The sequence below is a fragment of the Bradyrhizobium sp. CCBAU 65884 genome (assembly GCF_028128835.1).
GTDB classification, from domain to species: Bacteria; Pseudomonadota; Alphaproteobacteria; order Rhizobiales; family Xanthobacteraceae; genus Bradyrhizobium; species Bradyrhizobium ottawaense.
The window spans coordinates 112392-154556 of record NZ_LBJU01000115.1; the positions used below are offsets into that span (position 1 = coordinate 112392).

Genomic DNA, 42165 nt, shown 5'->3' on the forward strand with positions numbered 1-42165 from the left:
CGCACCGAGGACGGCAGAAAAATCCGCCGCGCCTTCATCGCAACACCCGGACACAAGCTCGTCTCCGCGGACTATTCGCAGATCGAGCTCAGGCTGCTGGCGGAGATCGCCGACATTCCCGTGCTGAAGCAGGCGTTCCGCGACGGTCTCGACATTCACGCCATGACGGCGTCGGAAATGTTCGGCGTGCCGATCAAGGGCATGCCGAGCGAGATCCGCCGCCGCGCCAAGGCGATCAATTTCGGCATCATCTACGGCATCTCCGCGTTCGGCCTCGCCAACCAGCTCGGCATCGCCCGCGAGGAGGCCTCGGCCTACATCAAGAAATATTTCGAGCGCTTCCCCGGCATCCGCGCCTACATGGACGAGACGCGCGATTTCTGCCGGCAGAATGGCTATGTCACCACGCTGTTCGGCCGCAAATGCCACTACCCCGACATCAAGGCCTCCAACGCCTCGGTGCGTGCCTTCAACGAGCGCGCCGCGATCAACGCGCGGCTCCAGGGCACCGCGGCCGACATCATCCGCCGCGCCATGACGCGGGTGGAGGATGCCCTCGCCGAGAAGAAGCTGTCGGCGCAAATGCTGCTGCAGGTGCACGACGAATTGATCTTCGAGGTGCCCGACGCCGAGGTCGAGGCGACGCTCCCCGTCGTGCAGCACGTGATGCAGGACGCACCGTTCCCGGCCGTGCTGCTGTCGGTGCCACTGCACGTCGATGCGCGCGCGGCGACCAACTGGGACGAGGCGCATTGAGGCGGCTCTTTACCTCTCCCGCTTGCACTCGCTGACGCCACACGGTCGGTGTCGTCCCCGCGAAAGCGGGGACCCATATCCACTGGATCGGGTTTGGCGAAGATTGCCCATGACTATCGCGCGTCAAACTTCTCCCTGGGGGTATGGGTCCCCGCGTTCGCGGGGACGACGTTGGAGTGACATGCGAGAACCTGAATTGTCCTCCGAGCAATTGCGCGATGGCCCCACCTCGCCTCGCATATTAGAACCGTGCCATCTCCCGCACCGGTTCACCCATGCCCCACACCTCAGCCCTGCTCGGCTTCGCCCTCGTCTGCCTTGGCCTCGTGCTCACGCCGGGGCCGAACATGATCTATCTGATCTCGCGCTCGATCACGCAGGGGCCGGCGGCGGGCATCGTCTCGCTCGGCGGCGTGGCGCTCGGCTTCGTGTTCTATATGCTGTGCGCGGCGTTCGGCATCACGGCGCTCTTGCTCGCCATTCCCTTTGCCTATGACGCGCTGCGCTTTGCCGGCGCGGGCTATCTGCTCTGGCTCGCCTGGCAGGCGATGAAGCCGGGCGGACGTTCGCCATTCCAGGTGAAACAGCTCGCCATCGACAGTCCGCGCAAATTGTTCGCGATGGGTTTCGTCACCAACCTGCTCAACCCGAAGATCGCGATGCTGTATCTCGCGCTGCTGCCGCAGTTCATCGATCCCACCGCCGGCAGCGTGCTGACGCAGTCGGTAGTGCTCGGCGCAATCCAGATCGCGATCAGCGTCAGCGTCAACGCGATGATCGCGCTCGCGGCGGGATCGATCGCGCAGTTCCTTTCGAACCGGCCGAGCTGGATGCTGGTGCAGCGCTGGCTGATGGGCACGGTGCTGGCCGGGCTCGCGGTGCGGATGGCGGTCGAAGCGAAGAAGGTGTGAGGCACTTTCTTCCTTCTCCCCTTGTGGGAGAAGGTGGCGCGAAGCGCCGGATGAGGGGTTCTCTCCGCTCGCAAGACTGTTCGTGAGGATGGAGACCCCTCACCCGTCTCGCCGCTTCGCGTCGATCCACCCTCTCCCACAGGGGGAGAGGGCAAGACCCCATCAATCCAGCTTCGCCTCCATGCCCCGCTTCACCGCCGGGCGCGCCATCAAGGCTTCGTACCAGCGCTTGACGTTGGGGAAGTCGGCCAGCTCAACCTTGTGGCGAGGGTGACGCCAGGCCCAGCCCAGGATGGCAAAATCGGCAATCGAGAGGTCGCCGGCGACGAAGTCGCGGCCGTCCAGGCGATGGTCTAGCACGCCGTAGAGCCGGCGGGTCTCGGCCATAAAGCGCTTCAGGCCGTAGGCGCGATCCTGCTCGTTCTCGAGCGCGATGAAATGGTGCACCTGGCCCGGCATCGGGCCGAAGCCGCCCATCTGCCACATCAGCCATTCATAGACCGGGATCCGAGCACCCAGCGATTTCGGCAGGAATTTGCCGGTCTTTTCACCGAGATAGAGCAGGATCGCGCCTGATTCGAAGATGCTGACGGGCTTGCCGTCCGGGCCCTCGGGGTCGACGATCGCGGGAATCTTGTTGTTCGGGGAGAGCTTGAGGAACCCCGGTGCCATCTGCTCGCCCTTGGTGATGTTCACCGGAATCACCTTGTAGGGCAGCCCCATTTCCTCCAGCGCGACCGAGATCTTGCGGCCGTTCGGCGTGTTCCAGGTGTGCAGCTCGATGGTCATTCCTTGCTTCCTTCCCCAACAGGTTTGGCACCCCACCTACTCCAGAACGTCGCGCCCCCACAACCGGCGGTCGGGGATGGCCGATCCCTGTTGACGAGGGACGCCCCCTCTGGAATGTCGCGGCTGTCGCGGATAAATTCCGCCTCCTCTAAAAACGCTCCCGAGGGACCGCCGTGTCGAAATCAGCCTCCCGCGCCCGCCTGTTCGAAATCATCCGCCGGCGCTCATTCGGCCGCGGCGAGGTGACGCTCGCGTCGGGCCGCAAGAGCGATTTCTACTTCAACCTCAAGCCGACCATGCTCGACCCCGAGGGGGCGACCCTGCTCGCCGAGCTGACCTATGAGGCGCTGAAGGACGACAACCTCGATTTCATCGGCGGCCTCGAGATGGGCGCGGTGCCGCTCGCCGGGGCGCTGGCGCAGATCTCCTGGATCAAGGGCCATCCGATCGCGGCGTTCTTCGTGCGCAAGAAGCCGAAGGAGCACGGCGCCAAGCTCGCGATCGAAGGCCTGCCAAGAGGCGAGACGCTCGAGGGCAAGCGCGTCGTGATCGTCGAGGACGTCACCACGACAGGCGGCTCGGCGATGAAGGCGGTGGAATCGGTGCGCGAGACCGGCGCCGAGGTGGTGCTGGTGCTGACCATGGTCGACCGCGAGGAAGGCGCCACCGACACGTTCGGTGCGGCCGGCCTGCCATTCCGCTCGCTGTACAAGGCCTCGGAATTCTTGAAGGCGTGAGACAGCAAAACTTTCTCTGCCGTCATGCCCGGGCCTGAGCCGGGCATCCACGTCTTGGCAACACGAGGATCGTGGATGGCCGGGACAAGCCCGGCCATGACGGGCTACACGATCGTCTCCCCTCAACCGCTCATTTACCATCCCGCCTTATGGTGAATCATGTGCTGAGACCCCTTGCGGTCCAGCCGCTTCAGTAGCGTCGGGTGGAGTAAGCGTTTGCGTACAGTCCTGTCCCATGCGCGCCAGCGGCGTCGCGCGATGCTCGTGGCCGCCACCCTTGGAGCACCGCTGCTTGCGGCTCCGGCCCCGGTTTCGGCCGAAGGCCTGTTCGACTTCTTCTTCGGCGGCATGCAGCAGCAGCGGCCGCAGCGCGAGGTGCCGCAACAGGCGAGCTCCTACGCCGATCCCTTCACCGGGCAGCAAAATGCCGCAACCCCGCAATATGTGCCGCCGACCCGCTCGGCGGCGGCCGGCGGCTCCGGCCCGGCCTTCTGCGTGCGCAGTTGCGATGGCAAATATTTTCCGCTGATGCGCGGCCTCACCTCGCCGGCCCAGATGTGTCAGGCGTTCTGTCCTGCCAGCGCGACCAAGGTCTATTTCGGCTCCTCGATCGACGGCGCCGCGTCGCAGACCGGCGAACGTTACGCCGACAGCGAGAACGCGTTCGCCTATCGCAAGGCGCTGCGCGCCGACTGCACCTGCAACGGCCGCGAGCCGGTCGGCCTTGCCCCGGTCGATCTCGCGCTCGACTCCTCGCTGAAAGCCGGCGACGTGATCGCCACCACTGACGGCCTCGTCGCCTATACCGGCATCCGCGTCGGCAACGACCAGGCCGCCGACTTCACCCCGGTTGCCTCCTATCCCGGCCTCACCGCGCAAGTCCGCGCCCGCCTCGGCGAGATGAAGGTGGCCCCGGTGCGGGCAGAGACGGTGTCGGCAGATGCGCCCGCTGCGGAGATCGTGCGCGGAGCGCTGCCCGATGTGACGGTGCCGAAGACGGCAAAGCCGGCGAAGCGGGCGGGGCTGGATTGATCTCGTGTCCCGGACGGCGGCGCAGCGCGAAGCGATGCGACGCAGAGCCGGGACCCGGAATGCCGCGAGATGGGCCCCGGCTCTGCAGCGCACCGCTGAAGGAGCGCTGCGCTTTGTCCGGGGCACGGCGATCACCTCCCGATAATCACCCCGATCACGTTCGGCGCCGCCAGATATTTCTCCTCGATCGCCGCGCGCGCGGCGGCGCGGTTGTCCGGCGTCAGCAAGCCGCGTTTCTCGGCCAGGATCATCCAGCAGAAGCCCCACCAGTCCGTCAGCATGCCCTGATCGCCGACGAGGTCGTAACCCTGCTCGGCCGCGAAGATGCGCGCATGGGCTTCGTCCAGCGTGTCCAGAAACAGATGATCCTCGGTCGAGAACAGATCGTCGCTGACGTCGTCGATGGTGTAACCCCAGATCGACTGGCACACCGCGTTGAATTCGCGGTCGAACTGGTCGTCATCGATCCTCTGGCGCCGGGCCGCCTGATGCAGCCGCGACAGCGAGCGCGCGAAATCGGCGATGCGGGTGAGGGCAAATTGATCGAAGGCGATGGTGGACATGTAGTCCTCGCAAGTCTGACAGACGCTAGATATTGTGCCGGCAACGCGCCGAATCACAATGATATATCAAAGACTTGCTAAAGTGTTCTTAATTTGTTCCGAACCCGGCAACGGTCCGCGAAAGTTTTGATGGCCGGAAATGAAAGGGGCCGCCTCGCAGCGGCCCCTTGCCGGTTACAATCTTGTTCGGGATCAGAAATTCCAGCCCCGGCAAGCCTAACGTTAGAACCGGCGACGGGCTTGTGCGATTCCGGAAAACTACTGAACGTAGTGCTGTCCCAATTTTTCGCCTCAGGAGCAGCGCGAGGCCGCGATGGCGTGGACACGGCGGTCGCCGAGCAGATGGGCGACAAAACCGTTGGCGGGAAAGATCTTTGCGAAGGCGGCGTCGCGGATGCTGAGGCCGCCGGCATAGGCGCCGAACGCCGGCATCACCGCACGCATCCCGTCGGAGGCGAAGCAGCGACGCTCCATCGAGCGGCCGCGCGCGGAGACGCGCGCCTTGGGATGGAGATGGCCGGCGATTTCGCCGCGCGCCCCGGTGGGCTCATGACGGAAGGTGATCGGGCCGATCGCGACCTCGTCGGCGATGGTGCCGCCGAGATCGCGCGGCAGCATCGGATCGTGATTGCCGGAGATCCAGATCCAGTCGCGGCCGGTCTGGAGCGCTGTGACCGCATCGCGATTATCCGGCGACAACCGCTCATGCGCGGTGCGGTCATGAAAGCTGTCGCCGAGGGCGATGACCACGCCGGGATCATGGCGGGAGATGACAGCAGCGAGACGGCTCAGCGTTGCCAGCGTATCGTAGGGCGGGAGCAGCACGCCGCGGGCGGCGAAGCTGGAGCCTTTTTCCAGATGCAGGTCGGAGACGACGAGCAGGCGCTGCTCTTCCCAGAACAGGGCGCCGGAAAGATCGGCGGCGAAGGTCACATCGCTGATGGTGACTGTGGACACGCGCATGTCGTCGACGTCTCCTGAAACCTGCGCGCCAATCGTCACGTCCGAACCTGCTGCTATCCCATCGCCTCTTTGACGAGCTCATCGGCGGCTTCCGCCAAAAGCTCATCTGCAGCTTCGCCATAAACTGACTCGCGACCGATTTCCAGCATCACGGGCACCGCCAGCGGGGAGACGCGGTCGAGTTCCCGGTGCGTGATGCGGCCGTGGATGCGGGCGAGCATGTCGCCCAAGCGGCGCAAATCGAGCAGGCCGGTGGCGGCATCGGCGCGCGCGGCGCGCAACAGGACGTGATCGGCCTGATGCTTGCGCAGCACGTCGTAGACGAGATCGGTCGAGAACAACACCTGACGGCGGCTCTTCTCTTCGCCGGTGTGCCGGCGCGTGATCAGGCCGGAGATGATCGCGCAATTGCGGAAGGTGCGCTTCATCAGGGCGGACTCGGCGAGCCAGGCCTCCAGATCGTCGCCGAGCATATCAGGGTCGAACAGCGCATTGAGGTCGATCCGGCCGTCGCGGATCATGAAGGAGAGATCGCCGAGCGCCCAGATCGCCACCGCATATTCGTTGGCGACGAAGCCGAGCGGCCGGGCGCGGGCGCGCTCCAGCCGGCGCGTCAGCAGCATGCCGAGGGTCTGATGCGCGAGACGGCCCTCGAAGGGATAGCAAACGATGTAGTGCTTGTTGGCGCGCGGAAAGCTCTCGACCAGGAGCTCGCGCACCGCCGGCACGCGCGAGACGTCCTTTTGCAGCGACAGCCAGTCGCGCACCTGCTCCGGCAAGCCGCCCCAGGCGCGGCCGTCATCGAGCAGCCGGCGCACGCGCTCGGCGAGATAGGTCGAGAGCGGAAACTTGCCGCCCATATAGGACGGCACTTTCGGGTCCTTGTCGTTGGCGCGGGAGACATAGACCTGGTCCTCGACCAGGGTTTCATAGCGCACCACCTCGCCTGAGAACACGAAGGTGTCACCGGGGCTCAAGCCCTCGATGAAGGCTTCCTCGATCTCGCCGAGCAACCGACCCCCGCGCGCGATCACGCCGGTCGACCCCGCTCCGCCACGGCGCGAACGCACCAGGCGCACCTTCAGCATGTCGTCCTCGACGATGGTGCCGACATTCATCCGGTAGCTCTGCCGCACCTTGGGATTGGCGACGCGCCAGCGGCCCTGCTTGTCCTGCTTGATGCGGGCAAAGCGTTCGTAGGTCTTCAGCGCGTAGCCGCCGGAGGCGACGAAATCGACGACGTCATCGAAATCCGTCCGCGACAAGTCTGCGTAAGGCGCGGCGGTGCAGACCTCGCCATACAGATCATCGCTGAGGAACGGCTCGCCGCAGGCGCAGCCGAGCACGTGCTGGGCCAGCACATCGAGCGCGCCGGTGCGCAAGGGTGGCGTGTCCTGCGCGTTCTCGGCAATGGCATCGATGGCGACGCGGCACTCCAGCACTTCAAAACGGTTGGCCGGTACCAGCACCGCGCGCGAGGCTTCGTCGAGGCGGTGGTTGGCGCGGCCGATCCGCTGCATCAGGCGCGAGGAGCCCTTGGGCGCCCCGATATTGACGACGAGATCGACGTCGCCCCAGTCGACGCCGAGGTCGAGCGAAGAGGTGCAGACCACGCCGCGCAGGCGTCCCGCCGACATGGCGTCCTCGACCTTGCGGCGCTGCGCGACATCGAGCGAGCCGTGATGCAGCGCGATCGCGAGCCCGTCGTCATTCATGCTCCAGAGATTCTGGAACAGCATCTCGGCCTGGCTGCGGGTGTTGACGAAGACCAGCGTGGTCTTGTTCGCCTTGATCAGATCGTAAATCTCAGGGAGCGCGTGGCGCGCGCTGTGGCCGGCCCAGGGCAGTCGCTCGCGCGTATCCAGCATCTCGACCAGAGGTGGCGCCGCGCCGCCGGCGATGACGATGTCGGCGGCAGCTTCCTTGCCACCGGGCTGCGGCACCAGGAAGCGCGCGAGCTGATCCGGCTCGGCCACCGTTGCCGACAGGCCGATCGCGCGCATCTGCGGCGCCAGCTGCCACAGCCGCGCCAGCCCGAGCGAGAGCAGATCGCCGCGCTTGGACGTCACCAGCGCGTGCAGCTCGTCGAGTACGATGCGCTTCAGGGAGGAAAACAGGAACGGCGCATCATCCGAGGACAGCAGCAGCGCGAGCTGCTCGGGCGTCGTCAGCAACACATCAGGCGGATAACGCCGTTGCCGCTGCCGCCGCGACACCGGCGTGTCGCCAGTGCGGGTCTCGACCTTGATCGGCAGCGCCATCTCCGCAATCGGCCGCTCCAGATTGCGCGCGATGTCGACGGCGAGCGCCTTCAGCGGCGAGATATAGAGCGTGTGCAGGCCGCCGGCACGCTGCAGCGTGCGGCCGGTGGAGACGAGGCTCTGTTTCTCACCCGCCTTCCGTTCGGCTGCCTCGGTCGAAAGCTCCACCAGCGTCGGCAGAAATCCCGCCAGCGTCTTGCCGGCACCGGTCGGCGCGATCAGCAGGGCCGAGCGGTCCTCGCACGCCTTCTCCAGCAGCGCCAATTGATGCGCGCGCGGCGACCAGCCACGGGCTGCGAACCATTGCTGGAAGCGGCCAGGCAGCAGCGCGGCCGGCTCGGCCGATGTTTGGAGGATACGGGGCGGCACGGCATGACAGGTAAGCCGTAGGGATGGCTTCGTCGAGGGGTGCAACCCTCCTCTATACGAGGAGGACAATCACATATGGCATTTTGCGCGACCTGAGCGCGCGCCTCGTCCTTCGAGACGACCGCTTCGCGGTCTCCTCAGGATGAGGCTAAGCAGCATCGGTGCTCGTTGAAACCGCAGCCGCGCACTCGACCCTCATCCTGAGGGCCCGCCAACGGCGGGCGTCTCGAAGGATGGCCTCAGGAACCGCTCTCAGATGCGATTACCCGCCCGAGCCAGGGGGACCAGCGGTCTCACGCCCCGGCCGGCACCTGATCCAGAAACCCGGTCACGCTTCTGATGCGGCCGTCCTTCAGCACTGCGAAATCCGTGCCCTTGATCGGGCTGTCGGCGCCATCGGGACCAAGTCCCCACGAAAAGCGGATGTGATCGCCGTAGCCGTTGGGCTCGCCGATCAGCTTGAACTTGAAATCGGGAAAGCGCTGCTGCACGCCTGCGATCAGCGCCTCGATGCCGTCGCGGCCGTCGCCCTTCATCAGGGGATCGACATAGCTCGCATCGCTCGTCCAGTTGTCGCTGAGCAGCTCGCGGCGCCGGCCGGCCGTGCGTTCGTTCCAGAGCTCGATGTAGCGGCGGGCGATGGTGATGGGGTCGGTCATGGTGCTCTCCTTCGATGACGCCGTATTCGGCTGTCCCTGACTATCGAAGGATCGCGCGCGCCGATCGATTACCTCGCAGGTCATCGTTGCGCGAAATAAATGGAGCGCGATGATGTTGGCATCGCGCTCCATTCGCATGCGAATTGGTCGTGGGGATTACTTCGCGGCCGTGACCATGATCTCGACGGTGTATTGCGGCGCCGCCAGCTTGGCTTCGACGGTGGCGCGGGCGGGGGTATTGCCGGCCGAGACCCAGGCGTCCCACACTGCGTTCATCTCGCCGAACGTCTTCATGTCGGTGATGTAGATCGTGGCCGAGAGCAGCTTCGACTTGTCGGTGCCGGCCTTGGCGAGATGGCCGTCGATGGTGGCCAGGATGTCCTGGGTCTGCTTGGTCACGCTTTCGCCGGCGGCCTTGTTGGCGACGACACCGGCGAGATAGACGGTGTTGCCGTGCACGACGACCTGACTCATACGCGGGCCGGTTTCGAAACGCTGAATGCTCATTTGCGGATCTCCTCACTGGAATGGCGGCCCTGTCTAGCCCAGCACCTCGCGCCGTGCCACCCCGGGCACGCATGCGTTGCCTGCGGCGCATGCGTTGCCCCGCACGCATGCCGTCACCGCCGAGCATGTGCGCCTCACGGAAACTGACTGAAAAAAGCCCAGATCGTCTCGGCGCCATCGATGTCGCCGTTCTGCGGCCCGAGCAGGCCGGCTGCGACCCTCGGGAAGCGGGCATCCGGAGAAAATCCAGGCATGCGGTGGCCGCCATGGTTGATGCGATAGAGCACGACGTCGTGTCCCCTCGGGCAGCGCGATGAGATCCGGGTCACTGTCGATTGGTCTGCGGGCGCCTTGTCGGGCATGTCAGTCACGCTGGCATCGTCGGTCTCACAGCCATTGAGCTTGCGCCAGAACGCCAGCGTCCCCTCGGTCGACCAGAACCCGTCCGCGGCAAAATAGCTCGATCCGCGACCGCCCTCGTAGGGGACCAGCAGGTCGGCCGTGCCGTTCATGAGCAGCATCGGCAGCGGCCTTGACGGATGGCAAGTGACGGCGGCCTCGTCGGTGAGGTTCATGATCACGCTCGCGCCTGCCGCAAACAGATCGGCGCGGGCGCAGGCCATGGTCATCGCCATGGCGCCGCCATTGGAGACGCCCGCGATGAAGACGCGCTTTGCATCGGCCGTGCCGTCGGCCACCAGCTTCTCGACGAGCTTTGCGAGGAAGGCGATGTCGTCGGTGCCCGCCGGCGGTCCACGCAGGGCAGGCCCCGCCTTGGTTCGCGCATCCGCCCATGCATTGTTGAGCCCGTCCGGAAAGACCACAGCCAGGCCCTCGCGCTTTGCGACCTGCGGCCACGCCGTCCGCGCGACCATGTCGGCGCCGCGCTGGGTCTTGCCGTGCAGCACGATCACGAGCGGTGCCGGCTTCCTGGCCGGCAATTGCGCGGTGTAGGAGCGCTTTGCGCCGTTGACGTCGATCGTCTCGGCGGATGCAGCCGAAGCGGCGGCCAATGCCGCGACCACCGCCCCGATGCGCATCCACAGCCGCACGATCTAGCCCACCGCTTTGGCGGCGGCCCGGCCCGCATTGCGGCCCGAGAACAGGCAGCCGCCGAGGAAGGTGCCTTCCAGTGAGCGATAACCGTGCACGCCGCCACCGCCGAAGCCGGCGGCTTCGCCGACCGCATAGAGGCCGGGAATGACGCTGCCCTCGGCGCCGAACACACGCGAGTCGAGATCGGTCTCGAAGCCGCCCAGCGTCTTGCGGGTGAGGATGTTGAGCTTGACCGCGATCAGGGGCCCCTGCGCGGGATCCAGGATCCTGTGTGGGGAGGCAGTGCGGATCAACCTGTCGCCAATATAGCGGCGCGCATTGTGAATGTTCATCACCTGCGCATCCTTGACGTAAGCGTTGGCGATCTCGCGGTCGCGCGCCTCGATCTGCATCCTGATGTGCTCGAGCTTGAGGAGGTCGCTGCCGGCAAGCTTGTTCATCTCCGCAACAAGGTCCTCGATCTTGTCGCGTACGATGAAGTCGACACCATGGCTTTTGAATGCCTCGACCGGCGCCGGCGCGCCCTTGTTGGTGGCGCGGCGCAAGGTCATGCGCCAGCTCTTGCCGGTCAGGTCCGGGTTCTGCTCCGAGCCCGACAGCGCAAACTCCTTCTTGATGATGCTCTGGGTCAGGATGAACCAGGAATAATCATAGCCCGTCGACATGATGTATTTGAGCTGGCCGAGCGTGTCGGAGCCCGGGAATAGCGGCGCCGGCAATCGTGTGCCGGTTGCGTCGAACCACATCGAGGAGGGGCCGGGCAGGATGCGGATGCCGTGGCGCGGCCAGATGGGATTCCAGTTCTGGATGCCCTCGACATAATGCCACATGCGGTCGCGATTGATCAGCCGCGCGCCTGATGTCTCGGTGATGCCGATCATGCGGCCGTCGACATGTTCGGGCACGCCGGAGATCATGAATTTCGGGGGATCACCGAGCCGCTTCGGCCAGTTCTGCCGCACCAGCTCGTGATTGCCGCCGATGCCGCCGGACGCCACGATCACGGCCTGCGCCTTCAGCGCAAATTCGCCGACGACGTTCCGCGAGGAGCTCTTGCCGCGCTCGATCGTGTCGGGGGCGAGCACGGCGCCGCTGACGCCATCCACCGTGCCATTGGTGATCGAAAGCGCATCGACGCGGTGGCGGAACCTGAAGCTCAGCCGGCCGCTTTTCATCGCCTCGCGCGCGCGGCGCTCGAACGGCTCGACGATGCCGGGACCGGTGCCCCAGGTGACGTGAAAGCGCGGCACGGAATTGCCGTGGCCCATCGCGTCATAGCCGCCGCGTTCGGCCCAGCCGACCACGGGGAAGATGCGATGGCCCATCGCCCGCAACCAGGCCCGCTTCTCGCCGGCTGCGAACGCCACATAGGCCTCGGCCCATTGCCGCGGCCAGAAGTCCTCGTCGCGGTCGAAGCCCGCGGCACCGATCCAGTCCTGCATGGCCAGGTCGAAGGAATCCTTGATGCCGAGCCGGCGCTGCTCCGGCGAATCGACCAGGAACAATCCGCCGAACGACCAGAACGCCTGGCCGCCAAGCGACTGCTCGCCTTCCTGGTCGACCACGATCACGCGCTTGCCCGCATCCGCGATCTCGGTTGCGGCAACCAGTCCCGATAGTCCCGCGCCGACAACGATGACGTCAGTTTCTTCAGCCATGTGTTTCCCCCTCCATGTTTCCCCCTCCATAGGTTCCCCCCTGTAGTCGCCCGGATTGAAGCCAACGGTTGTAACTGAGATCAAGGGTGTGACGCATAAGACATCATTAACTTGTTCCACTTTGGGATAGAGACCCATCGGGTGCAGCGCGGACGCAACACTGGATTTGAATTTGTTTTGAGCGAGCCGGCCTGCCTAGACAAAACCTTGGTTACGACAGACGCTAGTCGCGTATCACCACCGAACACGCAGATTCGAATTCGACTGGGGCGGGGGACAATGAAGTTTCTGACGGGGTTGGTTGCGGCGGTCCTCCTGATCGCTGGCATGGGGGCCTCTCACGCGGTGGTTCGGATCGCGGATGACCGCGGTGGCCGGATCGGAACCTATGTCGACAAATACCAGGACCTGCGGCAGTCCGGTGACACCGTCATCATCGACGGCCTCTGCGCCTCCGCCTGCACCATCGTCCTCGGCGCCATCCCGCATGACCGCATCTGCGTGACCTCGAGCGCGACGCTCGGCTTCCACGCCGCCTGGGATTTCGGCAGCAATGGCCGCGCCGTCACCAATACTGAGGCGACCCAGATGCTCTACGCGATGTATCCGTCGCAGGTGAAGCGCTGGATCAGCCAGCGGGGCGGCCTCACCCCGCACATGCTCTTCCTGAAGGGCAAGCAGCTCCAGGCCATGTACAAGCCCTGCTACCTGGACGCGCAAGCCTCGGCCAACAAGCCGTCGCGCAGGCCCCTCCCGCAAACGGACCAGATCGAATCCGCCCGCGGCCAGCTCCTGCGCTGACGCTTCCAGCCTGACGAGATCGTTCCGGCCCGCCGGCGGCGCCTTGCCCGCAGGCGGGCTAAAGCTTATCTGAGGGCTGGGAACCGGGGCCTTCGCCCCCGATCGTTGTCATGGCTCAACCGCTGCACCCGTCGCATCCGTTACAGGACAATTCGCCCACTGCCGGCCGAACTCCGTTCGTGCTCCTGTTGGCGGGCGCGGGGATCGGCGGATTGCTGGTGCTCGGCGCGCTGGCGCTGTGGTTCCACTACGGCACGCAGATGTTCTTCGAGATGATCAGGACCGGTTTCGCCGCCTGCTTCTGATCCACGACAGGAAGTTTTCCGCTCATGAGTTCCGCCGCCCGTCCGCTGGTGATCGCGACCGCCTTCGCCGCAAGCCTCGTTATCGGCCTCCTGATCATGTTCTGGGCCATGGGCGGGGTCAGCAAGGTGGCGCAGCCGGCCGCGGTCGGCGGCCCGTTCCAGCTGACCGATCAGAACGGCAAGGCCGTCACCGACAAGAGCCTCAAGGGGAAGCCGACCCTGATCTTCTTCGGCTACACCCATTGCCCCGACGTCTGCCCGACCTCGCTGTTCGAGATCTCGGAAGTGCTGCGCGCGCTGGGCAAGGACGCCGACAAGGTCAATGCCGTCTTCATCTCGGTCGATCCCGAGCGCGATACGCCGGCGACCATGAAGGAGTATCTGTCGAGCTTCGATCCGCATCTCGAAGGTCTGTCCGGCGATCCCGCCGAGACGGCCAAGGTCATCACCTCCTACCGGGTCTACGCCAAGAAGGTCCCGACCAAGGACGGCGACTACACCATGGACCACACCGCGCTGATCTATCTGATGGACCGCGACGGCCGCTTCGTGTCGCCGTTCAACCTGAAGCGCACGCCGGAAGAGGCTGCAGCGGATTTGAAGAAGTATCTCTAGTTCGGCGGATCAATCGCGCCTCGTGCGCGGTGCACCTCGCCCGCTTGCGGGAGAGGGAGCAGACCTTCACCTTGCCCGCATTCCGCACTCGCGTTCCCGCCGGGATGGTCTATAACGCCCTCCGATCCCAATGAAATTCGTTCATTTCCGGCCGATGGCTCCATCGCAACAGGCGAAATCGTCCAAATCTGCCCGTATCTTGCTGGCGGGGCTGGCCGTCGGCGCCTGCCTGCTCGCAGGCCTTCCCGGCGCCGACGCGCAGGCCCCGGCCCAGCAGCCTCCAGCGGCGCCCCAAGGAACACAACAGGGGACGCCACAAGCCGCACCTCGGGCGGTGCAGGCCGCCCCGCAAGCCGTACCCGGCTTCTGGGATCCGCGGCGGCGACCGGAGCGGCCGGACCTGTCGCGCCTGACCGTGATCCGCTTCCTGACCGAGACCGACTATCCGCCGTTCAATTTCACCGGCGCCGACGGCAACCCGGCCGGCTTCAACGTCGATCTGGCCCGCGCGCTGTGCGAGGAGATCAAGGTCACTTGCACCGTGCAGATGCGCCGCTTCGAGACGCTGGTCGATGCGCTCTCCTCCAACCGGGGCGATGCCATCATCGCCTCGATGGCGGTCAGCCCGCAGCTGCGCGCCCGGGTCGACTTCACCGATCCCTATTACCGCGTGCCGGCGCGCTTCGCCTCGCGCAAGGACGCGGTGATGCCGGAGATCCGCCCGGAATATCTCGAGGGCAAGAAAGTCGGCGTCATCGCCGGCTCCGCGCACGAGGCCTATCTCAAGGCGATGTTCACCGACGCCGAGCTGCACGGCTATCCCAATGACGACGCGCTCCGCAGCGCTTTGCGCAAGGGCGAGGTCGATTTCATTTTCGGCGACGCCATCTCGCTGGCGTTCTGGATCAACGGCACCGATTCCGGCGATTGCTGCGCCTTCTCCGGCGGTCCCTTCGTCGAGAGCCGTTTCTTCGGCGAAGGCATCGGCATCGCCGTCCGCAAGGGCAACGACGTGCTGCGCCAGGCCCTGAATTGGGCCCTATTCCGCGTCTGGGAAAAAGGCCGCTACACCGATCTGTGGCTGCGGTATTTCTCGGTGAGCCCGTTTTAGCCATCGATCGTCATTCCGGGGCGCGCGAAGTGCGAACCCGGAATCTCGAGATCGTTGAATTGTCATTCCGGGATGGTCCGCAGGACCAGACCCGGAATCTCGAGATTCCGGGTTCGATGCTGGCGCATCGCCCCGGAATGACAACAACCGTTCTTTTGCATTCTGCCCGGAAATCGCTATTTTCCGCGGCCCGGAGGCCCTTCTGAATGTCCGTTATCGATCCCAACATGAGCCCGAGCGATCTTCGCGCGCTCGCCGAACAATCCAACGCCTGGCCGTTCGAGCAGGCGAAGGCCATTGTCGCGCGGCTGAAGAAGAGTCCGAAGGACGAGGTGCTGTTCGAGACCGGCTACGGACCGTCGGGCCTGCCGCATATCGGCACGTTCGGCGAGGTCGCGCGCACCTCGATGGTGCGCCATGCCTTCCGTGTTCTGACCGAGGACAAGGTCAAGACGCGCCTCCTGGCGTTCTCCGACGACATGGACGGGTTTCGGAAAGTGCCCGACAACGTCCCCAACAAGGAGATGCTGGCCGCGCATCTCGGCAAGCCGCTGACGCGGGTGCCGGATCCGTTCTCCAACGAGTACCCCTCGTTCGGTGCGCACAACAACGCGCGCCTGCGCGCGTTTCTGGATCATTTCGGCTTCGACTACGAGTTCGCGAGCTCGACGGACTACTACACATCAGGCCGCTTCGACGCGACGCTGCTCAAGATGTTAGCTGCCTACGACAAGGTGATGGCGATCATCCTGCCGACGCTCGGCCCCGATCGCCGCGCCACCTACTCACCGTTCCTGCCGATCAGCAAGACCACGGGCGTGGTGCTCCAGGTGCCGATGATCCGCCGCGATGTCGTGGCCGGCACGGTGACCTATGTCGATCCTGATACGAACCAGGAAGTGGAGACGCCCGTCACCGGCGGAAATGTGAAATGCCAGTGGAAGGCCGACTGGGCGATGCGCTGGGTCGCGCTCGGCGTCGACTACGAGATGGCCGGCAAGGATTTGATCGATTCGGTGAAGCTCTCCGGTGCAATCGCCAGGGCGCTCGGCGGCACGCCGCCCGAGGGCTTCAACTACGAGCTCTTCCTCGACGAGCAGGGCCAGAAGATCTCGAAGTCGAAGGGCAACGGCCTCACCATCGACGAATGGCTGCGCTACGCCTCACCGGAATCGCTGTCGCTGTTCATGTATCGCGAGCCCAAGGCGGCCAAGCGGCTGTATTTCGACGTCATCCCGCGCAACGTCGACGACTATCAGCAGTTCATCGACGGCTTTGCCCGGCAGGATGACAAGCAGCAGCTCGGCAATCCGGTCTGGCACATCCACAACGGCAAGCCGCCGCAGGGCGACATGCCCGTCACCTTCCAGCTTTTGCTGACATTGGTGTCGTCGTCGAACGCGGAGAATGCCGAGACGCTGTGGGGCTTCATTGGCCGCTATCGTCCGGGCGTCTCGCCGCAGACGCATCCGAAGCTCGATGCGATGGTCGGCTACGCCATCAATTACTACCGCGACTTCGTCGCGCCGACGAAGCAGTTCCGGGTGCCGACGGACACCGAGCGCAGCGCACTGCAGGATCTGCGCGATGCGCTGTCACAGCTTGCGCAGGACGCATCTGCCGAGGACATCCAGAACGTCGTCTACGAGATCGGCCGCCGCGAGCCCTTCCTCGATCAGGTCAAGAAGGGCAAGGACGGCCGTCCCGGCGTCACGCTGGACTGGTTCAACATGCTCTACCAGGTACTGCTCGGCCAGGAGAAGGGCCCGCGCTTCGGCTCCTTCGTCGCGGTGTACGGTGTGCAGAACGCAGTCAACATGATCGACGGCGCGCTGGCGCGGAGCGCGTGAGGCCACGGCTTTCTCCATCGTCGTCCCCGCGAAAGCGGGGACCCATAACCACAGGGAGAAGTTGGGCGAAGATTCGTAGTTGCGCCTGCGTTGGTACGAAGACCGCCACTCTCCGAGAGATCACGCGGTATGGGTCCCGGCGTTCGCCGGGACGACAGCGCTCATTGGAGCGCTCGCTCAGGCCGAGCGCAATACGTAGCGCCTGTTATCCTTCTGCACCGGGCGCGCGTTCATCGGATAGAGCTTTGCGAACGCGGCGACGTCGGCGGCCGACACCTGAATCGGGGTGGTCAGCAGCAGCCATTCGACCACTTCCGAACAGGGCGGCGTCGTCAGCGAGCCGGGATAGCGGAAGTAGCTGAGCCTCGGTGGCAGCATGGCGTGAGGATCGATGCCCGCATCCGCTTTCACCGCGGGGCCTTCCGCCGCCGGCATGGTCTTGACGATCTTGCCGAAGGCCGGGTTCGGCCTGCCCTCGGCCATCAGCACGCCGACCACGGCGAGGCCGCCGGCTTCGTTGCGATGGACGAAATGCGCCTCCATCGGGAAATTCTTGCCGCCGATCATGTGCTCGCTCGGCCGGTGGAAGTGCACCTGGAGCAGCTTGTACTTGACGTCGCCGAGCATCAACGTGCTGCCTTCGGCGAAGTTGAGCTGGATCGTGTGTCCGTTGTTGACGATGGTGTCGGCGCTCTTGCCCCAGTTCAGCTTCAGAACCGGCAATTGCGACTTGATCGTCCCCTCGATGTCGATCGGCGATTGCTGCAGGCCGACCGCGCAGGCCTTGTTGGCCGCATCGAGATCGCCCCATTTGGCCGGGCCGCCGACGCCCTCATAGCTCCAATGCGCGCCTTCGGCGGCGAAGGCCGGCTTGCAGAGCGGACAAAGCGCAAGACCCGCCAGAGCCTTCAATGCGTGACGGCGATTCATCATATCCCCCTAAGATGAATTGGATCGGCAATATCGGCCGCAACCTATGCGAGAGCGGCGGTGAGTCGCAATGGCGATGCAGGGCGATCGCGGGCCGGGAGCGGATTCAGACCTTCTGGCGAAAGGTCTCCAGCACGGCGGCGACGATCTTCTGTCCGTTTCTGCGCAGCTTCCTGGAATCGTCGGCGTGGGGCAGCAGCAATCCGATCTTGCAGATCATGGCGTCGATCATCCGGCTGAGCAGATCGACATCGTCCGCGTGCAACTCGCCATCGCGCTTCAGGGCCCGCAGGGTCGCGATCAGGAGCGCGGTCGGATAGGTCTCCTCGATATCGCGATAGCGCGGCTCGCCGAGCACGGCTTGCGCTTCCTGGATGACGATGCGCGCGTAGTCCGGCTCTTCGCAGGCGTCGAGATAGGCGTCGATGCCGGCGCTGAGACGATCCCAGATCTTGCGCTCGTTGCGCGCCGCGGCCTCGATTCTGGCGGCCGCGTCGCGCTGCATGGCGACCACGACGGCGTCAAACAGCGCCTTCTTGTCCGCGAAGTGATGGTAGAACGCGCCGCGCGTGACCCGCGCCGCCCGCGAGATCGCCTCCATGCCCGCCGCCTGAAATCCATTGGCGGCAAACGCTTCGCGGCCGGCATCGAGCAGCGCCTGCCTGGTGGCCTCGCTGTACTCTTCCCGACGACTTCTCGGAGGATCCTTTGCCCGCATCGCGCACAACCTAACGCTTGACCCGTTGGTATCAAACCGCATATAACATACATGATGTATGTATTAGACATTTAGAATGTTGCGAGACGAGCCGTGGACGGCAGGTGCATGTTCGAGCTGGCGGAAAGGTTGGCAATCGCGAAGAGCCGGCAGGACATCCCAGCGGCGCTGGAGGTTCTGCATCCCGACATGGTGCTGGAGACGCCGGCCTTCGGCACCAGGGCGCGAGGCCTCGCCGAAAACCAGCGCATCCTGACGCGCTTCTTCAAGTCCTTCCCGGACTATCACGTCACCCTCGACGGCCACGCCAATTCCGCCGACACGCTGGTCTGCTGGGGCACCGCGCGGATGACGATGACGGGGGATCGCTTCGGGGCCGAGCCCAACGGGCGCCGCGCGGAGCTGCCGGTGTTCATCGCCTTCGCCTTTCGCGACGACAAGATCGCGCATGAGCGCTTCGTCTTCGATCTCTCCGAGCTCTGCGCCCAATCCGGCGTTTCGACCGACGTGGTCAGGCGCAAGCTGTTCGGCGAAGCCACGCAGGCAGCGTAGCTCGCCGACGCAACACCATCCACGAAACAGGAGCGTCAGACCATGGCCGATCCCCGCATCAAGCCCGTCGGTGACGTGGCGACCAGGCTTCTCTTCGACATCGTCGTCGACCTCGATCCGCGCATCAATTTCGGCGCCGGGCCGATCGGGCAGCGCGTGCTGTTCGGGGCGGCCAAGGGTTCGTTCGAAGGGCCGCGCCTGCGCGGTGAGGTGCTGCGGGGCGGTGGTGACTGGGCGTTATTCCGCGCCGATGGTACCATGACCCTCGATGTGCGCCTGTCGTTGCGGACGCATGATGGCGAGTTGATCTACATGACCTATGGCGGCCGCTGGGTGACGCCGCAGTCTTTGCGCGCCGAGATGGCGGATCCCGCGCGACGTACCAAGGTCGATCCCGCCGGATACTACTTCCGCACCAATCCGCTGTTCGAGACCGGCTCGCAAACCTATGCCTGGCTCAACGACGTCGTCTGCGTCGGCAAGGGCTACCTCGTCGAAGGTGCCGTCGCCTACAAGATCTTCGAAGTGCTGTGAGAGCTCCGTGGATGCGTTGAGTGCGCTGCATGTGAGCGTCCCCTCGCCCTCACTGCCTCGCCCACATGATGCGCGCGATCCACGCTACGTCGCTCGCCGCCATCGTGCGCCCGGCCTGCGAGGCATCGAACGACTGAAGCTCCAGCGCCTTCGCGGTGCGGCGCCCGAGCGTCGCGACCACCACCTCGCCCCCTTTGGTCTTCACCACCACGCGGTCGCCTTTGCGGATCGGTGCGCCGGGTGAGACCAGGATGAGGTCGCCGTCGCGATAGGCAGGGAGCAGCGCATCGCCGGAAATCTCCAGCGCAAAGGTGTGGCTGTCCTCGGTGGGAAGCGCGGTTTCGGTCCAGCCCTTGCCGGATGGAAGGCCGGCCTCATCGAAAGCGCCGCTCGCGCCGGCCAGCGCGAAGCCGAGCAGCGGTACCGAGCGACCGTCGCCGGCCTCATCGTCGATCAGCCGCGCAAAGCTCTCGATCGAGGAGTCGGCCGCGGCCAGCGCCTTTGCGATCGATTCGGTCGAGGGCCAGCGCTCGCGGCCGTCGGAGGTGACGCGCTTGGACCTGTTGAAGGTGGTGGGATCGAGCCCGGCGCGCTTGGCAAGGCCGGACGGCGACAGACCGGCGCGCGCCGCCAGCCGATCCAGGGCGACCCAGATCTGGTCGTGCGTCAGTATCCTCTGCGCTTTGGCCTGTCTGACCATGCAAGGTCCAGCCCGTCGCAACTCAGGAAAACTATCCTCAAATCAACCGGTTTTCCGTTTTTCGCGCAAGAGGCGGTGGGCAGGCGCGCCTTCAAGCGATGTGGATAGCGGTTCGCCTCTGGAAAAACGCGCCAAAATAGGAATCTAGAGCCCCGTTCCGATTTCATCGGAACGGAATAGGCTCTAAGCCTTGAGTTCGGAAGGGGCGGCCTTTACGGTCGCGCCCGGGTTTCGGGGACCCGCACGCAGCGAAAAAACCCAAGAAACTCAAAGAGCTGACTCAAAGAGCAAACAGGGCTGCGCAAGCGGTGGTCAAGATCTACAAAATCTGTCCGGCCTCGGCCTGGCGCGAGGCGGAACGGCAGGGTGTCTACCGGGGCAGCGCGGACGATGCGCGCGACGGCTTCATCCATTTCTCCACCGCTGCCCAGGTTCCCGAGACCTTGCGCAAGCACTATGTCGGACAGCGCGCGCTGTTCCTGGTCGAGGTCGATGGCGACGCCCTCGGCAGCGAGCTGCGCTGGGAGCGCTCGCGCAATGACGAGCTGTTTCCACATCTCTATGGCGAGCTCGACCTCGGCGCGGTGCTGTCGGTGATGAACCTCAACATCCGCTCGGACGGTGGCCACGACACTCCGGAGCTGCTGCCGTGATCCGCGCTTTCGACGCCTTTTCGCTGCCGGTGCTGCGCTGGCTCGATCCGGAAGACGCCCATCGCCTCGCGATCCAGGGCCTGCGCTTCCTGCCGCCGGTCAAGCCGCGCGCTGACGATCCCAAGCTCGCGATGCGCGCCTTCGGGCTCAACTTTCCCAATCCGATCGGCATGGCCGCGGGCTTCGACAAGAGCGCCGAGGTGCCGGACGCATTGCTGCGGCTCGGCTTCGGCTTCGTCGAGATCGGCTCGGTGACGCCGAAGCCACAGAGCGGCAATCCGCGGCCGCGGCTGTTTCGTTTGGAGCGCGACGAGGCCGTCATCAACCGCATGGGGTTCAACAATGACGGCGCCGACGTCGCCTTGCGCCGGCTTGCCGCGCGCGCGCAGCACGGCGGCATCGTCGGCGTCAATGTCGGCGCCAACAAGGATTCGCCGGACCGCGTCGCCGACTACGTCAAGCTGATCGAGACCTTTGCGCCGGTCGCGAGCTATTTCACCGTCAACGTCTCCTCGCCGAACACGCCGGGCCTGCGCAATTTGCAGGAAGGCGCCCTGCTCGACGATCTCCTCGCAAGGGTGATCGACGCGCGCGAGCGTGTCAGGCAGAAGGCTGGCGACACGCCGGTGCTGCTCAAGATCGCGCCGGATCTGAGCCTCGCCCAGCTCGACGACGTCGTGCAGGTGGCGCGTTCGCGCCGGGTCGACGGCATGATCGTGTCGAACACGACGATCGCGCGGCCGAGCACGCTGCGGGAGGAGATGCGCGCCAAGGAGCAAGGCGGCCTGTCCGGCCGGCCGCTGTTCCGCCTGTCGACGCGCATGGTCGCGGAAACCTATGTGCGCGTCGAGGGCGCATTCCCGCTGATCGGCGTCGGCGGCGTGGATTCGGGCGGTGCCGCGCTGACGAAGATCCGCGCCGGCGCGAGCCTGATCCAGCTCTATTCGTCGCTGATCTACAAGGGCCTCGGCCTCGTCGACGAGATCAAGCGCGACCTCACCTCGACGCTGCTTCGCACCGGGCGGGATTCTTTGTCCGAGATCGTCGGCGCAGATGCGGCGACCCTCACGGCGGAAGACTGGCCGGGGATGTAAGGCGCTCTCGTGCCCCGGACGCAGCGCAGCGCGCCGCCTTCGGCGCGGTGCGCTGCAGAGCCGGGGCCCATGTGACGGCGAGTTCGAGAGGAATGGGTCCCGGCTCTGCGCAGCAGCGTTTCACGCTGCAGCGCGTCCGGGACACGAGAGCTATGATTTGGAGAACGTCGCCCGGAACTGCGCCGGATAGCGTGCGGCCTGCAAGCCACCGCGCGAGAGGTAGGAAGCCATCAGCGCGCACCACAGTCCGGCATTGCCGAGCGACTGCAGCGCCCACCAGGCGGCGAGGAAGATCAGCAGCGAAGCCAGCATCAGGTTGCGCATCTCGCGCGCCCAGGTCGCGCCGATATAGATACCGTCGAAGCCGAAGGCGAATACCCCGGGGATCGGCGCGAGCACGACGAACGGCAGGAATTCGCGCGCTGCACGGCGGACGTCGTCACTCGCCGTCATTAAATCGATCAAATGCGGCCCGAACAGCGCGAACAGTCCCGACACCACCAGCGCGAAGACGAGGCCCCATAGCAGCACCAGCCGGGTCGAATCCGCAAAGCCCCTTGCATCGCGCGCGCCAACAGCGCGGCCGCAGAGCTGCTGCGCTGCGTTGGCGAGACCGTCGAGGAAGAAAGCGCTGACAAGCAGGAAATTGTTGAGTACCGAGTTGGCGGCCAGCGTGACGTCGCCGGCCTGCGCGCCCTTGGCGGTGAAGAACAGGAATACGGCGATCAGCGCCGCAGTGCGGATCAGGATGTCGGTGTTCACCGCCAGCAACCGCAACAGCTTGTCGCGGTCGAGCAGGGTCGCGTACGGCACGGAGAAGCCGCCATCGGCATAATGGCGGCAGACGATCACGCCGAGGGCGAACCCGACCGCTTCCGACAACAGCGCGGCGATCGCGGCACCGGCGATGCCGGTGTCGTAGACCAGCACCAGCAGGATCGTCGCCGCCATGTTGACGAGGTTGATGACGACCTGAAGCATCAAGGCTGAATTGGCGCGGGCCTGGCCGATCAGCCAACCGAGGATGACGTAATTGGCGAGCGCGAACGGCGACGACCAGATCCGGATCTTGAAGTAGGTCTTCGCCGCCTGCGTCACACCTTCGCTGCCGCCCATGAGGTCGAACAGCAAAGCGGCCAGCGGCAGTTGCAGCACGATCAGCGCGGCGCCGATCAGGCCGGCAACGATGAAGCCGCGCGCCAGGATCGCGGTCGGCTCGCGCGTGTCACCCGCGCCCAGCGATTGCGCGGTGAAGGCGAGCGTGCTCATCCGCAGGAAGCCGAACAGCCAGAACAGGCAGTCGAAGATCACCGAGGCCATCGCCACGCCGCCAAGCAGCGCGGCATCGTCGAGACGGCCGATCGCCGTGGTCGAGACGATGCCGATCAGCGGTGTGGTCAGGTTCGCGACCATCGCCGGACCGGCGATGGCGAACACTTCGCGTGTGCCGACTTTGGGATGGACGGGCGCGTGCATGGTCAGAACACGACGACCATGCCGTCCTCGGCCGCCATATGAGGCAGAGCCTCGAGGCGCGACAGCATGTCGTCGCTCATATGGGTGAGGACGAGCCGCTTGGCGCCGATCGCGGGCAGATGCTGTTCCAAGGTCTTCAGGCTGAGATGGTTCTTCACCACCTTCTCGTACATATAGGCTTCAGCGATGAAAAGATCCGCGCCATGCGCCAGCGGAATGAGCGTCTCCGTCCATTCGGTATCGGCGCTGTAGGCGAGCGTGCGGCCCTCGGCCTCGATGCGGTAGGCGAGGAAGGGGCCACCGGATTCGCCGTGCACGACCGGATAGGGCGTCACCGTCACGGCACCGAAAGTCCGGCTTTGCTCGGGCGCGAGCTCGACGACATTTAGCTCGAAGCGCTGCTGTGTCTTCGAGGAGTGCTCGAACAGCACCTCCATCACCTCACGCAGCCGCGTCTCGATACCTTGCGGGCCGGCGATCGTCAGCGGCCGCGTCCGCCGCGAGAATTGGGCGTCGAGCAGGACAAATGGCAGGCCGGCAAAATGGTCACCGTGGAAATGCGTGATCAGGATGAGATCGATGTCCTCGCACGCGATCTCAAGCCGCTTCAGCGCCGGCAGAGCCGACGCACCGCAGTCGATCAGGAAATTGGCCTCGCGCCCCGAGACGTGGAAGCAGGTATTGAGCCTGCCGCCGGAGCCGAAAGCATCGCCGCAGCCGACAAAGCGCAATTGCATCGGCTGCGGACCTTCAAAATCTCACCGGCCGCGCGGCGTGCCGAACACGCGCGAGAGCAGCCAGATCGGGATCACGATGACCGCGCCGAGCAGGAAGTAGCGCCACAGCCAGTTGATGGTGTCGAAGCCGAGATCCCAGAGACGCTGGAACAACAGGCGAATGCTGGTGAGGATGTTCCAGGGATCGAAGCCGATCGCGGCCAGCACGACACCGACCAGGATCGAGAGCAGGACCAGGCGAAACGCGACCGCCAGCGGCGAGCCGCCGAGAAAGCGGTTCAGCCCGTCGTTGCGGCCGGCCGGCAAATCTCTGACGTCTTGGACCATCTCAAACTCCTGTAGGGGATTCGACCCATTATAGGGCACGGCGAGGCAGATGGGGAACCCGCAACAGGGCGTCAATCGGGTTACGGGAGTTTAATTCGGGCGGTGCCCAAGGTTCGGTTGTGGCACACCGATGGCTGCGGGCTCGGTCACCTCTCCCGCTTGCGGGAGAGGTCGCGCCGAAGGCGCGGGTGAGGGCTCTCTCCTCTGGGGGATTGTCCCACTGCGGAGACAACCCTCTCCCGCAAGCGGGGGAGCACACCGCCATCGCGGCAAGATCGATGCCTCACACCTCGACCTCCGCCGCGTCCGCCTTCAGCATCCTCTCCAGCGTCTCCAGCCGATCGGCCTCGCGCGGCGGCTTGTCCCAGCGCAGGCGGCTGATGCGGGGGAAGCGCATGGCGACACCGGATTTGTGTCGCGGCGAGCGCTGCAGGCCCTCGAACGCCACCTCCAGCACCAAGCCCTTGTCGCCCTCGTGCACGACATGGCGGACGGGGCCGAATTTCTCCGTGGTGTTGCGGCGGACGAAGCGGTCGATCTGCAGCAGCTCCTCGTCGGTGAAGCCGAAATAGGCCTTGCCGACCGGCACCAGTTCGTCGCCGCCCTCGCCCGCGGTCCAGACGCCGAACGTGTAGTCGGAATAAAAGGACGAGCGCTTGCCGTGACCGCGCTGCGCATACATCAGCACGGCATCGATGATGTGCGGATCGCGTTTCCACTTCCACCACTGGCCCTTGGGACGTCCGGGCAGATAAGGCGCATCGCGTCGCTTCAGCATCACGCCTTCGACAGCGTCCGCGTCTTCGCCGGCACCGGCACTTGCGGGATCGGCGCGTGCGGCAGTCAAAGCTTCCCAGCTGGAGAAGGCAACGGTGGGCGACAGATCGATGCGGGGATCGCCGAGCTTTGCGATGAAGGTCTCCAACCGTTCGCGCCGTTCCGCGAACGGCAGCTCGCGCAAATCGTTCTCGTCGTCGCCGAGAAGATCGTAAGCGCGCAGGTGAATCGGAAATTCCTTGATCAGCTTGGGCGAGACGACCTTGCGGTTGAGCCGCTGCTGCAGGACGTTGAAACTCTGCACACGGCCCTCACGCAGGATCAGCAGCTCGCCATCGATCGCGCCCGGAAGGCGCAGCGACGGCACGAGATCGGGAAAGCTCCCAGTGATGTCCTCGCCAGTACGTGAATAGAGCCGCGCCGTGGTGTGGCCGCGCTCGTCCCGGCCGGCGACGGCCTGCACGCGAATGCCGTCCCACTTCCACTCGGCGATGTAGTCGGCGGGATCGAGCGCGGCGAAATCGCTGTCCTCGATCGCATGCGCCAGCATCACCGGGCGGAACGGTGCGGGATCGCGGTTGACCGGCTTTTCGCCGCGGCCCTCCAGCCAGGCGAACAGGTCGAGATAGGGCGGCGCGAGCCCCGGCCAGATCAGCTCGACCTCGTGCGGGTCCTTGTCGCCGAGCGCGGCCGCCGCGGTCTTGGCAAGGCGCGCAGAGATGCCGATGCGCAGCGCCCCGGTGACGAGTTTCAGCAGCGCCCAGCGCCCGGTCTCGTCGAGCTCGTCGAGCCAGCGCTCGAGCTGTTTCGGCAGCTCGGTCTTGCCGAGGGTGCGGAGCGTGGTGACGACTTCGGTGAGAGTCGGCGGCGGCGGGTTGTTGTGGTTGCGGGCGTGAGGGGACTCATCAGCATCTCGCCCGGAGTACCCCCCTCCCTGCCCCTCCCCCACAAGGGGGGAGGGAACGGAGAAGCTCGCGCGTCCCTCACTTTGGGAATCGCCAAGAGATATTGTGCTCGCTGACAGCGCCCCACTCCGCTGCGCTCCCTCCCCCCCTGTGGGGGAGGGCGGGGGAGAGGGGTGGCTCGGAAAAGACTGCTCACCGTCCCCCGCGCGCTGAGGCCACATCAACGCCACCGTCTCCGAGAGATCGCCGACGTAATCGTAACTCAACCCGAACAGCACGGGATCAGTACGCGATGCGATGAGATCGCGGATCAGGGCGGGCTTGGCGTGCTTGAAGCTGAGCGCGCCGGTGAGCGCAGCGAGCGCGTAGCCGCGGTCGGGGTCACCGACCTCGCGGAAATAGCCGGTGAGCAGCCGCAGCTTGTTGTTGCGGCCGGGCTCGTAGGCGAGACGGTCCAGCAGCTCGGCGAAGCGGTTCATGCTTCGGCCTCGTCTTGAAGCGCCGTCTCGCTCTCCTCCTCGTCGCCATAGCCGACGAGGTCGAGCGGCTGCGCTTTCAGGCCTTTGCTCTGGCACCAATGCACCAGCGCATCTTCCTGGCCGTGCGTGACCCAGATCTCGCCGGCACCGGTCGCGGCGATGGTGGCGGTGAGGCCGTCCCAGTCGGCGTGGTCGGAGATCACCAGCGGCAGCTCGATGCCACGCTGCCGCGCCCGGGCGCGCACGCGCATCCATCCTGACGCGAACGCAGTGACCGGATCGGGAAAGCGCCGCGTCCAGAGATCGGAAGTGGCCGAGGGTGGCGCCAGCGTGATGGTGCCGGCGAGCGCCGCCTTCTTCACGCCCTTCACCGGCCTGAGCTCGCCGAGATCGATGCCCCGGCTCTGATAGTACTCGGTGATCTTCTCCATCGCGCCATGCAGATAGATCGGGGCGTCATAGCCGGCCGCGCGCAGCAGCGCGATCACGCGCTGGGCCTTGCCGAGCGAATAGGCGCCGACCAGATGCGCGCGCTCGGGAAACAGCGCGACGGAGGCGAGCAGCTTCTTGACCTCGTCGCTCGCATCGCCATGCCGGAATACCGGCAGCCCGAACGTCGCCTCGGTGATGAAGACGTCGCATTGCACCAGCTCGAACGGCGTGCAGGTCGGATCGGGCGCGTCCTTGTAGTCGCCGGAGGCGACGATGCAGGTGTCCTTGCAGGTCACCGCGATCTGCGCCGATCCCAGCACATGGCCGGCCGGGTGGAATTTCACGCAGACATCGCCGAGCCGGATCTCCTCGCCATAGCTGATGGCTTGCGTCGACCCGGCGAAATTCTCGCCATAGCGCAGCCGCATCATGTCCAGCGTTTCCTGCGTCGCCAGCACCGCACCATGGCCAGCGCGGGCATGGTCGGAATGGCCGTGGGTGATCACGGCCCGCTCGACCGGCCGGACGGGGTCGATATGGAAGCCGCCGGGCTTGCAGCACAGGCCGGCAGCAACTGGCAGCAGGATGTCTTGCGGACGCATGTGAGACATATAGGAAGGGGCTGCTCCAAATTAAGCCGTCATGCGCGGGCTTGACCCGCGCATCCATCCTCTTAAAGAGTCCTCTTTTTGATGGATTGCCGGGTCAAGCCCGGCAATGACGAGATGGTTCCCAATGCCGCTCCGCCTGTTCCAGACTTCCGGCGATCTCATCGCCGACCGCCGCTTCGAGTTCGCACGCGACCTCCAGCTCAAGGGCGATCTGCCCGCCGCCGCTGACCTCATAGAGCAGGCGATCGAGCTCGCGCCGAACTTCACCTCGGCCTGGTTCACGCTCGGCGAAATCCGTCAGCAGCTCGGCGAGCGCGACAAGGCGATCGCCGCATTTCGAGAAGCGCGGAGGTCCGATCCCGAGGACCAGCACGGCGCTGGCCTGCATCTGATGCGGCTCGGCGACGCCGAGATGTCGGAGATGCCCAAGGCCTATGTGCAGGCGCTGTTCGACCAGTACGCCCCGCGCTTCGAGCACACGCTGGTCAACGATCTCGACTATCGCGCCCCGGCGCTGATCTTCAAGGCGGTGGTGGCCGCGCGGGTCGCCGCGAAGAAGCCGGCCTTCTTCAAACGCACCATCGATCTCGGCTGCGGCACCGGGCTTGCGGCCGCCGCATTCTCGAAGCAGGTCGATCATTTCATCGGCATTGACCTGTCGCCCGGCATGATCAAGGAGGCGCGTGCGACCGAACTCTACGCCGAGCTCGAAGTCGCCGACATGATCGAAGGCCTGCGGAGCAAGGGCGATGGATGCGCGAACCTCGTCGTCGCCGCGGATGCGTTCGTCTATCTCTCCGATCTCGCGCCGGTGCTGAGCGAAGCCAGGCGCGTGCTCGTATCCGGCGGCGTGCTCGCTTTCACACTGGAGACGCATGATGGCAGCGGCATCGTGCTCGGCGAAGGCCTGCGTTATGCCCACTCCGCGGAATATGTGCGCGGCGCCCTCGCCAAGGCGGGCCTCAAGCTGCTGACGTTGGAGCCGGCCTCGCCGCGCATCGAGAATAACGAGCCGGTGCGCGGCCTCGTGATCGTGGCCGAGAAAACTTGAGTCTAGGCGCTAACGCCCCGTGATTTGAGCGTCATTGCGTCGCAAAGCCGTGACTTCCCACTTGCGAGCCAAGCTGCGATGCCAGCACAATGCCCTCGCCAGGGAGAAACAAATAATGACGAAGAATCCATCGCGACGCGATTTCAGCGCCGCCGCGCTCGCCACCATCGCCGCATCCACATTGCCCGCCCCTTACGTCTGGGCCGCGGAGAAGAAATACGATGCGGGCGCCAGCGACACCGAGATCAAGATCGGACAGACCGTGCCGCATTCCGGCCCCGGCTCGCTCTACGGCGTGCTCGGGCGCATCGGCGAGGCCTATTTCCAGATGCTGAACGAGAAGGGCGGCATCAACGGACGCAAGGTCAAGTTTCTCACCATGGACGATGCCTACAGCGCGCCGAAATGCGTCGAGGCGACGCGGCGCCTGGTCGAGCAGGAGGAAGTGCTCGCGCTCTACGGCTCGCTCGGCACCGCGCCGCAGACCGCCGTGCACAAATATCTGAACTCCAAGGGCGTGCCGCAGCTGCTGCTCAACACCGGCGCGTCGAAGTGGAACAATCCGAAAGAGTTCAAATGGACGATGGCGGGCCTGCCGCTCTATCCGACCGAGGCGCGCATCCTGGCTCGCCACGTCGTCAGCGTGAAGCCGAACGCCAAGATCGGCATCCTCTACCAGAACGACGATTTCGGCCGCGACTTCCTCGGTCCCTTCAAGAAGGTTTTGGAAGACGCCGGCGGCACCGCAAAGGTGATCATGGAGCAGACCTACGATCTCACCGAGCCGACCGTCGATTCCCAGCTCATCAACCTCTCGAAGTCGGGCGCCGACGTCTTCTACAACATCTCGACCGGCAAGGCCTCGTCGCAGTCGATCCGGAAGGTCGCCGAGCTCGGCTGGAAGCCGCTGCAGCTTCTTTCCGCCGGCTCGACCGGCCGCTCGATCCTCAATGCCGCGGGCCTCGAGAACGCCACCGGCATCGTCGCCATCCGCTATAACAAGGAGGTCGGCCTGCCCAAATGGGAGAAGGACCCCGACGTGATGGCGTTCGAGGAATTGCGCAAGAAGTACACCCCGGCCATCGACCCCGACAACACCATCGCCTTCGCCGGCTACGGCCAGGCCGTGACCATGGGCGAGATCCTGCGCCGCTGCGGCGACGACCTCACCCGCGCCAACGTGCTGAAGCAGGCCTCGACGCTGGCGGGCTTCCATTCGCCCTACTTCCTCGACGGCGTCACCTACAGCTACACGCCCGAAGACTACACGCCGATGAAGACGCTCTTCATCTCCACCTTCACCGGCAAGGACTGGGACATCTCCGACAAGCCGATGTCCGAGTAGACAAGAGCGCACGCCGCCGCTGCTTCCCCTCTTCTGCTTTGCCAGGAGAGGCAGGAAGCATGAGCGCGCTCAGACGCTAACTTGCGATAGCCAGCCGATACGCCCGCGTCGCATTCACACCAAACGCTTTGTCCCGCAGCTGCGGGCCAAGCTTCGCCAGACAGGCCTCCAGCGCGCTCTTGATCTCGCCATAGCTCCCCGCGAGCAAGCACACCGGCCAGTCCGAGCCGAAGACCAGCCTGTCTTCGCCGAAACACCTTGCGGCGTGCGCGACGAACGGAAACAGGCGTTCCGCATCCCAATCATTCCAGACCGCTTCGGTCGCAAGCCCGGAGATCTTGCACCAGACATTGTCGCAAGCCCCGAGCGCGGCGATGCGATCGGCCCACACCTCGCTGCCGCCGTCGGCGATCGGCGGCTTGGCGGCATGGTCGAGCACGAAGCGCGCTTGCGGAAAGGCCTGCGCGGATGCGATCGCCGACGGCAGCTCGCGGGCGCGGACGAGGAAATCGTAGGCGAGATCGTGGGCGAACACAGCGGTGAGGCCGCGCTGAACGTCCTCGCGCAGCAGCCAATCGGGATCGGCTTCGTCGTGGACCTGGTGGCGGATTCCGACCAGCTTGTCGCCGCCGGGCGAAGCACGAAGCCGATCGAGCGTTTCGCCGAGCGCACCATCCGTCAGATCAGCCCAGCCGACCACGCCGACGACGAAGGGATTTTCGTGCGCTATCCGCAAGAATTCCTCGGTCTCCTCCAGCGCGGAGCGGCATTGCACCAGGATGCTGGCGTCGACGCCGTTCGCCTTCAGCAGCGGTGCAAGATCGGCCGAACCGAAGGCGCGGCGGATCGGCGTCAGCTCGTCCGCTGCCATCCAGGGATAGTCCGCGCGCGCCGGGTCCCAGAAATGCTGATGCGCGTCGATGATCATGGCCTACGCCCCACCCGGCAGCGGCGCGCGCGCATCGACCAGGTTTCGAGCCCGCAGCTCCTGCCAAAAGGCCGCCGGCACCGCTGTCTCCGACATCGCGATGTTGTCGGAAACCTCCGCGGCGTTGCGCGCGCCCATCACGGCGACCGTGACGGCCGGATGCGCCATGCAGAACTGGAGCGCGGCGGCTTTCAGCTCGGTGCCATGCTTGCGGCAGAGCGCGTCCAGCTCCAGCGCCCGCGCGACGAGCGAAGCATCGGCGTCCTGATAGTTGAACTTCGCGCTGGTGTGCGGATTGGCGAGGATGCCGCTGTTGTAGATGCCGCCGAGCAGGGTGCCGATGCCTTTCGCCGCGCAGAGCGGAAACAGCGCATCCAGGGCGCCCTGGTCGAGCAGCGTGTAGCGCCCGGCCAGCAGGAAGCAATCGACGGGCACGGCCTCGGCGAAACGGACCGGCATCTCCGACTGGTTCATGCCGGCGCCGATCGCCTTCACCGTGCCCTCGCTGCGCAGGCGCTGGAGTGCGCGGAAGGCCCCGGCGACGGCGTCGTCATAGTGATCATCAGGATCGTGCACCAGCAGCACGTCGACGCGGTCGAGCCCGAGACGGACCAGGCTCTCCTCGACCGAGCGCAGCACGCCGTCATGGCTGAAATCGAACACCGGCCGCTCGCGCGGCGTGCCCTTATAGTGTTCGTCCTCGGCGGCGCCGCCATCGGGCGCGCGCAGCAGGCGGCCGACCTTGGTCGAGATGGCGTAGGAGTCGCGCGGCTGTTGCCGCAGGAAGGCCCCCAATCGCCGCTCCGCGAGGCCAAAGCCGTAGAGCGGCGCCGTATCGAAGAAGCGCACCCCGAGCGACCAGGCGCGCGCGATCGTGGCTTCCGCATCGGCATCGCTCACGGGGGTGAACAATCCCCCCAGCGGGGCGGAACCGAGACCGATTGAAGTGACGTCGAGCGAACCGAGCCGCGACCGTTTCATTCCCATTGCCTTGTCTTCATTCCAGCAGTCCAGATCATCTCCCCCGCTTGCAAAAACCGCAAGCGGGGGAGGCACGCAGGAGCGCGGGGCTGGCGGACGCTCCTACTTCAACATCTGCGCGACGTTGTCCTTGGTGACGAGATCGAGGCCGGTGTAGACGATCTCCGGCACTTTCTCGCCCTTCTTGATGGCGAGCAGCGTGTCCATCGCCTTCTCGCCCATCTCGAACGGACGCTGGCCGACCAGCGCGTTGGCATAGCCGTCGCGTAGCAGCTCGAGCTGCATCTTCAGCGTATCGGCGACGACGAGCGTGAACTTGCCGGAATCGATGTCCTTCTTGTTCCTGCTGGCGAAGGCCTTGAAGCCTTCGGGCGCGAACATCGGCCAGCCCCCGATGGGAACGATGGCGGCGAGATCAGGTGTCGCGGTGCGCATATCCGTCATCTGCTGGACCGCGAGTGCCGGATCGTCGTTGCAGAAGGTCGGGGAGCCGGCGACCTCCGTCCATTTCGAGCCCTTCAGCGCCTCGCGCACGCCGTCGACGCGCTCGGCGAGGTTCTTGGCGCCGGGGCCGCCCGAGACCATGGCGTATTTGCCGCCGTCGGGGCGCATCTTCACCAGCTGCTTGCCGAGCGCGACGCCGAACTCCTTGTTGTTGGTGCCGATATAGGCGATGCGCTTGGAGCCGGGCGCGTCGGCATCGAAGGTGATGACGGGGATGCCGGCCGCCGTCGCCGCCTCGATCGACTTGGTCATGGCCGCGACGTCGGCGACCGAGATGGCGAGGCCGTCGACCTTCTGGGTGACGAAGTCCTGGATGATCTGGGCTTGCGTCGCCGGCTCATGCTCGACCGGCCCCTTGTAGATGCACTCGATATTGCCGAGCTCCTTGGCTCGCTTCAGGCAGCCGTCGCGCGCGAAGTCGAAGAACGGATTGTTCATCGCCTTGGGCACGATGACGAAGCGGTAGTTCGCGGCCAACGCCGGCGTTGCCATCATTGCGGCGGCGATGCCGGCAAGAAGAAGTTTCCTCATTGTCTCCTCCACCCTTGTTTGGTGCCTATCCTCTCGAAAGCGCCCGGGAAGTGGACAGGCAAAATTTTATTTGTCTTCCCGAAGCGACGTTACGTCAGCTCATCCGCGAGCGGATGCGGTCGACCAGCACGGCCAGGATGATGATCACGCCCACCAGCGTCTGCTGCCAGTAGGAGGAGACCTGCGCCAGCACGAGGCCATTGCGGATCACCTCCAGCAGCACGCAGCCGACGATGGCCCCGAGCGGACCGCCGATGCCGCCGGCGAGGTTGGCGCCGCCGATCACGGCCGCCGCGATCACGTTGAGCTCGTAGGACGTCGCCATGTTGGCCGGCGCCGATCCGAGCCAGCCGGAGATGATGATGCCCTGCAGGCCGGCTGCGAGCGCGCAGATCACATAGACCTCTATCTTCACCCGCACGACCGGGATGCCGGTGAGTTCAGCCGCCTTCTCGTTGCCGCCGAGCGCGAAGACGTGGCGGCCGAACGCGCTGTGATGCAGCACCACGGCCATCGTCAGCGCGAGGACCACGAGATAGATGAAGGGCACGGGCACGCCGAGCACGTCGCCCGACGTGAGCGCGTAGAATCGATCGGCGTCGGGCCCACCCGGAAAGCTGCCGCGGCCGTTGGAGACGACATAGCCGAGCCCGCGCACGATCGAGAGCATGCCGAGTGTGGTCACGAAGGGCGACAGGCCGAGCACCGCGATGCAGAAGCCGTTGACGAGACCCGCGATCAGCGCGACGCCGAGGCCGGCGAGGATCGAGATCAGCAGGATCAGGCCGGGCACGTTGGCAATTACGGTCTTGCCGTCGGCCGCCATGTGCACGAACAAGGCGCCTGCTGGCGAGCCGGGCGCCGACAGCTCGGTCATCACCATCGAGGTGATCATGGCGGAGAAGCACATCATCGATCCCACCGACAGATCGATGCCGCCGGTGATGATGACGAAGGTGACGCCGAGCGTCGCGATGGCGATGAACGAGAAGTTCTTCGCCACGTTCTGCATGTTGCCTTCGGTGAAGAAATAGGGGCTGGCGAAATGCATGATCACCAGCAGCACCGCCAGCGCGAGCAGCACGTAACCGGTCTGGGAGGCGAAGATGCCGCGCTGCCACCACCTGATCTTGCCGACATTGGTGAAGCTGATCGGAGATTCCATGGGCATGGCCATCACGCCGCCTCCTTAGCGCCGGTGATGAGGGCGGTGACTTCCTCTGGTGAGGTCTGGTGGATCGGCTTGTCGGCCCGCTTCTCGCCGCGGCGCATGACGATGACGCGGTCGCACACCGCGAACACATCCGGCATGCGGTGCGAGATCAGCATCACCGCGACACCCTGCTCCTTGAGCCGGTGGATCAGGCCGAGCACCTGCTCGACCTGGCGCACCGAGATCGCGGCGGTGGGCTCGTCCATCATCACCAGCCGCGCATTGGAGAGCCGCGTCCGCGCGATCGCGACCGCCTGGCGCTGGCCGCCCGACATCTGCTTGACGAGATCGTCGGGGCGCGTCTCCGAGCGCAGCTCGCCGAAAAGCTCCAGCGCGCGCGCTGCCATCGCCTTGTGGTCGAGCAATGCGATGGGCCCGAACCTGCGCTTCAGCTCGCGGCCGAGGAACACGTTGGCCGCCGCCGTGAGATTGTCCGACAGCGCGAGGTCCTGGTAGACGACCTCGATGCCGACGGCGCGGGCATCGACCGGCCGGCTGAAATGGACCGCATTGCCGGCAAAGCGGATCTCGCCATGGCTGGGGCGGAAATTGCCGGCGATGATCTTGACCAGGGTCGACTTGCCCGCGCCGTTGTCGCCCATCAGCCCGACAACCTCGCCCGGCATGACCTGCATGTCGACGCCATGCAGCGCGCGGATCGCGCCGAACTCCTTGCCGATGCCGGTCAGCTCGAGGACCGGTGTCGCGTCAGCGTTTGCCATCAGCAGCCTCGCTCAGACATAGCGGTTGACCAGGGATTCCAGATATTCCTGCCGGCCCGAGCGCGGCTGCGGGTCGAAACCGGGACGAAGCGCGCGGTCGGCGAGATCGGCGAGCGAACGCTGGCCGCCGAGAATGGCGCGACCCTCGGGGCCGGACCATCCCTGGTAACGCTCGGTGAGCGGCGCCGTGAGGGCGCCGGCGTCCAGCATGTCGGCGGCGGCGAGGAATGCGCGCGCGCAGGCATCCATCGAGCCGACATGGGCGTGGATCAGATCATCAGGGTCGATCGACTGCCGCCGGATCTTGGCGTCGAAATTGAGCCCGCCGGTGGTGAAGCCGCCACGGTTCAGGATCTCGTGAAACACCAGCGCCAGCTCCGGGACGTTCATCGCGAACTGGTCAGTATCCCAGCCGAGCAGATCGTCGCCGCGGTTGACGTCGAGCGAGCCGAACACGCCGAGCGCCTCGGCCAGCGCCACCTCATGGTGGAAGGAGTGACCGGCGAGGATGGCGTGGTTCTGCTCGATGTTGAGCTTGACGTCCTTCAGGAGGTCATAGCGCGCAAGGAAGCCGTAGCAGGTGGCGACATCGAAATCATATTGATGCTTGGTCGGCTCCTTGGGCTTCGGCTCGATCAGGATCGGCCCCTTGAAGCCTATTCTGTGCTTGTGCTCGACGACCAGCGAGATGAAGCGGCCGAGCTGGTCGAGCTCGCGCTTGAGATCGGTGTTGAGCAGCGTCTCATAGCCCTCACGTCCGCCCCAAAGCACATAGTTCTGGCCGCCGAGCCGGTGCGTCACCTCCAGCGCGGCGCGAACCTGGCCTGCCGCGTAGGTGAAGATCTCCGGATCCGGATTGGTCGCCGCGCCCGCCATGTAGCGACGATGCGTGAACAGGTTGGCGGTGCCCCAGAGCAGGCGCACCTTGCTCGCGGCCATCTTCGCTTCGAACAGATCGGCGATCGCATTGAGATTGGCGACGGACTCGGCGAGCGAGCTACCTTCCGGCGCGGCATCGACGTCGTGGAAGGTGAAGTAGGGGACGTCCAGCAGGCGGAACAGCTCGAAGGCGACGTCGGCCTTGGCCCGCGCCTGCGCCATCGCGTCACCGCCCCGGTGCCACGGCCTCAGGAACGTCTCGCCGCCGAAGGGATCGCCGCCCGGCCAGCAGAACGAATGCCAATAGCAGACCGCAAAGCGCAGATGATCCTCCAGCCTGCGGCCATGCACGAGGCGATCCTTGTCGTACCAGCGGAACGCGGGCGCCTGTCCCGCATCCTTGCCGGCGAAGGCGACAGGTGCAGTTGCATCGAAGAATTTGGCTGACGCGTTCACTTAAGAGCACTCCTTCAATGCGGGATAAAGCGCGCGCCATCGCCGATAGGCCTCGTCATAGGCCTCAGTGACGGATGCGCGGGGCGTGAAGCTCGCGAGCCGCCGCGGGCGGGTGCAGACCGCTGCCGGTGTCTCGCCGGTCACAGCGAGCCGGCCGAGCCGCGCGGCGCCGAGGGCCGCCCCCACCTCGCCCTCCTCGACGCGGTGAACGGGAATGCCGAGCACATCGGCGCAGATCTGCGCCCATAGCGGCGAGCGCGAGCCGCCGCCGACGAGATCGAGCTCGGCAACAGGCCCGCTCGCCGCGCTCAGCGCCGCCAGATTGTCGCGCGCGGCGAATGCCACGCCTTCGAGCACGGCCTGCACGATCTGCGTCCGTCCGGTCGCACCGCGCAGGCCGACGAAGGCGCCGCTCGCCGCGGCATCGTTGTGCGGCGTGCGCTCGCCGTCGAGATAGGGCAGGAATCTGATCGGGCTCGGCCCGTCGATGCGCTCGCCGAGCGGCGCCAGCAGCGCTGCGGCCGGCGTCTCCATCACGCCGGCGAGCCAGGCCAGCGAGGCCGCTGCCGAGAGCATCACGCCCATCTGGTGCCAGAGGCCGGGCAGCGCGTGGCAGAACGCATGCACCGCCGTTTCAGGCGCCGGCGCGAACCGGTCGGTGACGCGGAACACCACGCCTGACGTTCCCAGCGACAGGAACGCATCGCCCGGCGCGATCGCGCCGAGCCCGATCGCGCTCGCGGCGTTATCGCCGGCGCCCCCGGCGACAACGACATCTTTCGCCATGCCCCAGCGCTGGGTGAATTCCGGCGCGAGCATCGCGCTCACCTCGCTGCCCTCGACGAGGCGCGGCATGTGGTGGAGATCGAGCCCGGTGGCATGCAGCAGCAGGGGCGACCAGCGGCGCAGACCGACATCGAGCCACAGCGTGCCGGCCGCATCGGACATGTCCTCGATCAACTCGCCGGTCAGGCGATAGCGCACATAGGCCTTCGGCAGCAGCACCTTTGCGACGCGCGCGAAGATTTTTGGCTCATGCCGCGCGACCCACAACAGCTTCGGGGCGGTGAAACCGGGCATCGCCAGATTGCCTGCCATCGCGTGCAGCGAGGGGCAACGCTGCTCCAGCACGGCGCATTCGGCCTGCGAGCGGCCGTCGTTCCAGAGGATCGCCGGACGCAGCGGCCGTCCGTTCTCGTCGAGCAGCGTCGCGCCATGCATCTGGCCCGACAGGCCGATGCCGCGGACCCGCGCCACCTCGCGCGGATGGCGGGCGGCGAGATCGTCGGCCGCGCCGATGGCTGCATCGACCCAGGAATCGGGGTCCTGCTCGGACCACAGCGGCGCCGGGTGCGACAGCGCAAGCTCGCGCGCCGCCGTCGCGAGGATCGCGCCGGCTTCGCTCACGAGCACCGCTTTCACGCCGGAGGTGCCGATGTCCAGTCCGAGATACAAATCGTCCTCCCATTTACCCATTGCGGTGCGCGAGCTTGCGTCGCCTTCCCGCCAGGCCGTTCCATATTCATCTGCCGCTAAGGCAGATTGTCCCGCATCACGATGTCGATCCTGATCTTCTCCTGTTCGCGCAGGATCGGCTCGCCGCGGGCGAGCGCGAGCAGCACGCGCACGGCGGCGCGCGCTTCATGTCCGGGGTTCTGCGAGATCGCGGCATCCATCACGCCCTGCAGCAGCAGCCGGCGCGTCAGCATGGTGACGTCATGACCGACGAACACGACCTGCTTATCGCGGCCGGCATCGCTCAACGCCTTGTCACTCAAGGCCTTGGCGACGCCCTGGGTGCCGGCGCCGACGTTATAGAGGCCGACGATGTCGGCATGCTTGCCGAGCAGCCGCGCCAGCACCTGTTCGGAACGATCGTCCTCGTCGCGCCCCTCCAGCACCGGCAGCACGCTGAGGCCGGGGAATTCCGAAGCCATCACCTGGTTGAAGCCGAAGATGCGCTCGGCATGGTCGCGCAGGCCCTGCGAGCCCGCGACGATCGCGACCTTGCCGGACTTTTGGCCGGCCAGCCGGCCGACCAGCGCGCCGGCGGTGCGGCCCGCGGCAATGTTGTCGATGCCGACATAATGGTGGCGGCGCGACGACGGCACGTCCGACACCAGCGTCACCACCTTGGTGCCGGCATCGACGAGATCGTTGATCGCGGCGCGGACGCCCGGATGGTCCAGCGCCACCACGGCGACGCCGTCGTAGTCACCCGACAGCGCCTCCAGGGAGGCCGCGAGCACGGAGGGGTCAAACACGTCGGTCGCGACCATCTCGACATTGAGGCGGCGAACCGAGAGCCAGGCCGACATCTCGCCGAGATAGGCCTCGATCTGCTGCATGAAGGGGTTCGGCCCCGACGGCATCACGAAGGCGAAGCGGCGGGCGCGGCCGCGGGCGAGCTCGGCGGCGGCGACATGCGGCTGGAACGCGTTGCGCTCGATCGCCGCCTTGACGCGGCGCACCGTGTCCGGCCGCACCCCCGGGCGGTTGTGCAGCACGCGATCGACCGTCGCCAGGCTGACGCCCGCCTCGCGGGCGATGTCCTTCAGCGTCAGCGCGGTCGCGGCGAGGGTGTCAGCCATCGCTGAAGGTTAGCAGAGGTGTTTTGAGGTACGCAACTCATTTTGAGGACCGTCACCGCCGAGCCTCAAATTACGGTTGTAGCCACAGCCGTAGACACGCCCCTGCCCGACCCGCGTCTCGCTCGAACGCTGGACGCGCGGCCCCGCCGCCTTGCCTATGGTTGCCGCTCACCGACGGCGCCACAACGAGCATTCGCGGCAAGATCATGAGAGCGCGCGGCGATATCGCCAGGGATTCGGACAAAGGCAGGCTCTATCAACGCGTTCTGTGGCAGTCCGCGACGCTCTATCATCAAAATGCTCAGCTCCTGGGCCGGCGAGCGGGTCCAGCCGCTGCCGCAATTGGCCTGAGCATTGACCGGACTTGTCGACAGGCCATGACAGGCTTGCCCTGATCTCACATCTTCCCGTAGGAGACGCCGCGCCGCGTGATGATGATGTAGCGCGCGTCCTGCTTGGTTTCATTCTCGAAGATCACCGCGCGCATCACGTCGAAATCCAGGCAGTCGCCTTCGCGCAGGCGCACCGCCTTGGCGTCGATGTGCACGGCGATCGCGCCCTCCAGCATCAGCAGTTGCTGGGTGAAGGCGTTGCGGCCCCAGGGGCTGTACGGCACCCGCGCGCCGGCCGGCAAATCCACGACGATGATCTCGATGCCGCTCGCCGCATCCGTCGGCGAGGCGTGCCGGCGGCGATAGCCGCTGTCGGGATCGCGCCAATGCGGCTGGTCGGCAAGCCGCACCAAGCGCTCCGGCGGCTTCTCGGCGAGCGCGACGACATCGCTGAGCGACACGTCGAGCGCCGCGCAGAGTCGTCCCAGCAGCGCAGCCGTCGCGCTGCTCTGCGCCCGCTCCACCCGCCCGATCATGGCACGGCTGACGCCGGAGCGTGCGGCGAGCTCGTTCAACGTCATGCCGGCCTGCGTCCGCAGCGTCTTCAGGCGGCGCCCGATCGCGCGATCGAGTTTTTGCTGGTCCATGGTCTTCATCCGAACGTTGCCCGGCCAGAGACCGCACCCGCCAAAGCGTGAGGAGCTTAGGCCAAGGGACCAGCAAGCGCCGGAGACAGCGGCTAATATATTGGAATTTTACGCACCGCGCGAATACGCGGTCGCGCCTGCCAGATCGATCGGAATGGAAAACTTCAATCGGAAGCTTGGAGCGGGCGAAGGGAATCGAACCCTCGTATGCAGCTTGGGAAGCTGCCGTTCTACCATTGAACTACGCCCGCAATCTCTTGAGATTGCTATGATTTTCGCCTCGCCTAGATTTGGCTTGGCACGGTTTTGGCACGGACACGGTTCGTCCGTAGACGGCATACTTAGACCAAACCACGTCACCTTTTGCAATCGTGGCATTCGACCTCCAGGGCCAGCAAGCAAGCCTAGGCGTTTGTCCAGGCAGGCCCACCAACTCCAAAAGGGGATGTTAAGCTGCGGTGCAGTGGACCGTTCGCCCGCAATGTAGGATTGTGTCCAGACTACCAGGGGGGACTTGTGGCTGACAGCGGGCAGAACCGGGAGCGGTTCCAGGTCGCCTACATTGGCGACCACGACGACGACCACACCATGGACGTGGAGGCACTCGGGCCTGCGCTTTTGGCGTTCGGAAAGTTGATTCGAGCAGCCAATGCCGAACTTAATCAGAACCGCGCAACGATGAAGGTGCTGGTCGATTCAAGGTTTGAGCATAAGTGCTTCCTCATCAACTTCGAGACGCTCCAGACGATTCTCGATACCGTCAAAGACTTTCTGAACGACGACGGTGTGAAGCACGCGGCCGACGTTTTGCAAAAACTTGGCGTTGCGACGGGGGCTACAGCAACCGGGCTTTTTGGCTATCTGAAATGGCGCAATGGACGAAAGGTGGAGTCAGCGCAGGCGGTGAAAGGATCGCCTGGTGCCGTCGTCATCAAGGTCGAAGGTGACAACAATACATTCCAAATCGGCAGCGACGTTTTCCGGCTCTCTCAAAACGCGCAGATCCTCGAAGCGGTCGAGGGGACGCTCACACCGATAGATCGAAAGGAGGCAAAAGCGATCGAGTTTCGCAAAGACGACAAACAGATCGCGACCTATCGGAATGAGGATGTGAAGGCAATCGTCGCGTCGTGCGAAGACCCGGGCGGTGTAGATCCGATCGAAATGGAGGCAGAGCCGAAAATCGTTACCGCGGTGCTATACACGCACAGCCCCGTCTTCGATGTGAAGGCCCCAAAGTGGCGCTTTCTGTACCGAAAGAAACCCGTCTACGTCGACATCCGCGACACAAACATCGCGAAGGATGCAGTTAAGCGGGGTGGATCGTTCATGAACGACCGCTACAAAGTGAAAATGGAAATCACACCGCCGAGCGATGATCAGGCAGAGCCGCAGTATAAGATCACAGAGGTATTGGAGTTCACGCCTGCCGAGCAGCAGATCAATATGAAGCTCCGCACAGCAAAGAAAAAACCGATCAAGAAGCGAGCGGCACGAACGAACTGATACTCCGCCGAAGCGTCGGGCAATCATTGGAGAGAGTAGTAGTGCATACGCAAGGTTAAGATCGCTGTCACTTGTCACTGATTATCCACACGACGGCCGCTTGCAACCGCCTACGCCGACCAAGTGCGTGTTATTGTGCAGGTGTTGGTATTTTTTTCTTTGTGAAAACTTTTCGTTGGAATTCGGGGTCGGTTCAATGGAAAGCAATTTCGCTTTTTGCTTTTGTGTCGATAGCACTCGCGCCCGTCCAACCAGCGTTTGCAGCGTTTGGTGGCGGCACACCAACGATTCCAAATTCCAATCTTCTGACTGGTGATGTTGCAGATCCGAGAATAGATGGATCGACTGGTGCATTCACGCAGAAAATTTCGCTCGATATTCCGCCCGGGCGCAACGGCCTCCAGCCCGATGTGTCTCTTCAGTACAATAGTCAAAATACTTCCGACGGCATCGTCGGTTATGGCTGGTCACTTTCTATTCCTTACATCCAATACCTCAACAAAACGGGTTCGCAAAACTTCTACAGCAGCAATTCAAATTTCATTTCGTCGATAGATGGAGAGCTTGCATACGATAATGGAAGTTCTACGCCGGCCAGTCCAGTGCCTGCT

Annotated in this window: 42 protein-coding genes and 1 tRNA gene (1 of these 43 cut by a window edge); 17 read left to right on the plus strand and 26 right to left on the minus strand. The window is 65.1% G+C overall.

Features of this window, described 5'->3' with window-relative positions; all coding sequences use genetic code 11:
* Together polA and XI03_RS17585 are read left to right on the plus strand one after the other, a co-directional pair.
* On the plus strand, positions 1-756 hold the end of the coding sequence (gene polA / locus XI03_RS17580) for a DNA polymerase I (protein ID WP_271592799.1). It extends 2292 nt beyond the left edge of the window; 756 of the gene's 3048 nt are visible here — the last part of the coding sequence; its start codon lies off the left edge, out of view; its stop codon occupies positions 754-756.
* 275 nt (positions 757-1031) lie between these two features.
* Positions 1032-1667 carry a LysE family translocator gene (locus XI03_RS17585; RefSeq protein ID WP_271592800.1) on the plus strand — a complete coding sequence of 212 codons (636 nt, stop codon included), beginning with the start codon at positions 1032-1034 and terminating at the stop codon, positions 1665-1667.
* Positions 1668-1829: 162 nt separating this feature from the next.
* Here XI03_RS17585 and XI03_RS17590 read toward each other — a convergent pair whose 3' ends face one another.
* Complete coding sequence (locus XI03_RS17590; RefSeq protein WP_271592801.1) at positions 1830-2456, minus strand: glutathione S-transferase family protein; 627 nt, start codon at positions 2454-2456, stop codon at positions 1830-1832.
* Between the two features lie 173 nt (positions 2457-2629).
* Between XI03_RS17590 and pyrE the strand changes: the two genes are divergently transcribed.
* Together pyrE and XI03_RS17600 are read left to right on the plus strand one after the other, a co-directional pair.
* Complete coding sequence (pyrE, locus tag XI03_RS17595; RefSeq protein WP_008136514.1) at positions 2630-3193, plus strand: orotate phosphoribosyltransferase; 564 nt, start codon at positions 2630-2632, stop codon at positions 3191-3193.
* Between the two features lie 258 nt (positions 3194-3451).
* Positions 3452-4225: a DUF2865 domain-containing protein gene (locus XI03_RS17600; protein ID WP_271592821.1), complete on the plus strand. Its 774-nt coding sequence runs from the start codon at positions 3452-3454 to the stop codon at positions 4223-4225.
* Positions 4226-4356: 131 nt separating this feature from the next.
* On the opposite strand, the gene XI03_RS17605 is transcribed toward XI03_RS17600, so the two are convergent.
* From XI03_RS17605 to XI03_RS17635, 7 genes are all read right to left on the minus strand, one after another.
* Positions 4357-4788, minus strand: coding sequence for a hypothetical protein (locus XI03_RS17605; RefSeq protein WP_038973194.1), 432 nt, complete (start codon positions 4786-4788; stop codon positions 4357-4359).
* A gap of 291 nt (positions 4789-5079) precedes the next feature.
* A complete protein-coding gene (gene pdeM, locus XI03_RS17610) occupies positions 5080-5751 on the minus strand; it encodes a ligase-associated DNA damage response endonuclease PdeM (protein WP_049801939.1) in 672 nt (223 codons plus the stop codon).
* Between the two features lie 53 nt (positions 5752-5804).
* Positions 5805-8381: a ligase-associated DNA damage response DEXH box helicase gene (locus tag XI03_RS17615; protein WP_271592802.1), complete on the minus strand. Its 2577-nt coding sequence runs from the start codon at positions 8379-8381 to the stop codon at positions 5805-5807.
* A gap of 293 nt (positions 8382-8674) precedes the next feature.
* Complete coding sequence (locus XI03_RS17620) at positions 8675-9040, minus strand: nuclear transport factor 2 family protein (protein WP_271592803.1); 366 nt, start codon at positions 9038-9040, stop codon at positions 8675-8677.
* 156 nt (positions 9041-9196) lie between these two features.
* Entirely contained in the window at positions 9197-9547 is a 351-nt protein-coding gene (locus XI03_RS17625) for a RidA family protein (RefSeq protein WP_018320814.1), read from the minus strand.
* Positions 9548-9681: 134 nt separating this feature from the next.
* The gene (locus XI03_RS17630; protein WP_271592804.1) at positions 9682-10599 is read right to left on the minus strand and encodes an alpha/beta hydrolase family esterase; all 918 of its coding nucleotides are present in this window, start codon (positions 10597-10599) and stop codon (positions 9682-9684) included.
* A 3-nt stretch (positions 10600-10602) separates the two neighbouring features.
* Positions 10603-12261: an FAD-binding dehydrogenase gene (locus tag XI03_RS17635; protein ID WP_271592805.1), complete on the minus strand. Its 1659-nt coding sequence runs from the start codon at positions 12259-12261 to the stop codon at positions 10603-10605.
* A gap of 279 nt (positions 12262-12540) precedes the next feature.
* Here XI03_RS17635 and XI03_RS17640 point away from each other — a divergent pair, with 279 nt between their 5' ends.
* From XI03_RS17640 to XI03_RS17660, 5 genes are all read left to right on the plus strand, one after another.
* Positions 12541-13062, plus strand: a complete 522-nt coding sequence (locus XI03_RS17640; RefSeq protein ID WP_028140869.1) for a hypothetical protein — start codon at positions 12541-12543, stop codon at positions 13060-13062.
* 110 nt (positions 13063-13172) lie between these two features.
* Positions 13173-13367 (plus strand): hypothetical protein, encoded by a 195-nt coding sequence (locus tag XI03_RS17645; RefSeq protein WP_028140870.1) that lies wholly within the window; start codon positions 13173-13175, stop codon positions 13365-13367.
* A gap of 24 nt (positions 13368-13391) precedes the next feature.
* Complete coding sequence (locus XI03_RS17650) at positions 13392-13982, plus strand: SCO family protein (RefSeq protein WP_028140871.1); 591 nt, start codon at positions 13392-13394, stop codon at positions 13980-13982.
* Between the two features lie 154 nt (positions 13983-14136).
* The gene (locus tag XI03_RS17655; protein ID WP_028140872.1) at positions 14137-15093 is read left to right on the plus strand and encodes a transporter substrate-binding domain-containing protein; all 957 of its coding nucleotides are present in this window, start codon (positions 14137-14139) and stop codon (positions 15091-15093) included.
* A gap of 206 nt (positions 15094-15299) precedes the next feature.
* Positions 15300-16943: a lysine--tRNA ligase gene (locus XI03_RS17660; protein WP_271592806.1), complete on the plus strand. Its 1644-nt coding sequence runs from the start codon at positions 15300-15302 to the stop codon at positions 16941-16943.
* Positions 16944-17120: 177 nt separating this feature from the next.
* Here XI03_RS17660 and XI03_RS17665 read toward each other — a convergent pair whose 3' ends face one another.
* Together XI03_RS17665 and XI03_RS17670 are read right to left on the minus strand one after the other, a co-directional pair.
* Complete coding sequence (locus XI03_RS17665) at positions 17121-17873, minus strand: carbonic anhydrase (protein WP_038973208.1); 753 nt, start codon at positions 17871-17873, stop codon at positions 17121-17123.
* Positions 17874-17979: 106 nt separating this feature from the next.
* Positions 17980-18591: a TetR/AcrR family transcriptional regulator gene (locus tag XI03_RS17670; protein ID WP_271592807.1), complete on the minus strand. Its 612-nt coding sequence runs from the start codon at positions 18589-18591 to the stop codon at positions 17980-17982.
* Between the two features lie 93 nt (positions 18592-18684).
* Between XI03_RS17670 and XI03_RS17675 the strand changes: the two genes are divergently transcribed.
* Entirely contained in the window at positions 18685-19143 is a 459-nt protein-coding gene (locus XI03_RS17675; RefSeq protein WP_271592808.1) for an ester cyclase, read from the plus strand.
* Positions 19144-19185: 42 nt separating this feature from the next.
* Positions 19186-19677, plus strand: coding sequence for a DUF3237 domain-containing protein (locus XI03_RS17680; RefSeq protein WP_095425052.1), 492 nt, complete (start codon positions 19186-19188; stop codon positions 19675-19677).
* Positions 19678-19726: 49 nt separating this feature from the next.
* Here XI03_RS17680 and XI03_RS17685 read toward each other — a convergent pair whose 3' ends face one another.
* Entirely contained in the window at positions 19727-20377 is a 651-nt protein-coding gene (locus XI03_RS17685; protein ID WP_028140877.1) for a S24 family peptidase, read from the minus strand.
* Between the two features lie 308 nt (positions 20378-20685).
* On the opposite strand from XI03_RS17685, the gene XI03_RS17690 reads away from it, so the two are divergent.
* Positions 20686-21030, plus strand: coding sequence for a DUF952 domain-containing protein (locus tag XI03_RS17690; protein ID WP_018320827.1), 345 nt, complete (start codon positions 20686-20688; stop codon positions 21028-21030).
* Positions 21027-22124, plus strand: a complete 1098-nt coding sequence (locus tag XI03_RS17695) for a quinone-dependent dihydroorotate dehydrogenase (RefSeq protein WP_028140878.1) — start codon at positions 21027-21029, stop codon at positions 22122-22124. The genes XI03_RS17690 and XI03_RS17695 overlap by 4 nt, the downstream gene beginning before the upstream one ends.
* Before the next feature lie 150 nt (positions 22125-22274).
* Here XI03_RS17695 and XI03_RS17700 read toward each other — a convergent pair whose 3' ends face one another.
* From XI03_RS17700 to XI03_RS17720, 5 genes are all read right to left on the minus strand, one after another.
* Positions 22275-23600, minus strand: a complete 1326-nt coding sequence (locus XI03_RS17700; protein WP_271592809.1) for an MATE family efflux transporter — start codon at positions 23598-23600, stop codon at positions 22275-22277.
* A gap of 2 nt (positions 23601-23602) precedes the next feature.
* Positions 23603-24337, minus strand: a complete 735-nt coding sequence (locus XI03_RS17705) for an MBL fold metallo-hydrolase (RefSeq protein ID WP_028140880.1) — start codon at positions 24335-24337, stop codon at positions 23603-23605.
* Positions 24338-24358: 21 nt separating this feature from the next.
* A complete protein-coding gene (locus tag XI03_RS17710; protein WP_018320831.1) occupies positions 24359-24664 on the minus strand; it encodes a DUF6460 domain-containing protein in 306 nt (101 codons plus the stop codon).
* Between the two features lie 283 nt (positions 24665-24947).
* Positions 24948-26825, minus strand: coding sequence for an ATP-dependent DNA ligase (locus XI03_RS17715; protein ID WP_271592810.1), 1878 nt, complete (start codon positions 26823-26825; stop codon positions 24948-24950).
* Complete coding sequence (locus XI03_RS17720; protein ID WP_049801937.1) at positions 26822-27859, minus strand: ligase-associated DNA damage response exonuclease; 1038 nt, start codon at positions 27857-27859, stop codon at positions 26822-26824. Before XI03_RS17720 ends, XI03_RS17715 begins: the two co-directional genes overlap by 4 nt.
* A 133-nt stretch (positions 27860-27992) precedes the next feature.
* Here XI03_RS17720 and XI03_RS17725 point away from each other — a divergent pair, with 133 nt between their 5' ends.
* Together XI03_RS17725 and XI03_RS17730 are read left to right on the plus strand one after the other, a co-directional pair.
* Complete coding sequence (locus tag XI03_RS17725; protein WP_038947305.1) at positions 27993-28919, plus strand: class I SAM-dependent DNA methyltransferase; 927 nt, start codon at positions 27993-27995, stop codon at positions 28917-28919.
* A 115-nt stretch (positions 28920-29034) separates the two neighbouring features.
* Positions 29035-30264, plus strand: coding sequence for an ABC transporter substrate-binding protein (locus XI03_RS17730; RefSeq protein ID WP_028140885.1), 1230 nt, complete (start codon positions 29035-29037; stop codon positions 30262-30264).
* Between the two features lie 76 nt (positions 30265-30340).
* Here the strand turns inward: XI03_RS17730 and XI03_RS17735 are convergent, their stop codons facing one another.
* From XI03_RS17735 to XI03_RS17780, 10 genes are all read right to left on the minus strand, one after another.
* Complete coding sequence (locus XI03_RS17735) at positions 30341-31192, minus strand: amidohydrolase family protein (protein WP_271592811.1); 852 nt, start codon at positions 31190-31192, stop codon at positions 30341-30343.
* Positions 31193-31195: 3 nt separating this feature from the next.
* The gene (locus XI03_RS17740) at positions 31196-32173 is read right to left on the minus strand and encodes an aldo/keto reductase (RefSeq protein ID WP_271592812.1); all 978 of its coding nucleotides are present in this window, start codon (positions 32171-32173) and stop codon (positions 31196-31198) included.
* A gap of 102 nt (positions 32174-32275) precedes the next feature.
* On the minus strand, positions 32276-33208 hold the full coding sequence (locus XI03_RS17745) for a sugar-binding protein (RefSeq protein WP_271592813.1): 933 nt from the start codon (positions 33206-33208) through the stop codon (positions 32276-32278).
* Between the two features lie 94 nt (positions 33209-33302).
* On the minus strand, positions 33303-34385 hold the full coding sequence (locus XI03_RS17750; protein WP_028140889.1) for an ABC transporter permease: 1083 nt from the start codon (positions 34383-34385) through the stop codon (positions 33303-33305).
* Positions 34385-35143, minus strand: a complete 759-nt coding sequence (locus XI03_RS17755; RefSeq protein ID WP_271592814.1) for an ATP-binding cassette domain-containing protein — start codon at positions 35141-35143, stop codon at positions 34385-34387. The genes XI03_RS17750 and XI03_RS17755 overlap by 1 nt, the downstream gene beginning before the upstream one ends.
* A gap of 12 nt (positions 35144-35155) precedes the next feature.
* Complete coding sequence (xylA, locus tag XI03_RS17760) at positions 35156-36478, minus strand: xylose isomerase (protein ID WP_038947297.1); 1323 nt, start codon at positions 36476-36478, stop codon at positions 35156-35158.
* Complete coding sequence (gene xylB / locus XI03_RS17765; RefSeq protein WP_271592815.1) at positions 36479-37933, minus strand: xylulokinase; 1455 nt, start codon at positions 37931-37933, stop codon at positions 36479-36481.
* Positions 37934-38010: 77 nt separating this feature from the next.
* Positions 38011-39069 (minus strand): LacI family DNA-binding transcriptional regulator, encoded by a 1059-nt coding sequence (locus tag XI03_RS17770; protein ID WP_271592816.1) that lies wholly within the window; start codon positions 39067-39069, stop codon positions 38011-38013.
* Positions 39070-39466: 397 nt separating this feature from the next.
* A complete protein-coding gene (locus XI03_RS17775) occupies positions 39467-40048 on the minus strand; it encodes a helix-turn-helix domain-containing protein (RefSeq protein WP_271592817.1) in 582 nt (193 codons plus the stop codon).
* A gap of 177 nt (positions 40049-40225) precedes the next feature.
* Positions 40226-40299, minus strand: a tRNA-Gly gene (locus XI03_RS17780).
* 265 nt (positions 40300-40564) lie between these two features.
* Between XI03_RS17780 and XI03_RS17785 the strand changes: the two genes are divergently transcribed.
* Both XI03_RS17785 and XI03_RS17790 read left to right on the plus strand, forming a co-directional pair.
* Entirely contained in the window at positions 40565-41554 is a 990-nt protein-coding gene (locus XI03_RS17785) for a hypothetical protein (RefSeq protein ID WP_271592818.1), read from the plus strand.
* Positions 41555-41625: 71 nt separating this feature from the next.
* Positions 41626-42165: SpvB/TcaC N-terminal domain-containing protein (locus XI03_RS17790; RefSeq protein ID WP_271592819.1), on the plus strand; the 540-nt coding region annotated here is incomplete at its 3' end.

Coding starts and splice junctions, on each gene's coding strand:
- XI03_RS17585 (WP_271592800.1), top strand. CDS start 1,032: ATGCCCCACACCTCAGCCCTGCTCGGCTTCGCCCTCGTCTGCCTTGGC.
- XI03_RS17590 (WP_271592801.1), bottom strand. CDS start 2,456: ATGACCATCGAGCTGCACACCTGGAACACGCCGAACGGCCGCAAGATC.
- XI03_RS17600 (WP_271592821.1), top strand. CDS start 3,452: ATGCTCGTGGCCGCCACCCTTGGAGCACCGCTGCTTGCGGCTCCGGCC.
- XI03_RS17605 (WP_038973194.1), bottom strand. CDS start 4,788: ATGTCCACCATCGCCTTCGATCAATTTGCCCTCACCCGCATCGCCGAT.
- pdeM (WP_049801939.1), bottom strand. CDS start 5,751: ATGCGCGTGTCCACAGTCACCATCAGCGATGTGACCTTCGCCGCCGAT.
- XI03_RS17620 (WP_271592803.1), bottom strand. CDS start 9,040: ATGACCGACCCCATCACCATCGCCCGCCGCTACATCGAGCTCTGGAAC.
- XI03_RS17625 (WP_018320814.1), bottom strand. CDS start 9,547: ATGAGCATTCAGCGTTTCGAAACCGGCCCGCGTATGAGTCAGGTCGTC.
- XI03_RS17635 (WP_271592805.1), bottom strand. CDS start 12,261: ATGGCTGAAGAAACTGACGTCATCGTTGTCGGCGCGGGACTATCGGGA.
- XI03_RS17640 (WP_028140869.1), top strand. CDS start 12,541: ATGAAGTTTCTGACGGGGTTGGTTGCGGCGGTCCTCCTGATCGCTGGC.
- XI03_RS17645 (WP_028140870.1), top strand. CDS start 13,173: ATGGCTCAACCGCTGCACCCGTCGCATCCGTTACAGGACAATTCGCCC.
- XI03_RS17650 (WP_028140871.1), top strand. CDS start 13,392: ATGAGTTCCGCCGCCCGTCCGCTGGTGATCGCGACCGCCTTCGCCGCA.
- XI03_RS17655 (WP_028140872.1), top strand. CDS start 14,137: ATGGCTCCATCGCAACAGGCGAAATCGTCCAAATCTGCCCGTATCTTG.
- XI03_RS17660 (WP_271592806.1), top strand. CDS start 15,300: ATGTCCGTTATCGATCCCAACATGAGCCCGAGCGATCTTCGCGCGCTC.
- XI03_RS17665 (WP_038973208.1), bottom strand. CDS start 17,873: ATGAATCGCCGTCACGCATTGAAGGCTCTGGCGGGTCTTGCGCTTTGT.
- XI03_RS17670 (WP_271592807.1), bottom strand. CDS start 18,591: ATGCGGGCAAAGGATCCTCCGAGAAGTCGTCGGGAAGAGTACAGCGAG.
- XI03_RS17680 (WP_095425052.1), top strand. CDS start 19,186: ATGGCCGATCCCCGCATCAAGCCCGTCGGTGACGTGGCGACCAGGCTT.
- XI03_RS17685 (WP_028140877.1), bottom strand. CDS start 20,377: ATGGTCAGACAGGCCAAAGCGCAGAGGATACTGACGCACGACCAGATC.
- XI03_RS17700 (WP_271592809.1), bottom strand. CDS start 23,600: ATGCACGCGCCCGTCCATCCCAAAGTCGGCACACGCGAAGTGTTCGCC.
- XI03_RS17705 (WP_028140880.1), bottom strand. CDS start 24,337: ATGCAATTGCGCTTTGTCGGCTGCGGCGATGCTTTCGGCTCCGGCGGC.
- XI03_RS17710 (WP_018320831.1), bottom strand. CDS start 24,664: ATGGTCCAAGACGTCAGAGATTTGCCGGCCGGCCGCAACGACGGGCTG.
- XI03_RS17715 (WP_271592810.1), bottom strand. CDS start 26,825: ATGAACCGCTTCGCCGAGCTGCTGGACCGTCTCGCCTACGAGCCCGGC.
- XI03_RS17720 (WP_049801937.1), bottom strand. CDS start 27,859: ATGCGTCCGCAAGACATCCTGCTGCCAGTTGCTGCCGGCCTGTGCTGC.
- XI03_RS17725 (WP_038947305.1), top strand. CDS start 27,993: ATGCCGCTCCGCCTGTTCCAGACTTCCGGCGATCTCATCGCCGACCGC.
- XI03_RS17730 (WP_028140885.1), top strand. CDS start 29,035: ATGACGAAGAATCCATCGCGACGCGATTTCAGCGCCGCCGCGCTCGCC.
- XI03_RS17735 (WP_271592811.1), bottom strand. CDS start 31,192: ATGATCATCGACGCGCATCAGCATTTCTGGGACCCGGCGCGCGCGGAC.
- XI03_RS17740 (WP_271592812.1), bottom strand. CDS start 32,173: ATGAAACGGTCGCGGCTCGGTTCGCTCGACGTCACTTCAATCGGTCTC.
- XI03_RS17745 (WP_271592813.1), bottom strand. CDS start 33,208: ATGAGGAAACTTCTTCTTGCCGGCATCGCCGCCGCAATGATGGCAACG.
- XI03_RS17750 (WP_028140889.1), bottom strand. CDS start 34,385: ATGGCCATGCCCATGGAATCTCCGATCAGCTTCACCAATGTCGGCAAG.
- XI03_RS17755 (WP_271592814.1), bottom strand. CDS start 35,143: ATGGCAAACGCTGACGCGACACCGGTCCTCGAGCTGACCGGCATCGGC.
- XI03_RS17770 (WP_271592816.1), bottom strand. CDS start 39,069: ATGGCTGACACCCTCGCCGCGACCGCGCTGACGCTGAAGGACATCGCC.
- XI03_RS17775 (WP_271592817.1), bottom strand. CDS start 40,048: ATGGACCAGCAAAAACTCGATCGCGCGATCGGGCGCCGCCTGAAGACG.